At 62.2% G+C, this 56,951-nt stretch carries 54 protein-coding genes and 1 other RNA gene (2 of these 55 running past the window's edge); 32 read left to right on the forward strand and 23 right to left on the reverse strand.

Annotated elements, in window-relative coordinates; translation table 11 throughout:
• From PCO31010_RS13360 to PCO31010_RS13395, 9 genes are all read left to right on the forward strand, one after another.
• A protein-coding gene (locus PCO31010_RS13360) for a restriction endonuclease (protein ID WP_174984715.1) crosses the window boundary here: on the forward strand, positions 1 to 751 show its 3' end. Its footprint begins 872 nt before the window's first position; 751 of the gene's 1,623 nt are visible here — the last part of the coding sequence; the start codon falls outside the window, past its left edge; the stop codon is at positions 749 to 751.
• 181 nt (positions 752 to 932) lie between these two features.
• Positions 933 to 1,367, forward strand: a complete 435-nt coding sequence (locus PCO31010_RS13365; RefSeq protein ID WP_373275396.1) for a DUF2501 domain-containing protein — start codon at positions 933 to 935, stop codon at positions 1,365 to 1,367.
• Positions 1,368 to 1,545: 178 nt separating this feature from the next.
• Positions 1,546 to 2,190, forward strand: coding sequence for an FMN-binding negative transcriptional regulator (locus tag PCO31010_RS13370; protein ID WP_150664716.1), 645 nt, complete (start codon positions 1,546 to 1,548; stop codon positions 2,188 to 2,190).
• 115 nt (positions 2,191 to 2,305) lie between these two features.
• Positions 2,306 to 2,464 (forward strand): hypothetical protein, encoded by a 159-nt coding sequence (locus tag PCO31010_RS26640; RefSeq protein ID WP_157127412.1) that lies wholly within the window; start codon positions 2,306 to 2,308, stop codon positions 2,462 to 2,464.
• Between the two features lie 51 nt (positions 2,465 to 2,515).
• Positions 2,516 to 3,460, forward strand: a complete 945-nt coding sequence (locus PCO31010_RS13375; protein WP_246184600.1) for a DNA/RNA non-specific endonuclease — start codon at positions 2,516 to 2,518, stop codon at positions 3,458 to 3,460.
• Positions 3,461 to 3,554: 94 nt separating this feature from the next.
• On the forward strand, positions 3,555 to 3,836 hold the full coding sequence (locus PCO31010_RS13380) for a hypothetical protein (protein ID WP_150664717.1): 282 nt from the start codon (positions 3,555 to 3,557) through the stop codon (positions 3,834 to 3,836).
• A 1,001-nt stretch (positions 3,837 to 4,837) separates the two neighbouring features.
• Positions 4,838 to 5,260: a hypothetical protein gene (locus PCO31010_RS13385; protein WP_150664718.1), complete on the forward strand. Its 423-nt coding sequence runs from the start codon at positions 4,838 to 4,840 to the stop codon at positions 5,258 to 5,260.
• Positions 5,260 to 5,616: a hypothetical protein gene (locus PCO31010_RS13390; protein ID WP_150664719.1), complete on the forward strand. Its 357-nt coding sequence runs from the start codon at positions 5,260 to 5,262 to the stop codon at positions 5,614 to 5,616. The genes PCO31010_RS13385 and PCO31010_RS13390 overlap by 1 nt, the downstream gene beginning before the upstream one ends.
• A gap of 186 nt (positions 5,617 to 5,802) precedes the next feature.
• Positions 5,803 to 7,263: a M20 family metallopeptidase gene (locus PCO31010_RS13395; protein ID WP_039403732.1), complete on the forward strand. Its 1,461-nt coding sequence runs from the start codon at positions 5,803 to 5,805 to the stop codon at positions 7,261 to 7,263.
• A 75-nt stretch (positions 7,264 to 7,338) separates the two neighbouring features.
• Here PCO31010_RS13395 and PCO31010_RS13400 read toward each other — a convergent pair whose 3' ends face one another.
• The 6 genes from PCO31010_RS13400 to PCO31010_RS13425 all read right to left on the reverse strand — a co-directional run bounded on the left by PCO31010_RS13400 (position 7,339) and on the right by PCO31010_RS13425 (position 13,604).
• Positions 7,339 to 8,592, reverse strand: coding sequence for a hydantoinase/carbamoylase family amidase (locus PCO31010_RS13400; protein WP_150664720.1), 1,254 nt, complete (start codon positions 8,590 to 8,592; stop codon positions 7,339 to 7,341).
• 67 nt (positions 8,593 to 8,659) lie between these two features.
• Positions 8,660 to 9,610 carry a dihydroorotate dehydrogenase gene (locus tag PCO31010_RS13405; RefSeq protein ID WP_150664721.1) on the reverse strand — a complete coding sequence of 317 codons (951 nt, stop codon included), beginning with the start codon at positions 9,608 to 9,610 and terminating at the stop codon, positions 8,660 to 8,662.
• On the reverse strand, positions 9,603 to 10,568 hold the full coding sequence (locus tag PCO31010_RS13410; RefSeq protein WP_150664722.1) for a dihydroorotate dehydrogenase electron transfer subunit: 966 nt from the start codon (positions 10,566 to 10,568) through the stop codon (positions 9,603 to 9,605). The genes PCO31010_RS13405 and PCO31010_RS13410 overlap by 8 nt, the downstream gene beginning before the upstream one ends.
• Before the next feature lie 53 nt (positions 10,569 to 10,621).
• Complete coding sequence (locus PCO31010_RS13415; RefSeq protein WP_150664723.1) at positions 10,622 to 11,887, reverse strand: MFS transporter; 1,266 nt, start codon at positions 11,885 to 11,887, stop codon at positions 10,622 to 10,624.
• 103 nt (positions 11,888 to 11,990) lie between these two features.
• Positions 11,991 to 12,314 carry a hypothetical protein gene (locus PCO31010_RS13420; protein ID WP_150664724.1) on the reverse strand — a complete coding sequence of 108 codons (324 nt, stop codon included), beginning with the start codon at positions 12,312 to 12,314 and terminating at the stop codon, positions 11,991 to 11,993.
• Positions 12,315 to 12,506: 192 nt separating this feature from the next.
• Positions 12,507 to 13,604 (reverse strand): porin, encoded by a 1,098-nt coding sequence (locus PCO31010_RS13425; RefSeq protein ID WP_397281263.1) that lies wholly within the window; start codon positions 13,602 to 13,604, stop codon positions 12,507 to 12,509.
• A gap of 398 nt (positions 13,605 to 14,002) precedes the next feature.
• Here PCO31010_RS13425 and PCO31010_RS13430 point away from each other — a divergent pair, with 398 nt between their 5' ends.
• The 6 genes from PCO31010_RS13430 (at position 14,003) to PCO31010_RS13455 (ending at position 21,760) form a co-directional block, all read left to right on the forward strand.
• Positions 14,003 to 14,917: a helix-turn-helix domain-containing protein gene (locus tag PCO31010_RS13430; protein WP_150664725.1), complete on the forward strand. Its 915-nt coding sequence runs from the start codon at positions 14,003 to 14,005 to the stop codon at positions 14,915 to 14,917.
• 345 nt (positions 14,918 to 15,262) lie between these two features.
• Positions 15,263 to 16,849, forward strand: a complete 1,587-nt coding sequence (locus PCO31010_RS13435) for a hypothetical protein (RefSeq protein ID WP_150664726.1) — start codon at positions 15,263 to 15,265, stop codon at positions 16,847 to 16,849.
• Positions 16,850 to 17,232: 383 nt separating this feature from the next.
• Complete coding sequence (locus tag PCO31010_RS13440) at positions 17,233 to 17,952, forward strand: gluconate 2-dehydrogenase subunit 3 family protein (protein ID WP_150664727.1); 720 nt, start codon at positions 17,233 to 17,235, stop codon at positions 17,950 to 17,952.
• A 3-nt stretch (positions 17,953 to 17,955) separates the two neighbouring features.
• The gene (locus PCO31010_RS13445) at positions 17,956 to 19,731 is read left to right on the forward strand and encodes a GMC family oxidoreductase (protein WP_039399470.1); all 1,776 of its coding nucleotides are present in this window, start codon (positions 17,956 to 17,958) and stop codon (positions 19,729 to 19,731) included.
• Positions 19,732 to 19,742: 11 nt separating this feature from the next.
• Positions 19,743 to 21,149: a c-type cytochrome gene (locus PCO31010_RS13450; RefSeq protein ID WP_246184601.1), complete on the forward strand. Its 1,407-nt coding sequence runs from the start codon at positions 19,743 to 19,745 to the stop codon at positions 21,147 to 21,149.
• Between the two features lie 143 nt (positions 21,150 to 21,292).
• Entirely contained in the window at positions 21,293 to 21,760 is a 468-nt protein-coding gene (locus tag PCO31010_RS13455; RefSeq protein ID WP_150664728.1) for a hypothetical protein, read from the forward strand.
• Positions 21,761 to 21,776: 16 nt separating this feature from the next.
• Here the strand turns inward: PCO31010_RS13455 and PCO31010_RS13460 are convergent, their stop codons facing one another.
• Together PCO31010_RS13460 and PCO31010_RS13465 are read right to left on the reverse strand one after the other, a co-directional pair.
• Positions 21,777 to 23,087 (reverse strand): MFS transporter, encoded by a 1,311-nt coding sequence (locus PCO31010_RS13460; protein WP_150664729.1) that lies wholly within the window; start codon positions 23,085 to 23,087, stop codon positions 21,777 to 21,779.
• 79 nt (positions 23,088 to 23,166) lie between these two features.
• Positions 23,167 to 24,066 (reverse strand): LysR substrate-binding domain-containing protein, encoded by a 900-nt coding sequence (locus PCO31010_RS13465; RefSeq protein WP_150664730.1) that lies wholly within the window; start codon positions 24,064 to 24,066, stop codon positions 23,167 to 23,169.
• Positions 24,067 to 24,411: 345 nt separating this feature from the next.
• On the opposite strand from PCO31010_RS13465, the gene PCO31010_RS13470 reads away from it, so the two are divergent.
• Both PCO31010_RS13470 and PCO31010_RS13475 read left to right on the forward strand, forming a co-directional pair.
• Positions 24,412 to 25,011, forward strand: a complete 600-nt coding sequence (locus PCO31010_RS13470; protein ID WP_150664731.1) for a LysE family translocator — start codon at positions 24,412 to 24,414, stop codon at positions 25,009 to 25,011.
• Between the two features lie 85 nt (positions 25,012 to 25,096).
• Positions 25,097 to 26,176, forward strand: a complete 1,080-nt coding sequence (locus PCO31010_RS13475; RefSeq protein ID WP_150664732.1) for a linear amide C-N hydrolase — start codon at positions 25,097 to 25,099, stop codon at positions 26,174 to 26,176.
• Between the two features lie 106 nt (positions 26,177 to 26,282).
• On the opposite strand, the gene ssrA is transcribed toward PCO31010_RS13475, so the two are convergent.
• From ssrA to PCO31010_RS13505, 6 genes are all read right to left on the reverse strand, one after another.
• Positions 26,283 to 26,652, reverse strand: a transfer-messenger RNA (tmRNA) gene (gene ssrA / locus PCO31010_RS13480).
• A 30-nt stretch (positions 26,653 to 26,682) separates the two neighbouring features.
• Positions 26,683 to 30,669, reverse strand: a complete 3,987-nt coding sequence (locus PCO31010_RS13485; RefSeq protein WP_174984719.1) for a DUF748 domain-containing protein — start codon at positions 30,667 to 30,669, stop codon at positions 26,683 to 26,685.
• Between the two features lie 117 nt (positions 30,670 to 30,786).
• Positions 30,787 to 31,509: an HAD-IA family hydrolase gene (locus PCO31010_RS13490; protein WP_150664734.1), complete on the reverse strand. Its 723-nt coding sequence runs from the start codon at positions 31,507 to 31,509 to the stop codon at positions 30,787 to 30,789.
• 1 nt (position 31,510) lies between these two features.
• Positions 31,511 to 32,206 carry a bifunctional 2-polyprenyl-6-hydroxyphenol methylase/3-demethylubiquinol 3-O-methyltransferase UbiG gene (gene ubiG / locus PCO31010_RS13495; RefSeq protein WP_150664735.1) on the reverse strand — a complete coding sequence of 232 codons (696 nt, stop codon included), beginning with the start codon at positions 32,204 to 32,206 and terminating at the stop codon, positions 31,511 to 31,513.
• A 253-nt stretch (positions 32,207 to 32,459) separates the two neighbouring features.
• Positions 32,460 to 33,593, reverse strand: a complete 1,134-nt coding sequence (ald, locus tag PCO31010_RS13500; protein WP_150664736.1) for an alanine dehydrogenase — start codon at positions 33,591 to 33,593, stop codon at positions 32,460 to 32,462.
• 96 nt (positions 33,594 to 33,689) lie between these two features.
• Entirely contained in the window at positions 33,690 to 34,976 is a 1,287-nt protein-coding gene (locus PCO31010_RS13505; RefSeq protein WP_150664737.1) for a D-amino acid dehydrogenase, read from the reverse strand.
• Positions 34,977 to 35,080: 104 nt separating this feature from the next.
• Here PCO31010_RS13505 and PCO31010_RS13510 point away from each other — a divergent pair, with 104 nt between their 5' ends.
• Positions 35,081 to 35,569, forward strand: a complete 489-nt coding sequence (locus PCO31010_RS13510) for an Lrp/AsnC ligand binding domain-containing protein (RefSeq protein WP_039399452.1) — start codon at positions 35,081 to 35,083, stop codon at positions 35,567 to 35,569.
• Positions 35,570 to 35,578: 9 nt separating this feature from the next.
• Here PCO31010_RS13510 and PCO31010_RS13515 read toward each other — a convergent pair whose 3' ends face one another.
• From PCO31010_RS13515 to PCO31010_RS13535, 5 genes are all read right to left on the reverse strand, one after another.
• On the reverse strand, positions 35,579 to 36,697 hold the full coding sequence (locus PCO31010_RS13515) for a PA0069 family radical SAM protein (RefSeq protein WP_150664738.1): 1,119 nt from the start codon (positions 36,695 to 36,697) through the stop codon (positions 35,579 to 35,581).
• 209 nt (positions 36,698 to 36,906) lie between these two features.
• Entirely contained in the window at positions 36,907 to 37,842 is a 936-nt protein-coding gene (locus PCO31010_RS13520) for a Rossmann-like and DUF2520 domain-containing protein (RefSeq protein WP_150664739.1), read from the reverse strand.
• A gap of 9 nt (positions 37,843 to 37,851) precedes the next feature.
• Positions 37,852 to 38,301, reverse strand: a complete 450-nt coding sequence (locus PCO31010_RS13525; RefSeq protein ID WP_150664740.1) for a TM2 domain-containing protein — start codon at positions 38,299 to 38,301, stop codon at positions 37,852 to 37,854.
• Between the two features lie 9 nt (positions 38,302 to 38,310).
• Positions 38,311 to 39,123 (reverse strand): META and DUF4377 domain-containing protein, encoded by an 813-nt coding sequence (locus tag PCO31010_RS13530; RefSeq protein ID WP_174984722.1) that lies wholly within the window; start codon positions 39,121 to 39,123, stop codon positions 38,311 to 38,313.
• 183 nt (positions 39,124 to 39,306) lie between these two features.
• Positions 39,307 to 40,482, reverse strand: coding sequence for a PQQ-dependent sugar dehydrogenase (locus PCO31010_RS13535; protein ID WP_150664742.1), 1,176 nt, complete (start codon positions 40,480 to 40,482; stop codon positions 39,307 to 39,309).
• 201 nt (positions 40,483 to 40,683) lie between these two features.
• On the opposite strand from PCO31010_RS13535, the gene rpsP reads away from it, so the two are divergent.
• The 6 genes from rpsP to PCO31010_RS13565 all read left to right on the forward strand — a co-directional run bounded on the left by rpsP (position 40,684) and on the right by PCO31010_RS13565 (position 45,053).
• The gene (gene rpsP, locus PCO31010_RS13540) at positions 40,684 to 40,935 is read left to right on the forward strand and encodes a 30S ribosomal protein S16 (RefSeq protein WP_017234865.1); all 252 of its coding nucleotides are present in this window, start codon (positions 40,684 to 40,686) and stop codon (positions 40,933 to 40,935) included.
• Positions 40,936 to 41,062: 127 nt separating this feature from the next.
• Positions 41,063 to 41,704, forward strand: coding sequence for a ribosome maturation factor RimM (rimM, locus tag PCO31010_RS13545; RefSeq protein ID WP_246184602.1), 642 nt, complete (start codon positions 41,063 to 41,065; stop codon positions 41,702 to 41,704).
• A 60-nt stretch (positions 41,705 to 41,764) separates the two neighbouring features.
• On the forward strand, positions 41,765 to 42,535 hold the full coding sequence (gene trmD / locus PCO31010_RS13550; protein WP_039399442.1) for a tRNA (guanosine(37)-N1)-methyltransferase TrmD: 771 nt from the start codon (positions 41,765 to 41,767) through the stop codon (positions 42,533 to 42,535).
• 103 nt (positions 42,536 to 42,638) lie between these two features.
• Positions 42,639 to 43,028: a 50S ribosomal protein L19 gene (gene rplS / locus PCO31010_RS13555; protein ID WP_039399440.1), complete on the forward strand. Its 390-nt coding sequence runs from the start codon at positions 42,639 to 42,641 to the stop codon at positions 43,026 to 43,028.
• Between the two features lie 231 nt (positions 43,029 to 43,259).
• Positions 43,260 to 43,943, forward strand: coding sequence for a CoA pyrophosphatase (locus tag PCO31010_RS13560; RefSeq protein ID WP_246184603.1), 684 nt, complete (start codon positions 43,260 to 43,262; stop codon positions 43,941 to 43,943).
• Positions 43,944 to 44,114: 171 nt separating this feature from the next.
• Positions 44,115 to 45,053 carry a CobD/CbiB family protein gene (locus PCO31010_RS13565; RefSeq protein WP_039403714.1) on the forward strand — a complete coding sequence of 313 codons (939 nt, stop codon included), beginning with the start codon at positions 44,115 to 44,117 and terminating at the stop codon, positions 45,051 to 45,053.
• A gap of 111 nt (positions 45,054 to 45,164) precedes the next feature.
• Here the strand turns inward: PCO31010_RS13565 and rsgA are convergent, their stop codons facing one another.
• Both rsgA and PCO31010_RS13575 read right to left on the reverse strand, forming a co-directional pair.
• Complete coding sequence (gene rsgA, locus PCO31010_RS13570) at positions 45,165 to 46,106, reverse strand: ribosome small subunit-dependent GTPase A (protein ID WP_150664743.1); 942 nt, start codon at positions 46,104 to 46,106, stop codon at positions 45,165 to 45,167.
• On the reverse strand, positions 46,103 to 47,350 hold the full coding sequence (locus PCO31010_RS13575) for a M48 family metallopeptidase (protein WP_150664744.1): 1,248 nt from the start codon (positions 47,348 to 47,350) through the stop codon (positions 46,103 to 46,105). Before PCO31010_RS13575 ends, rsgA begins: the two co-directional genes overlap by 4 nt.
• 102 nt (positions 47,351 to 47,452) lie before the next feature.
• Here PCO31010_RS13575 and orn point away from each other — a divergent pair, with 102 nt between their 5' ends.
• Positions 47,453 to 48,070: an oligoribonuclease gene (orn, locus tag PCO31010_RS13580; RefSeq protein WP_150664745.1), complete on the forward strand. Its 618-nt coding sequence runs from the start codon at positions 47,453 to 47,455 to the stop codon at positions 48,068 to 48,070.
• 112 nt (positions 48,071 to 48,182) lie between these two features.
• On the opposite strand, the gene mog is transcribed toward orn, so the two are convergent.
• A complete protein-coding gene (mog, locus tag PCO31010_RS13585) occupies positions 48,183 to 48,803 on the reverse strand; it encodes a molybdopterin adenylyltransferase (RefSeq protein WP_150664746.1) in 621 nt (206 codons plus the stop codon).
• Complete coding sequence (gene yjgA / locus PCO31010_RS13590; RefSeq protein ID WP_150664747.1) at positions 48,803 to 49,408, reverse strand: ribosome biogenesis factor YjgA; 606 nt, start codon at positions 49,406 to 49,408, stop codon at positions 48,803 to 48,805. The genes mog and yjgA overlap by 1 nt, the downstream gene beginning before the upstream one ends.
• 115 nt (positions 49,409 to 49,523) lie before the next feature.
• Between yjgA and pmbA the strand changes: the two genes are divergently transcribed.
• The 7 genes from pmbA to PCO31010_RS13625 form a co-directional block, all read left to right on the forward strand.
• On the forward strand, positions 49,524 to 50,882 hold the full coding sequence (gene pmbA / locus PCO31010_RS13595; RefSeq protein ID WP_150664748.1) for a metalloprotease PmbA: 1,359 nt from the start codon (positions 49,524 to 49,526) through the stop codon (positions 50,880 to 50,882).
• A gap of 218 nt (positions 50,883 to 51,100) precedes the next feature.
• Entirely contained in the window at positions 51,101 to 52,252 is a 1,152-nt protein-coding gene (locus tag PCO31010_RS13600) for an ABC transporter substrate-binding protein (RefSeq protein ID WP_150664749.1), read from the forward strand.
• Positions 52,253 to 52,379: 127 nt separating this feature from the next.
• Complete coding sequence (locus PCO31010_RS13605) at positions 52,380 to 53,261, forward strand: branched-chain amino acid ABC transporter permease (RefSeq protein WP_039399422.1); 882 nt, start codon at positions 52,380 to 52,382, stop codon at positions 53,259 to 53,261.
• Between the two features lie 13 nt (positions 53,262 to 53,274).
• A complete protein-coding gene (locus PCO31010_RS13610) occupies positions 53,275 to 54,150 on the forward strand; it encodes a branched-chain amino acid ABC transporter permease (RefSeq protein ID WP_150576667.1) in 876 nt (291 codons plus the stop codon).
• Between the two features lie 18 nt (positions 54,151 to 54,168).
• Positions 54,169 to 54,969, forward strand: coding sequence for an ABC transporter ATP-binding protein (locus PCO31010_RS13615; RefSeq protein WP_150664750.1), 801 nt, complete (start codon positions 54,169 to 54,171; stop codon positions 54,967 to 54,969).
• Positions 54,966 to 55,679 carry an ABC transporter ATP-binding protein gene (locus PCO31010_RS13620; protein ID WP_039399416.1) on the forward strand — a complete coding sequence of 238 codons (714 nt, stop codon included), beginning with the start codon at positions 54,966 to 54,968 and terminating at the stop codon, positions 55,677 to 55,679. The genes PCO31010_RS13615 and PCO31010_RS13620 overlap by 4 nt, the downstream gene beginning before the upstream one ends.
• Positions 55,680 to 55,996: 317 nt before the next feature.
• On the forward strand, positions 55,997 to 56,951 hold the 5' portion of the coding sequence (locus PCO31010_RS13625; protein WP_150664751.1) for a sensor domain-containing diguanylate cyclase. It continues 485 nt past the right edge of the window; the window shows 955 of its 1,440 coding nt (coding positions 1–955); it begins with the start codon at positions 55,997 to 55,999; its stop codon lies beyond the right edge, outside the window.

Raw genomic sequence — 56,951 nt, forward strand, 5'->3', positions numbered from 1 at the left:
CTACGCCGGTGCGCTGCAACAGATTGTGTTGCGTTCGTTGCATGAGTTGTTCGCCGCCGATCCGCTGCGGCACGTGGGGGCCGTCGTTCTCAACCTCTATGCGAATGATGGCGACGCGCGCATCTGTCTTGCGAGCGTACATGCGGCCCGCGCCGATTTCGCGGCGCTCGTGCTGAGCGAAGGTGACGCCACCACGCATCTGGCGGCGCTCGGTGCGCGCGTGTCGGCACGACCCGACGCGCTGCAGCCGGTAACGCCGGTGGCAGGTGTCGATATGACGCAAGTCATCACCGATGCCGATGTGGCCGTCGACCGCCGCTTCAATCTGATGACGCTCAGCGACAAGGACTTCACCCAGGTGATGTTCCATCTGTTGCGCTCGCATGGTTTCGAAGGCCCGCCGCTGGTGCCCGGCGAACAGGAAGGCATGCTGACGTGCCGCGCATGGGACCCGCATCCGATTTTCGGCGGCGACGTCGTCGTCCACATCTTCCGCGAGATGGATCGCAACGCACGGCTGGAACTGACGGCGGCGCGCGCAATGCTCTCCGAGATGCAACAGATCGGCGCTGCGCGCGGCATGCTGATCACCACCGGCGAGTTCGACGACGGCGTCGAGGAGTTCGCGCGCGACCGTCGCATCGAGCTGCTCTCCGGACATCATCTCGTCTTCCTGCTCAAGGAAAATGCCGGTGTCGACGCCAGTGTCGTCGTGCCGGAAACCGTGGATACGACTGCGGCGCTGTTCTGAGGCGCACGGGACGTGTGAAAGACCGTGGGAGATGGCCTGTTATAGTGGCTCGACCTGACCCCACGTCATTCACATCCCGGAGGATCGTATGTCCCGACGCATGGAATGCAAGGCAAGCCCCGTAACGACAGCGGGCCTGAAACGATGGGCTGGTGCGGGCGCCGCGAGCGTCGCACTGGTGATGGCAGTCGGCATGCCGATGGCCGCCTATGCGCAAATCGGCAACCTGATGGACGCCGTTGGCGGCGGGAACTCGGGCGGTGGCAATACGGGCGGTCTGGCGGGCAGCCTCGGCGGCCTGGCGTCGGGCGGGGGCGGCTCGCTCACATCGAGCAGCATCGGCAATGCGACCGGTGTGCTCCAGTTCTGCATCAAGAACAACTATCTGGGCGGCGCAAATCTGAATTCGGCGACGGACGTGAAGGACAAGCTGCTCGGCAAGATCGGCACGCAGTCCGGTTCGCCTGCCGCCAGCCCCGGCTATCTCGACGGCGCGAAGGGGCTGCTGTCGTCGCCCGACGGCAAGACCGTCGATCTGAACGGCGGTGGCCTCAAAGAACAACTCACCCGCAAGGTCTGCGACAAGGTGCTCGATCAGGCCAAGTCGTTCCTTTGACCGTTCCACGCATCGTTGGAACGGATGCCTGACGGGCGGCGAATGCCCTCCGTCAGGTCGCTTTTCGACACTCGAGCGTGGCATCAAAAAAATCATCGATATTGGGTCTTGGCCCAGAGCCACGCGTGGACGTACGCTTAGCGTCATTCCAACCCCACCCCCATGTCCGGAGTCATCGATGTATCAGCCCGCCGCCTTCACCGAAGATCGCTCTGAAGTCCTGCACGATCTCATTCGTACGCATCCGCTCGGGTTGCTCGTGAGCGCCGGTGCGCAGGGGCTGATCGCCGATTCGATTCCGTTTCTGATGTATGCCGACGAAGGTGAGTTCGGGACGCTGCGCGGGCATCTGGCACGCGCTAATCCGCATGGACCGGCACTGCGCGATGTGGACGATTGCCTGATCGCATTCACGGGGCCTCAGGGGTACATCACGCCCTCGTGGTACGCCGCCAAGGCCGAGCACGGCAAGGTCGTGCCGACGTGGAATTACGCAGCTGTGCACGTATGGGGCAAGCCACGCGTGATCGACGACGCGGCCTGGCTGCGGCGACTGGTCGGTGACCTGACGAACTCGCAGGAGCTGCGCCTTCCCGCACCGTGGGCGGTCGAGGATGCCCCGGAGGACTTCATCGACGGCATGCTGCGCGCCATTGTGGGTGTGGAGATTCCGATTCGTCGCATCGAGGGCAAATTCAAGATGTCGCAGAACCGCGCGATGCCCGACCGTGTCGGCGTGGTGAACGGTCTGCGTGCACTGGGGCCGGACAGCGAGGCCTTGGCGGCGCTCGTCGCGCAGCGTGGCGACGTGGCTGACGCCTGACCGGACCGCTCGCGCCGCCAGGCTCGGTAACGAAACGAAACAATTCAGTGCGCCGGGGATGGGTTTTGTACGGACATCCCCGCATACAATGCGGCAACCCAACCCGGATGCCGCAATGAAGACGCTGCTTCTCATGCTCGCGTTGATGCTCTGCCTGCTCTTCCTTGAGCAGGCCTGGATGCCGAGCGCACAGGCGGACGAATGTGACAATCTCGGCCCCGCCCAGACATTGCAATGCGCCGCTTACGGCGCGGGGAACGTCGTCCCCGAATAGCCGTTCATCCGCTACAATCGCACCCCCTTACGTCTTCCCCAAAGCAGTGCGATGAAGCAGTCTCGATGGACGGTCACCGCAGTGCGCGCAAGCCGCTTGCGCGCGATGGCCGGGCAGTTGGCAATCTCTCTCTCCCTTTCTTCCGTATTCGCTATCGGGGCTGTTGCTGCGGTCGTGGCGTTCCCGAACGCGGCCAATGCTGCGGTATCGGCGTGTGGCGATCACTACTGGTCTGGCACGGCCCCCGACATCACCAACAGCGCCATGACGCGTGCCGCACGCGAGGTGTGCTTCAGTGCGTTCGGCGTGATGCACTCGGGCGTGACGCGCACACCGCTCTGGTCCGCCGAACATCTCACCCGCGCCGGGCTGAGCGACGCTCGCCAGATCTCGCGCGTGAACAACTTCCACGCCGAGTCGCAACTGCCTGCGAGCGAACGCGCCGAGTTGCGCGATTACGTGCGCTCTGGCTACGACCGTGGGCACATGGCACCTTCCGCCGACATGCCGGACTCGCGGGCACAGTCCGAAAGTTTTTCGCTGTCGAACATGGTGCCGCAGAACAGCGAGAACAATCGCTATTTGTGGGCGGGCATCGAGTCGAGCGTGCGTAAGCTCGCGCAGGACCGGGGCGAATTGTTCGTGATCACCGGACCGCTTTTCAAGGGCAAGACGATCACGCAAGTGGGTGACCGGGTGATGGTGCCCACGCAGCTCTTCAAGGTCGTCTACGACCCGAAGCGCAAGCAGGCGGGCGCGTATCTGGTGGCGAACGAGGCGACGGGCGACTATTCGGTCGTGAGCGTGGCCGAACTTGAAAAACTCGCCGGAATCGACTTCTTCCCCGGCATGCCCGCGAGCGTTAAAAGCACGGCGATGTCGCTGCCTAAACCCAAGGCGGCGGGCGGTGGCAGCAAGCGAAAACGCGAGCAGGACGTGCCGACGTACCGCGAAGTGCAGACGGTGCTCGACTTCTTGCGTACGATCATCCGTTAAGCTCACCGACAGCATTTGGGATATCCCCCGGATGTTGTCGTGCGTTGACCCTCAACCGGTTTTACGACTGATTTCCCCCGATTCAGGAGTCCTCATGACGTCATCGTCTTCCGCCAATGACCGCTTCTCGCCGTTCGCCAACGATGCCGATGCCCTCTCGCTCGGCGAGCTGAGCGTCGAAAACCATAAGGATCACGTGGTGATCTTCGGCAATCTGGAGTTGCGCCGCGATGCCGAAGGGTTGCGTCACGCGCGGGTGCTCAAAGCGGTGCTGGATGCCGTGGTGAACGAGCTTGCCGACGCCGACTTGCCCGCGCATGCCGAATCACCGGCAGGGACCACAGAGAAACAGGTCAAAAACCCGTTTGAATCTTGATGGGAATGGGGGGAGTCGAGCGCCGGGCAGATCGCTTCCCCCGGATTTACCCCAGATTTGTCGTTTATTTAAAAAATCGATGTTGCGCCGCACGAAACGCGGTGCGCGATCCCTATTTCCCAGTGAGTCCTGTGTCGCTGCGGCACCGATTGCCCGAGTGTGACCTGCGACAGGCTCGCGTGTGTCGCAGTCAGAAAATCAGTGGATTCCACGGTTCATGCGGGTTGCGCGACAACTTGTCGCACCTGCGACATTCTGTCGCATTGACACGTCGGGCCAAAAAACTCGAATCGCGTCATTGTGACGGTATTCGGTGTCGCACTTTCCCGTCTCGAAAACCATACGAATCAACCGTTTGGCTTGCGGCGACGCAGCACGGATGAGGGGTTTACCGTTCGCAGACAAAGCGCATACTAGCCCTGCGTCTCGTCGATTCCGATAGCGAGAATCGATGACCGGCAAGGCTACGAGCACTAAACAACGCGAGGTAACTTATGCACATCCGTTGGAAAAAAGTGTATTCGAGTGGGTGGGGAACGATTCATCACGATGCACCCCGTTCCCATCGCAGCGCTAGTGAGCGCGAGCAACTCTTTCAACGCCTGTTGGCAATCGCGATCGCCTGTAGTGTCGGCGGATTCGTGCTGTTGTCAGTAGGGGCGGCCTTCCTGGGACGCTAAAGTCACATTCCCCTTCCTTTTCGTGCGCGGCACCGCCTCCGGCGGATCGCCGCGCTACGTTGCCTTCAGCCATCGGGACTGACAAGCCTCCGGCTTTCTCCACCATTGTCGCGGCGCTTTACCGCTGGCCGATGCGTTTTGACGCGCACGTTCAATCGCCCGATTCGAACGACCGCTTGTCCCCTCATTGAAACGTTTTGTTACAAGCGCGCAGTGTCTGCGTAAAAGCCGTTCCGGCACAATTCTCCTAAGTCTTCACAATTCCCCCGTTAAATCCATTCCGTGCACCACGTTTAAGCGTGCGTGAGATCGCTTCGGACGTTGATAACCATCGTCGATGACGTGGTCTCTCGTGGCTTTGGCGTCGCATTATGCGAGTTCACGCTATTGCAATTCCTAAAGAATAGTGCGATCTTCAAGCGACGGCGCGGTGTCGGAATTTTAGGAAGATTCCAAGGTATTTCATGCTATGGAATGTGCCCGGATTTATCCGAATTGTCTTGCGCCTCAAAACTTTCGATAAAGAAGAAAAGAACAAGCAGTGCGGGCCGGTTTGATCGATTTGTGAGGTGCGCCATGGAAATTCGCTGGGAAAAGCTTTATTCGGGCGGATTGGGTCGTTTCTACGACACGTCGGAATCCAGCCGTCGTCGTGCGCGGCGTGCGCAGCTGGCTTGGTTCGGCGTGGTCATCTCGATTGGTGTCGCCATCGGCGCCATCGCCATTGCATGGCGTTGGATCTGATGTCGACCCACGGAAAGCGGCACGCGGGGATTTCAGGCTTGCTGGTGCTTCTCGCCTTCGCGGCGAGTGGCACGTTGCACGCGCAAACACCGTCAACGCCTACGGAGCCGCTCGACAACAGCGGTCAGCCGTGCGGCGCGATTCGCGCGCTGCCGGCGAACGTCACCGGCTATCGCTACGAAGTCACGAATCGCTGCGAGCGCCAGGTGACCTATTACTGGCGTTGCAGCGCGGCCGATACCGAGCATTCGGTCGACGTGCCGGGCAGAGGCCTGCAAACCGTCACATGCGTGAAGGCCAGCGGGGCTGCTGGCGAGATCGTGTTCCGGTTCGGGCCGCCGGGCTCGGGCAATTGAATGGCGTGAACTTCGGCCACCGAAGCGGTGCGGAATGGCTATCATGACGCCATACGGCCAGCGCGCGTCCGACTGATTTTCGATCGTCTCGAACCCACGGTGCAGGATCTGGCTGCACTGACGGGCCGCCCGGATGGCACGTGGCGCGGCACGTCACTGACATACGACATCCCCAAGGACTCCCCCATGAACGACATCGTCACCCCGACTCAGCCGTCGCTCGACACGGCCGCATTGCGTGAATTCGTCGAACGCAAGTGGAACGACGAAATCCTGCATGCGCTCACCGACTACATTGCGGTACCGGCCAAAAGCCCCGGCTTCGACGCCGACTGGGCGCGCAACGGCTACATCGATCGCGTGGTGCGCGACGCCGCTCAGTGGGCGGAGCGTCAGCCTGTCAAGGGCCTCAAGCTTGAAGTGATTCGTCTGGAAGGCCGCACGCCGGTGATCTTCTTCGAAGTGCCAGCCACGCGTTCGGGCAGCACCGAGACCATCGTGCTGTACGGCCACCTCGACAAGCAGCCCGAGTTCGACGGCTGGCGCAAGGACCTCGGGCCGTGGACGCCGAAGTTCGAAGACGGCAAGCTCTACGGCCGTGGCGGTGCGGACGACGGCTACGCCATTTATTCCAGCGTGACGGCGCTTGCCGCGCTCGACGCGCAGGGCGTGGAGCGTCCGCGCTGCGTCGGTCTCATCGAGACCTGCGAAGAATCGGGCAGCTACGATTTGCTGCCGTACGTCGACGCGTTGCGCGACCGCCTCGGTCGCGTGAGTCTCGTCGTCTGTCTCGATTCCGGTGCAGGCAACTACGACCAACTGTGGCTCACGACGTCGCTGCGCGGCCTGATCTCGGGCAGTCTCGAAGTGCAGGTGCTCGACGAGGGCATCCACTCGGGCGGTTACGGTGGAATTGCACCGTCGAGCTTCCGCATCATGCGTCAGCTGTTTGAACGGCTCGAGGATGCGGGCAGCGGCAATGTGCTGCCGAAGGGGTTTCATAGCCCGATTCCGCTGCAACGTCTGAAGGAGGCCGAAGCCACCGCACACATTCTTGGCGACGACGTCTGGAAGAAGATGCCGTGGGCCTGCGGTCAGGACGGCCTGTCTGTGCTGCCGACCACGACCGATCCGAAGGAGGCGCTGCTCAATTCGACTTGGCGTCCGTCGCTGTCGGTGACGGGGGCGGCCGGTCTGCCCGCGCTGGCCGACGCCGGTAACGTGCTGCGTCCGCGCACGGCCTTCAAGCTGTCGTTGCGCCTGCCGCCACTCATCGATGCCGCGCAGGCGGTGCAAGAACTCAAGGCATTGCTCGAAGTCGACCCGCCGTACAACGCGAAGGTGACGTTCAAGTCGGACGCAGGCGCGGCTTCCGGCTGGAACGCGCCCGATGTCGCACCGTGGCTCACGTCGGCGCTGAACACGGCGTCGCAACGCCACTACGGTGAGGACGTCGCCTATATCGGGCAGGGCGGCACGATCCCGCTGATGAACACGCTGCAAGCCGGTTTCCCGACGGCGCAGTTCATGGTGTGTGGCGTGCTCGGACCGAAGTCCAACGCGCACGGACCGAACGAGTTCCTGCACGTGCCGTACGCGAAGAAGCTGACGGCGGCCGTGGCCGAGGTGATCGCGCTGGCGCCGTAAGCGGTCTTCGCAGCTCGCTCGCAACGCAAAACGGGTCGCATCAAGCGACCCGTTTTTTATGGATGTGACGCGTCGTCAGATCCGATGCGTTGCCGCTTCCATCACCTGCACGCCGCGCATGAAGTCGTCGAGTTCCATACTCTCGGCCGGATTGTGCGAGCCGTTGGCGTTGCGCACGAACACCATGCCGCTTGGGATACCTGCGTTGGCGAAGATGGCGGCGTCGTGTCCGGCACCGCTCGGCACACGCTCCTGAGGCAGATCGAACACCCGGCAGGCGTCTTCGAGCAGCGAAGACACATGCTTGTCCATGACGGCCGGTGCCGACGCCAACCGTCGGTCGAAGACGAACTTCACGCCCCGGTCGCGCTCGATGGCGTGGCATTCGGTGCGCATCAGCTCATAGAAAACGTCGAGCGTATCGAGACTCTGGCTGCGCACTTCCAGACTGAAATCGACCTTGCCCGGGATGCGCGAGATCGCGTGCTCGGCGGGATCGGTGCCGACGATGCCGGTGGTGACCACCATGTCGATACCGCGCTCGAGCAATGCACGCCAGTGCTCGTCGAGCCGCGTAATGAGATCGGCCACGGCAAACATCGCGTCGTGGCGCAGCCAGCGCGGCACCGCGCCCGAGTGTCCGGCCTCGCCGACACACGTCACGCGGTTGTGACGCACATTGCCGCGAATGCCCGGCACGATCGCCACGGGCATGTTGCGCGCAATCATCACCGGACCTTGTTCGATGTGAAGCTCCAGCCATGCCTTAGCGCGTGACGCGTCGAAGAGCATCTCACCTTCGCGAATAGCGTCGACGTCCGCACCGGCCTGCGCCATGCACTCGCCTAGCGAGCGGCCGTTGCTGCGATGCGGCATGGCGAGATCGGCGTCGGTCAGCTTGCCGAACAACGCACTCGATCCCATGTAGGCGCGGCCGAACCATGCGCTTTCTTCGCCACGCAGCGCGAGCACGCGTACCGGTGTCGCAGTGTGTCGCTGGCTGCGTTTTTGTTCGACGAGGCACAGCAGACCTGCGACGATGCCCGCAAGACCGTCGTAGTTGCCACCTTGCGGGACGGAGTCGAGATGTGAGCCGATCCATGTGGCCGGGGTGTTGCCGTCGTCCTCCGGCAACGCGAAGACGAGATTGGCGGCGCGGTCGCGTGTGACGCTCAGGCCTTGGTGACCTGCCCATTCCGTCAGGTAGGCTGCGGCGGCATTCTCGCCGTCGCCATAGCTGTCGCGGGAGATACCGACGCCGTCGTTACCAAGACGGCGCAGGTCGGTGAAGAGTTGCTCGGCCAGCGGGGCCAGCGCGTTCAGTTCCATGAGTGTGCTTCTTTTCGCGTGATGCAATGTAGGGTCTGTGAACAGACCCTAAGAGTTACGGGACAAATCAGCCGGACTGCTGTGCAAAGCGCAGCCAACGGTCGGACAGTTGTGCGTCGAGCGCGACAGCACCGGTGAGCGTTGCAATGCGCTCGACATCGTTTGCGTCGCAGTACGCGGCGAGCCCGTCGACGATACGACCCATGACCGCCGGATCACGGAACGACGCCGTGCCGACCTGCACGGCCGTCGCCCCGGCAAGCATGAATTCCACGGCGTCGTCGGCCGTCTCGATGCCACCACAGCCGATGATCGGGATGCGCACGGCGCGATGGCACTGATGCACGAGTCGCACGGCGAGCGGTTTGATTGCCGGGCCGGAGAGACCACCCATCACGTTGCCGAGCTTCGGCTTGCGGGTGCGCACGTCGATGGCCATGCCGAGGACCGTGTTGCCCATGACGATGGCGTCGGCACCGGCATCTTCGGCGGCACGCGCGATCAACGCGATCTGACCGGCGTTCGGTGTGAGCTTCACCCACAACGGGTGCGACGTGCGACGCCGGATCGCGCTCACGGCCTTGTACGTGCTCTCGGCCTGCATCGCGAAGGCCATGCCGTCTGCTTCGAGATTTGGGCACGAGATGTTGGCTTCGATGGCAGCGACCTCCGGCAGCGACAGCGTCTCGCACGCTTCGCCGAACGACTCGGCGGTGTCGGCCGACACTGAGACCACGACCGGTGTGTCGAAGCGCGTGTAGGCAGGCAACACGTCGCGGCGATAGGCGTCGAGTCCTTTGCTCGGAATGCCGATGGAGTTGAGCATGCCGCTGGCGGTCTCGGCCACGCGCGGCGTCGGGTTGCCTGCCCGCGCGTCGGGCGACACGCTTTTGACGACTAGCGCGCCAAGACGATTCAGATCGAGCGCCTCGGCATACTCGACAGCGAAGCAGCCCGACGCGGGCATCACGGGATTGCGCAGCGTGAGCGAACCGATGCGAACGGAAAGATCAGCCAAAATCCACCTCCCCGACGACGTCGCGAATGGCAAACACGGGGCCTTCACGGCACACGCGCAGGAATTGCTTGTCGCCGTCGCAATCGAACAGCCGCACACACGACAGGCAAACGCCCATGCCACAGGCCATGCGTTGCTCCATTGCGACTTCGCCCGTGATCTCCGGGTGTGCGGCCAGCACGCGCTGAAGCAGCATCAGCAGACGATGTGAGCCGCAGGTGTACACCGCGTCGTGGGGGGCTGCGGCGAGCAGGGCGCGGATGCGCGGCTCAAGCGCTGCGACTGCTGATGAGCCATCACTGTCGAACACGCAATGCACGTCGGCCAGTGCACGGGCTTCGGGCGAGCGCAGAAACTCGTCGCGCATCAGATCGGCTTCGCTGCGCGCCGACATCACGACCGTCAGTCGCAGACCGGCCGCAGCGGCGCGTTGCACCAGCGGCGCCATCGTCGCCAGACCGACGCCACGGGCGACGACCATCACGCGCTGCCATTGCGTGTCGAGTGTGAACGTATTGCCGAGCGGGCCGACGATGTCGAGCGAGGCGCCTTCGGTCAGCGTGGCGAGTGCGCGGGTGCCGACGCCCGTCACGTTGTAAAGAAACTCGATGGTGTCCGGCTCGGGGCCGGTGCCGTAGACGCTCATCGGACGCAGCAGGAACGGCGCTTCGCTCTCCGTCACCGGACACTTCAACTGATAGAACTGCCCGGGGCGCGTGGTGAGCGCGACGGGGGCATCCGCCTGCAAGCGCAGATAGCGATAACGCGCGTTGACGGCGTGATGCGTGAGTACCCGGCAGTGATGCGTGGCGACGATGTGCCCGGCGGGCGATGCGCACGTGGCAGCGTCTGGCTGCGCCTCATGAGCTTCATGCCCATCATGCGAATGGCACGTCGGCGAAGGCACCCGCGCCAATGGGCGGGGGACGTTGTTGGGCGTCAGAGAGACGACGGACATGGATGGGGGCTCCGGATAGTGGGGGCGAGGGCTTGCCGAGTACGAGGCAAGCGTTATTCGAGTTCGGTGCCTTTGAGTTCGGGAATCAGGAAGCGCGTGGCGATCATGTCGAGCACGTACAGGCTCGCGAGCAGCGCGATGGCAATCTGGAAGGAGTAACGTGCGGCGAGTGCACCGACCACGAGCGGGCCGAGGCCGCCGATGGCGCGTCCGATGTTCCACAGCACGTTCTGCGCCGTCGCGCGTGCTGCCGTGGGATACGCCTCGGACATCAGCGTGCCGTAGCCGCCGACCATGCCGTTGACGAACATCCCCATGAACGCACCGGCGAAGAGCATGACACCCGGATCGGTCAGCTGCGAATAGACGATCACCATGACCACTGCGCCCGCCTGATACAGCAAGAAGGTGGGACGGCGCCCGATGCGGTCGGCCAGTTGCCCGAAGGCCCATACGCCAAACATCATGCCGATGACCGTTGCGGCGGTCCAAAGGCCGGACTTCGTCAGCGAGAAGCCGAGCTTCTGCGAGAGGAACGTCGGCAGCCAGATCATGATGCCGTAGTAGCCGAAGTTCTGAACCGAACACAGAATCACGATGCCGAGGCTCACGCGCGTGGTACGGGCATCCTTCACGAGCAGACGAAACGCATTTGAGCTGCCGTGCTTTTGCGTCTTGTCCCGGCGCACGAACACTTCCGGCTCATGCAGCTTGTTGCGCAACACCCAGGCGACAAGCGCAGGCAGAACACCCACGACGAACATGCCGCGCCAGCCGATGTACATCAGCAACAGCGGCGTGAGCAACGCGGCAGCAAGCACGCCTGTCTGCCAACCGAGTGCGACGTAAGACGACACGCGTGCGCGCTTGGACGCTGGCCATGCTTCTGCTGCGAGCGCCATGCCGATGCCGAACTCGCCGCCGAGGCCGATACCGGCAATCGTGCGATACACCAGCAGATCCCAGAAGCCCTGCGCCAGCGCACACAGGCCGGTGAAGACCGCAAACAACAGAATCGTCCACGTCAGCATGCGCACGCGGCCGTAACGATCCGAAAGCGCGCCGAACAGAATGCCGCCTGCCACAGCGCCGATCAGCGTCCACGTGACGAGCGCACCGGCTTGCCCCGCCGTGAGGTGCAGACCGATCGTGATCGCCGGCAGCATGAAGCCGAGAATCAGTAGGTCGAAGCCGTCCATCGCATAGCCGATGGCAGAACCCGCCAGCGCCTTCCATGCGTAAGGGGTGACGGTGTCGTCACCGGTGTTGGGCGAGGCGCTCGCGTGTTCTCTACGCGATGAATTCAGGTTGGCTTCCATGATCGGTTCCCGTGGGAGGCGAATGCCGTGGCGATCGATTGCGCCGTCGCATTCGTCAGATTGTCTATATTTTTAGACGATCAAGTGAAAAAAACGCGTGACGTCACGCGTAGACCTCGGTCGTCAGCTGGGCCGCGAACTGATTGAGCGAAGCGAGAAAGCTGGCGTCGGAAGCGGCGGCAGCGTCGCGCAACATCGTCGCGGACGTTTTACTGCGGGTCAGAAAGGCGTGGAACGTTTCCCCGTTGATGGCAATGCCGGACTGCCTTTCTACGAAAGCCTGAGCGGCCTGTGCAAGCAGCAGCAACGCGGCGGATTCGCGCGTGGCGGTGCGCGACGCATTCAGACAGCGTGCCGCGAAATCTTCGATGTCGGACAGACCGACCGTGTCGCGCTGTAACCAGGCGCATGCGAGTTGCAGATCCATCGTGCTCTCCATCTGTCTAAATATTTAGACTAATCGAACATCAAAAGGCAGGCAAGACGAAAATAATCGGGGCTAACCCTGAGACGAAGGGGAGGTTCGGCGACAGCGCGCGAATCGGTTGTACGCCTGGCGCAGGAGGGGAGGCACTGACGAGCGGGGGCTCGACAGTGCCGACCGTTTCGCTGCGACGCTTTAGAAGCGCACGCGCATGCCTGCGCCGTACGTCTGGCCCGTCGACATATCGCTCATGTGGTCGTACTTGTAAGCGACGTAGACGTCGGTCCGCTTGGACAGCGGGTAGTCGTAGCCGAGCGCCCACGTGGTGCGGCGCTGGTTGTCGCCCGATCCGTTCGAGCCGGTGTAGGCCACCGACGCCAGTACGCTGCCCAGACCGAGCGGCACCGACGCGCCGAGCTGCCCCGTGTTCGCATGGAAGTTGCCGCTGGCGGCCTGACTCGCGACGAGCATGTACTGCGCGAAAAACTTCACCACGGCCAGATCGTACGAGAGGCCGACTTGCACGGTGTTCTGATTCGTCAGCCCGGTCACGCCCGGCAGTTGCGCGCCGAAGTCGCCCGGCGTGGCGCTGAAGTTCACGTACTGATAGTTCACGGCGGCGGCGAACGGGCCGTTGGCGTACGTGAGCGCAGCGGCCCACTTCTTCGCGCTGTGGTCCGTGGCGCTGTTGCCGGTGGCGTAGAGCAACGTGCCCGCCAGTCCTGCGTAGGACGGCGTGGTGTAGGCCACTGCGTTGTTCCAGGCCGAGTCACCCACCACGCCCTGCGTTCCCAGACCCTTGTAGGTGTGGAAGATCATCGGCGAGAAGGTGTACGAGTTGTTGAACGGGTTGAACTGGATCGTCGCCAGGTACATCGGCGTGGTGATGCGGCCGATACGGAAGGTGCCCAGTCGGGTATTGGACAGCCCGACGTAGGCGTTGCGCGAGAAGAAGCTATCGCCCGCGAAACGGCCGTAGGTGCCGTTGTTCGGCTGGAAGTAGCTCTCAAGCACGAAGAGCGCGCTATTGCCGCCGCCAAGGTCTTCCGTACCCGACAAGCCCCAGTACGACGTGGTCATGCCGCCGCCTTGCTGCACGGCGGCCGCGTTGCCGCCCGGGTTCTTGACCGAGCCGACGTAGGCGTCGGCCAAGCCGTAGAAGCTCACGCTCGACTGCGCATGTGCGGTGCTTGCGAGTGCCGCAGCGCCCAATGCAACCGAACCCAACGCGACGGCGCTGGCCTTGCGCGCGGCCCGAGTCGTCCCAAACACCTTTTGCCAGGTCTTCATCATTCCCTCTTTGTTTTGTATAAATTTCTGGACGGCGCGCAGGCTATCACCGCCAGCGCGTTGGGTCATCCCCGAAAAGCTGTCAGACCGTCTGCGAGTGACGGCATTCTCACGGCATGGGGGCACCGTGTCCCGAATCGTGCGGAAATCTAAAAAATTAGACAATCGGAAAAATATTCGACCGGTCGATGTGTGGCGTGGACGGCACGTCACGCGCGGCTTGCTTGCAGATGGATTTCGTTTGGACGGTCGACGCACAGTCCGTCAGTCGCGCGAGGCGACCGGTATAATCCCGGCACTGCCATGCGGGCACGACGCAATCTGCGGCATTTCAATGTTTTGCAGTGTGCCGCAATGTCTCGCACGAGGGCGGTTCCAAGAGGTATCCAACAGGGGGCGATTTGACTCGAGCTGCAACGACATCCCGAGCGCCGCGAGGCGCGCGCTTCAATTTCCGCGCCATCGGCGAACGCTTGCGCGCCTATCGGCTGGCAGCGGAATTACGTAGTGAGGATGTCGCCGAGCAACTCGATATCTCACGCGCCGCCATCTACAAGCTGGAGCGCGGCGAGATCGTCAAGATCGATACGCTGGAGCGGCTCGCCGCATTGCTGGGCGTATCGCTCGCCAATCTGCTTGGGGTGGAAGTCGAGTACCACGATTCGGCCGTGAGCTACTTCGAGCGCATGCGCCAGTTGGAAAGCCGTTCCGAGCGCATCGTCGCGCACTTCGATCCGATTTCGTTTCTGCTGACGTCCGACGACTACGACGTCTGGCTGCGTCACATGCTCGACGAGAGCATTCCGCCGACGCTGGTCGACCGCCATTGGGAAAACACGATCGATCGCGTGCTGGGCATCTTGCAGGAGCGTAAATCGAGTTTCTCGCGTCAACGTCTGGCCGTGACCAGTCTGATCGGTCTGCGTCAGATCGAGCAGTTCCTGCATCACGGGCTGGTCGGGCGACTGGGGTTGCCGCCAGGCGTGCAGCTGGAGCGCAAGATGGCTGCCCGTCGTGAGGTGACGCGTATCGTCGAATTCCTCGAAGCCGACACGGCGGGCGTGCAGATCGGCATCGTCAGCGACAACATGCCGAACGAAACCTTCCAGATTTTCGAAGCACAGGGCGAGGCGTACGTTGCAGTGTCGCCGTTCCGTCTCGGCGAGTTGCCGAACCTGCGTACCGGCATCGCCACCATCACCACGTCGCCCGATGGCGTGGGCATGTATCGCGCCATGATCGACCGTCTGTGGGCCGATTCCGCCAAGGGCAAAGAAGGGGCCGCATTGCTCGGCCAGTTGCTCGCGCGGTTCTGACGGTCGGCTTCATACGCTGATCGCGCGTTGATCACGCATGATGCGTCGACGACGACGGTAGTCGCGTACCGGCGCACTCTCAATAGGTGCCACAAAGCGAAGTTTTCCCACGGAATCGAAATCCGTTCGCAGTCATCCCGTCTAGTCTCCGTGCCCGAAGGTCATCCGGCCTTAGTCACCATTACTAATGGGAGATGAATGATGGGAACACCTTTCGGGAATTATTCGCAGGGAGGGCCGTCGGTAACGTCCGCGCCTGTGCTACTGGCGGGTCGATCGCTTTCATGCGAATGCGGCCACAGCTTCGGCTCGGACTTTGCGCGACTTGGCGCGGCGCCGCCGACAGTGGCGGGTTCGCTCAGCAAGGCATGGCAGACCTATCCGCAGCGCACCAGAACGGTTGAGGACAGCAACGGTGTAACGATTGGCCGCTGGCAAGCGTATCGCGAGCTCGAGCGGAGGACGGCCGACGATCTGATGGCCCAGCCGCTCGTCGCCGAAGCCATGAAAACGCGCGTCGAAAATTGGCACACGCTATTTCAGCGCTGCATCGAGCGCGACATCTCATTCGAAGATAAACGCACCGAAGCCATGCAACAGGTGCGCTACGGCCTTCCACCGGAAAACCGAGCGTTCGTGCGTACTTTTGATTCGACGCCGGTCGTCGATCAGTTGGGCGAAATCGCACATGTGAACGACGAACTTGACCGGATGAGCCGTGTTACGGGCCGTTTGCAGAAGGGGGCGGCAAAGTCGATGGGGCTGCAACACCTCGCCGACATGGCGAGGATGCGCGACACCATGCTCTCGCTCACCGTCAACATTCACGACCGGAAATTCAACGAACTGACGGCCGAGCGCAATCTGCTGATCGCGCTGAACGACATGGCGCGTGAAGCGCAACGCGAAATGTCCAGGGGCGGTGCCGACGTCCCGCTTCGACTGAAGATTCGTGGCGGCAAAGTGGTGCTCAAACCAGCGACGTCGAAGTCGCGCTTCCAGAAGAATCAAATTCGTGCGCGCAACGACGCGGCGCGCCTCGCGTTGCTGCTCGGCTATCCGGCCGACCGGCCGGTGACGTTGAACGACATCCGCGCGAAAGGACTCGGCTTGTACGAGTATTCGGCGGTGTTGGCCGATGCCAAGCACTCGCCGCAAGCCGGGACGGCGTCGTGGCTTGGCGCGCGAGCGTTGGAGATCGATCACTGGAAGCACGCTGCGCGTGAGTTGCGGGACGACCTCCAGCATACGGATGGCGGACGGATGATCGGCGCATCGTCCGAGTCGCCGCACGACGACGCGCAGTTCGATGAAGTCGATTCGCCACAAGGCGTGTCCGGGCTAGCGCCCATCGACGGCCCCTTGCCTGCGACGACGCCGAAGCGTCTCGATGCGCGTCCGTCACCGATCGGCGCATCGAATGACGACGAAGCGTTGCCTACGCTGCTTCGCTCGATGGCAGATGCCATAGACGGCGCGCCAGACGAAGTGAACACGCAGGCGGCCCCGGCAGCATCCGCCACGAAGTCCTTCCGACCGAAGGATCAGCCCGCCTCGCGCCGCGAACAGTTTGTCGAGCAGTTCATTGGTGCCCATCCGGGGAGTGCGGGGCGTCTGAGCGTCATCTTCGAACGGAGCCAGTCGGTCGAGCGTCTGGCCGAGCAGCAGGGCGAGCGAAATCGAGAGGCCCAGCGTGAGCATCCACCGGTGCGACGTCTTTCGGGGGAGGTGGGTAGTTCGATGTCGCGGCCGGTCCGTCGCCCAGCCGGTCCCACGGTGGACTGGATCAACGAAACGCCTGAGCAAATGGCATTGCGAACGGGGGCGCGCCCGAAGTCATATCGTGCACTGCCACCTGTTGCGAACCCGGCGAACCCGTCGGATACGCAAGCGCCTCCGCTTCCCATGACGCCGCCACCCGACCAGGAATAAGTCACCTTCTGACCATCAAAGTACAACTCGCCGCCACCGATTTCCGGTGGCGTTTTTTTGCGCGCTCGCATCGTATTCACCGAATTTCGGGCCTTGTAAATCACCTCGGATCGCATGCGAATTTCGCCGCATATTTTGCTTGGCGAAACCCTGCGCGCACGCGTAATAGTAAATATTTTAATTATCTGCAAGCCTTTTCAATCAATAAGTTGCGCGATTGACGCAACAGTATCTTTCTTTGCTATGTAGGGAACTTGTCAGTAGAATGGCCGCGTTGTTAATAGCGCTACGCGAGGTGAATAGCCTGTCAGGTTTTCTTCACGCATGGCTCGCCCCCGCTTGACTGTCATGCGTGATTCGTCCCCCACAAAACGGAGAACTCCATGTCACAGGACAAGGAACCGCGCCGGCGCTTTCTGCGCCAGGTGCTGGCGATCGTGCCTGCCACGACCCTCGCCACCGGTGCGACGCTTACGCAGTCCGCCTGCAGCAGCCAGACCGCTGCGCCCGCCGCCTCAGGCCAAGCTTACGAACCCAAATACTTCACTGCCGACGAATGGCGTTTCGTCAACGCAGCCGTCGACCGTCTGATTCCCGCTGACGATCTCGGTCCCGGCGCGTTGCAGGCCGACGTGCCGAAGTTCATCGACGGCCAGATGGAAACGCCGTTCGGTCACGGCAAGCTCTGGTACATGCAGGGGCCGTTCCACACCGATCAGCCGCCCGAGATGGGTTACCAACTGAGTCTCGTGCCGCGCGACATCTATCGCCACGGCATTGCCGCGTGCGACGCTCACTGCAAGAAGCAGTACAACAAAGCGTTTGCAGATCTCGACCATGCGACGCAGGAAGCCGTACTCGGGGATCTGGAGCACGCGAAGATCGAATTCGACGCAGTGCCCGCGCGCACGTTCTTCTCCTACTTGCTGGCCAACACGAAGGAAGGGTTCCTCTCGGACCCGATCCACGGCGGCAACAAGGACATGGTCGGCTGGAAGCTGGTGGGTTTCCCTGGCGCACGCGCCGACTTCATGGACTGGGCGGATCAGCCCAACGTCAAATACCCATACGGGCCCGTGTCGATTTCCGGAAAGCGGGGCTAACTCATGGCAATCAAGAAAGATAAGGTCGATGCCGTCATCGTCGGCTTCGGCTGGACCGGGGCGATTCTCGGCCAGGAACTAACCGACGCCGGGCTCAATGTCGTCGCCCTCGAGCGTGGCGCGATGCGCGACACGCCCACCGACGCGCAGTACCCCAAGGTCATCGACGAACTCGAATACTCCGTGCGCGGCAAGCTCTTTCAAGAGCTTGCGCGTGAGACCGTCACGATTCGCCATACACCCGACGATCTCGCGGTGCCGTATCGTCAGAACGGCTCGTTCTTGCTGGGTAACGGTGTGGGCGGTGCAGGCTTTCACTGGAACGGCATGCACTACCGGATCCTGCCGGAAGAACTGAAGCTGCGCAGTCATTACGAAGAGCGCTACGGCAAGAAGTTCATCCCCGAAGGCATGACGATTCAGGACTTCGGCGTGAGCTACGAAGAACTGGAGCCGCACTTCGATTTCGCCGAAAAAGTGTTCGGCACGTCGGGCAAGGCGGGCAACCTGAACGGCAAGATCGTGCCGGGCGGCAATCCGCGCGAAGGGGCGCGCTCGAGCGAGTTCCCTACGCCGCCGCTGCAAAACACCTACGGCGCGCAGCTCTTCGAGAAGGCCGCGCGCGAAGTGGGTTTCAATCCGTACCCCGCACCGGCAGCGAACACGTCCGAGCCGTACACGAATCCGTACGGTGTACGCCTCGGGCCGTGTAACTTCTGCGGATTCTGCGAGAACTACGGTTGCTACATGTATTCGAAGGCTTCGCCGCAGACGACCATTCTGCCGGTGCTGCTCAAGAAGCCGAATTTCGAATTGCGCACGCACTCGTACGTCATCAAGGTCAATCTCGACAGCGACGGCAAGAAGGCGACCGGTGTCACCTACATCGACGCGCAGGGCCGTGAAGTCGAACAGCCTGCCGATCTCGTGATCATGGCGGCGTATCAGATGCACAACGTGCGTTTGTTGCTGCTCTCGGGCATTGGCAAGCCGTACGACCCTAAGACGGGCGAGGGCGTGGTCGGCAAGAACTACGCGTACCAGATGAACGGCGCGGTGAACGTGTTGCTGCCCAAGGGCACGCAGCTCAACCCGTTCGTCGGCACGGGCGCTGGCGGCGTGTCGATGGACGATCTGAACGGCGACCAGTTCGATCACGGACCGCTCGGCTTTGTCGGCGGGGCGAGCATTCGTCACATTCGCTACGGTGGACGTCCGATTAAGATGACGCCGACCGTGCCGGGCACACCGGCGTGGGGCAGCAAATGGAAGGCCGGGATTGCCGACGCGTATCAGCGTTACATGACGATCGGGATTTCCGGCTCGGTCATGTCGTATCGCGATGCGTGTCTCGATCTCGACCCGACGTACAAGGACGCCTATGGCGTGCCGCTGCTGCGCATGACGTTCGACTGGCACGACAACGAATACAACATGCTCGGCTACATGGGCGACCGGATGGAAGAAGTGGGTCGCGCGATGAATCCCGAGAAGGTGTTCCGCGCCATTCGCAAGAAGGGTACGCATTACGACACGCGGATCTATCAGAGCACGCACACGACGGGCGGCGCCATCATGGGCACGAATCCCTCGAACAGCGTGGTCAACAAGTATCTGCAGAGCTGGGACGTCTCCAACGTGTTCGTGATGGGGGCGTCGGCGTTCCCGCAGAACATGGGTTACAACCCCACGGGCGTGGTGGCGGCGCTGGCGTACTGGTCCGCGAAGGCAATTCGCGAGCAGTACCTCAAGAACGCCGGCCCGCTGGTCCAGGCCTGAGGAGCGCAACCATGATCCGCAAAACGATGATGAAACGCTCCGTCGGTGTAATCGCTGTCGGTGCGCTGGCGCTCGCTGCCGTTGCCGTCTGGGCGCAGAACGCGGCCGCACCTTCCGGCGCTGCCGTCTCGCCGGTGCCCACGCCTGCCGTACCCGCTGTGACGGTGGAAGGCGGCAGCGCGCCGCAGACACCGGCCGCTAACGACCCGCAGGCGCAATTGCTCAAGCAGGGCGAGTACCTTGCGCGCGCCGCAGATTGCGCGGCGTGTCACACGGCACCGAAGGGCAAGCCGTTTGCAGGTGGTCTGCCGATCGCGTCGCCGATCGGCACGATCTATTCGACCAACATCACGCCGGACAAAGACACCGGTATCGGCAACTACAGCCTCGAAGACTTCGACAAAGCGGTGCGTCACGGGATCGCGAAGAATGGCTCGACGCTGTATCCCGCCATGCCGTACACGTCGTATGCGAAGGTGCGTCCGGCGGATGTGAAGGCGCTGTATGCGTACTTCATGAACGGCGTGCAGCCGGTCGCGCAGGCGAACAAAGCGACGGATATCCCGTGGCCGATGTCGATGCGCTGGCCGTTGTCTATCTGGCGCAAGATGTTTGCTCCCGCTGTAGTCGCCGATGCGGCATCGACCGATAACGATCCGATCTCGCGCGGACGCTATCTCGTCGAAGGTCTTGCGCATTGCAGCGCCTGCCACACGCCGCGCGGCTTCGCGTTGCAGGAGAAGGCGCTGACCGACGACAGCACGGCGTTCTTGTCGGGCGGCGTGGTCGACAACTTCCTCGCGAAGAATCTGCGTGGCGATGTCACAGACGGTCTGGGCAACTGGAGCGAAGGCGACATCGCGGCGTTTCTCAAGTCGGGACGTAACGACCATTCGGCCGTTTTCGGCGGTATGACGGACGTGGTGCAGCACAGCACTCAGCACATGAGCGACGACGATCTTGCAGCGATTGCGAAGTATCTGAAGACGCTCAAGCCGGTCGATCCGAACGCCAAGGCGCTCGCGTACGACGACACCGCTGCCAAGGCGTTGCGTGTGGGGTCGGACAAGAGCAACGGTGCGCTCACGTTCCTCGACAACTGCGCGGCATGCCACCGGAGTACGGGCAAGGGTTACACGCAGACCTTCCCGACGCTGGCGCTCAGCTCGACGGTGAACTCGGTCGATCCGACCTCGCTCATCCACATCGTGCTGCGCGGGGCGGAGATGCCCTCGACGAAGTCGGCACCGACGCACTACGCGATGCCGGGCTTCGACGACCGTCTGACCGATCAGGATGTGGCCGACGTGCTCACGTTCGTGCGTTCGAGCTGGGGCAACAAGGCACCGGCCGTGACGGCCGCCCAAGTGGCCAAGGTACGTAAGGACGTCGCCGCCGCGCCGCAACCGCAGCGTTGATGGTTCAGGTGGTGAAGGTTGCGGTGACGTGCCGATTCACGTCGGCACGAATACCGCGCCTGTGATGAAATGAAGCCCCGCCGGGCAATTCTGACGGCGGGGCTTTTTGTTTTGGATGTGGTTTTAGACGCGGGGAGGCACGCGTGCCGTTCATTCTTTTGGCGCTCGTCATACTGGCGGGCATTGTGTATGGGGCAGTGCGTCTGTATGCGGCCGTCGCGCTGCGCTTCGGGGCGCTCGCAGCGGTGGCGACGATCATCGTCTGCGTACTGATTGTGGTGTGGCTGGTGGTCGACGCAGTGCGCCGCTACCGCGCGGTGCATGGTGTGCGGCGTGATGGCAAGCGTCTGGTGAGCGTGTCGGGCGAGTGGGGCGAACTCACGCTCGACGCAGACCGCAAGATGGGAACGCTGCGCGTGGACGGTCATGAGACGCGCTTCGTGTTTTCGGATGTCACGTCCGCCCATCCGGTGAATGAGGGCGGACGCTGGTCGCTGACGCTGGAACTCGCACACAACGCGCAGCCGAGCTGGCGAGTGCCGATGCCGGGCCGCGCGCTCGCGCAACGCTGGACGAAGATTTTCCGTCTCGCGAACGCACACCGGTTGTAAGGCTTCGCGCGGGCGCTTAGGCGTTCGCGGGCATCGGCTGGCGCAGCGGCGGCACGACACTTTCGTCGTTGATCGGGAAGTGAAGCGCTGCGGCTACCGCGCCGAGAATCGCCGTTGCGGCCCAGATCAGGTTGTACGACCCGGTGACGTCGAGCACGAATCCGCCCAACCACGCGCCGAGGAACGAGCCGACCTGATGGCTCATGAAGCACACGCCGAAGAGCGTGCCCAGATGCCGCGTGCCGAACACCTTCGCCACCAGACCGCTGGTGAGCGGCACCGTGCCCAGCCACGTCAAGCCCATCACGGCCGCAAAGATCACGACGCTCGTGTCGGTTTTCGGTAGCACGAAAAAGAGGGCGATGGCCGCGCCACGTACGAGATAGAGCCAGCCGAGCACATGGTGCTGACGATACCGTCCACCGAGCCATCCGCACGCCCAACTGCCCAGCATGTTGAACAAACCGATCAGCGCGAGCGCCGTCGCGCCAAGCCCGACCGGCATGTGGCACATCAGCAGATAACCCGGCAAGTGCGTTGCGATGAAGGCGAGCTGGAAACCGCAGGTGAAGAAGCCGAGCGTGAGCAGTTGGTAGCCGCGATGCGAACGGGCTTGCCGGAGGACTTCGCGAAGGGACACATGCTCGCCGTCATCCGATTTGGCCGATTTGGCCGATTGGGCTGATTGGGCCGATGGGGTGGGGGCGGCGCTGCCGGGTGCGGGCTTGCGGCGACGGGACATCGTCATGAACAAGCCGAGCGGCGCCGCGCAGCACAACACCAGGGCGAGTACGAAGAGCGAGGTGGAGACGCCGTACGTTTCGCGCAAGCCCTGTGCGACGGGCACGAGGGCGACCTGTCCGAGCGAGCCGCCCGCGCTGACGAGTCCCATGGCCATCGTGCGTCGCTCGGGCGTGACGGCACGGCTCACGGCGGGCAGCACCACACCGAACGTCGTGCAACTGATGCCGAGACCGACGAGCACACCCAGCCCGATCACGAGCCAGACACCGGACGGTGCGAGGGCGGCCATCGCCAGTCCGGCAGCGAAGGCAAACGCCCCAAACGCGACGACCGGTGCAGGACCATGACGGTCTGCCATCGCCCCCGCGAACGGCTGCGCGAAGCCCCACACGAGGTTGTGCAGGGCGATGGCGAACGCGACCAGTGTGACGGGCACGCCGCGGTCGTAGGAAAACGGATTGATGAAGAGACCGAACGTCTGGCGCGTGCCCATTGCAGCACTGAGTACGAGTGCGCCAGCAAGAATGATGAGGGTGACGCGTCCCTGTAGCGACGCCGATGCGGGTGGGGTAGTTTGCGACATGATGGTGAATCCTCCTCACCGAAGTGTCGCAATGAAGTCTCCGTCAGGCAAAGGAGTTGTGTGAGCGTGCGGGTGAATTTTATTCACCTTGATGGGTGCCCGCCTGTTCGATGACCCAGTTGCGAAACGCCACGCATTCGGGGTGCGGCTCGATGTCGGGGGCGCTGATCAGCCAGTACGCGCCTTGCGATTGCGTGGTGACGTCGTGCGCGGGGACGAGGATGCCGTTCGCGAGATACTCGTCGACCAGCGGGCGGCGTCCGATCACGATGCCAAGCCCCGCCATGGCCGCCTCGAATGCCAGTTGGATGCTGTCGAAACTCAGCCCGCCCCGGGTATCGAAGTTGTCGATGCCTGCGCCTTCGGCCCAGACCTGCCAATCTTCGCTGGCGCTGCTCACGTGAATGCGAGTCGTCTCGCTCAGATTGACAGTGCCGTCCTCACGGGCGTGCATCGCGAGATAGGCCGGGCTGCACACGGGGACGAACCGTTCGCCGAACAGGCGGTGCCATGTGTCGCTGGCGACGGGCGCGCGTGAGAGGCGGATGGCGAAGTCGAAGCCGTCGGTGGGAAAGCCGACCTGGCGGCGCGAGGTGTCGACGGTGATGTCGACGCCGGGCATGCGACGCATGAACATGTCCAGACGCGGCAGCAGCCAGCGTGAGGCGAGAGTGGGGGCGCAGGTGATGGCGATGGCGCGGGAGGCGTCCGGGGTCGGCAGACGTCGTGTGCCGGTGAGCAGCAGCGAGAACGCCTCGGTCACGTACGCGAGATAGTCCACGCCTTCCGGCGTGAGCGTCAGCCCTTGCGGCGAGCGCGTGAAGAGCGCCACGCCCAGCGTCTGCTCCAGTCCGACAATGCCGTGGCTGACTGCACTCGGGGTGAGATGCAGTTCGGCGGCGGCACGTTTGAAACTCTGATGGCGTCCCGCCGCTTCGAACAGGCGCAGGGCGGACAACGGTGGCAGACGTGGCGGCATGGAATCAGTGTCGAGCGTTCGATGAGTGCCTTTGCGCGCTTGGAGAGTAACGAGTCGGGCGCACGAGACGGCGGCTTCGAGTGGTCGTTCGGATGACGTCGATTCTCGCACGACGTTGGCGCGTGTGGTGCGTCTGGCGGCTTTTCACGGTGTGGCGTGACGTCGAGCGACGCGCCGCAATGCGCAGCGCGGCTCAACTGTTACGGTGTGCGACCGGTACAGGCCCGTGCGGATTCGGTGAAGTGTATCGGGTGTGCGTCGGTACGCGTGTCTATGCTGTCACACCGCGTCTTTCTCGCGTGTTCGCAGGATGCGGCACCGGCGCGGCGTTTCAGATCGACGACTATGACGACCGAACAACTTCTGGCTTTCTGCGCCTTCGCTGTCATCACGCTGGTGACGCCCGGACCCAACAACATGATGGTGCTCGCCTCGGGGCTGAATTACGGCTTCGTGCGCACGCTGCCGCATCTCGCGGGCATCGCCTTCGGTTTCGCGCTGATGGTGTTCCTGACCGGTGCGGGCCTGCATACGGTTTTCGTGCGCTTCCCGGTCATCCATACGGTGCTGAAGTACGTTGGCGCGGCGTATCTGCTGTGGCTTGCGTGGCATCTGGCGCGCTCGGGGCCGATGGACGACGAGCGCCGGGGTCGCGAGCGCCCGATGGGCTTCGTCGGCGCGGCGGCATTCCAGTGGGTGAACCCGAAGGCGTGGGTCATGGCCGTAGGCGCGATCAGCACGTATTTGCCCAACGCGTCGCATTTGCCCGACGTCGCTTTGCTCGCTGTGATCTACGGCATCCTCGGCGCGCCGTGCATTGGGCTGTGGGCGGGATTCGGCGTGGCGATGCGCCGCGTGTTGACGGACGCGCGTTCGGTGCGCATCTTCAACGGCGTGGCGGCGGCGCTGCTCGTCGCTTCTCTGTATCCGATTCTGGTCGATTGACGGAATTCACCCGGTAATTCCATCGCTAAATCCATCGTTATACTGACGGTTCTTGCGTACCCTTCCCCCAATGTGAGGTATCGCCATGCCCCGTAAGTTCGTCAGGACGTTGCCGTGTCTCGTTGCTGCGGCAACGCTCGCCTTGTCTCCCCTGTCGTCGCTGGCCTGTACCCGTGTGGTCTATCTCGGTGCGAACGACGATGTCATTACTGCTCGTTCGATGGACTGGAAGCAGGACGTCGCGACCAACCTGTATGTGCTGCCCCGGGGCATTGCACGTGCGGGGGAGGCCGGGCCGAACTCCATCCGCTGGACGGCGAAGTACGGCAGTGTCGTGGCGACCGGTTACGACGTGTCGACGACCGACGGCGTCAATGAGAAAGGTTTGTCGGCGCAACTGTTGTGGCTCGTGGAGTCGCAGTATCCGAAGTTCGACAAGGATTCCAAGCCGGGTTTGACGATTGCCGCGTGGGCGCAGTACGTTCTGGACAATTTCGCGACGGTCGCGGAGGCCGTCTCGGCGTTGGAGAAGAAGCCGTTCACGGTTGTGACGGATAACGTGCCGGGCGAGGATCGGCTCACGACGCTGCATTTGTCGATGTCGGACAGGACGGGCGACAGCGCCATCGTCGAATACATCAATGGTCGGCAGGTGATTCATCACGGCAAGCAGTATCAGGTGATGACGAACTCGCCGACGTTCGACGAGCAGCTTGCGTTGAACGCGTACTGGACGCAGATCGGTGGCACGACGTTTCTGCCAGGGACCAACCGCGCGTCGGACCGTTTTGCGCGGGCGTCGTTTTACGTCAATGCGATTCCGAAGAGCGAAGATCCGGTGGAAGCGCTGGCGAGCATGTTCGGCGTGATTCGCAATGCATCGGTGCCGTTCGGCATTACGACGCCGGGGCAGCCGAATATCTCGTCAACGCGCTGGCGAACCGTTGTCGATCACAAGCGCATGCTTTATTTCTTCGAGTCGGCGCTCACACCGAATACGTTCTGGGTGGATCTCAACAAGGTCGACTTTTCGGCCGGTGCGCCAGTCAAGCGCCTTGATCTCGGGAAAGACCAACGCAATACGTTCAGTGGGGAAGTTTCCGCTAGTTTCAAAGCTGCGCCGCCGTTCCCGTTTCTTGGGTTGAAGTCTGGCAAGGCGGGGTGAGGGCGCTGAGAGATCGGCGAGCCGAACGTAGAAATGAAAAACGGGCCCGAAGGCCCGTTTTTACTTGGGTTTGACCGTCTTTCGTTGTCGTCGACGATCAGAATATTGGTGGAGCCGGCGGGGATCGAACCCGCGTCCGCAAGCACTCTACGACCAGTTCTACATACTTAGTTCTGTCATTTGATTTAACTGTTTTGTCGCGGACGAACACGCTACGCAACAGCGATTCACTAAATTTTCGACCTTGGCGTCGTGACGCCGCAAAGGCTTAACTGACGTATATGACCTCTGGCGGTATTGCTACCGGTCTTGCGACACTAGTCCGTCAGTGAACTAGGCAGAGGACGGCGGCCCTTAGGCTGCCAGTGCGAACGTTTCGTCGTTTGCAGTTACGTTTTTCCCATTGATTAACGAGGTGACGGGTCCTCGGTATGCCCTGCATCGCTTTATACCCACGTCGAAACCATGTCGGCCCCAGTGGAATGGTCGATTATGACACAAATGCCTCACTTCAGTGCGAAGTCGACACGCGTGGTGGCTCCCTTGTCCTTGATGCCGTCCGCGTTCAGCTTCGGCGCCACCACGAACAGCCGGTCAGACGCGATCTTGCCGTCCAGCCATGACCGCACCCGCTGGGCACGGCGCTCGGCCAGCGCCCGCAGATCGTCGTCGCCCACCTTGACGTTCGTCTCCATGAGCTTCTCCATCTCGTCATCCGGCAGCGACTTGGTGAGTCCGATCATGTTGCGCGGCTTCGCGAAGTCGGCCGCCTTGTAGGCAGCAGTGAGGTACTTGCTACGTTCCTCCGGCGTCACCTTCACACTGTCGACATCGATGCTCTCGCCCTTGCCAACCATCGCCTTGACCTTCTGCGCCTTGATGGCACGCTCGACCGCCACGCTACGCAAGCCGTCGGTGTCCTTGGCGGGGTCTACGCGACCTACGATGTCCAGCTTCAGCGCTTCGCGATCATTCAGCGCCTTGACCAGCGTTTCGAGACGCTTTTCGTCGTCAGGCAACAGACGCGCACTTCCCGGGGCGAATTCGACGTACCCCAGCTCCTGCTCGCCACCGCCGAATGCGGACGCCAACAAGCTGAACGGTGCTGTGGCCGCCTTGACGATCAGGTTCACGAACGCCCGGAAAATCACGCCGCCGAGGCTGAACTGCGGATCGTCCAGCGAGCCGGAAATCGGAATATCGACGTCGATTTCACCGCGCGAGTTCTTCAGCAACGACACCGCCAGACGCACCGGCAGGTTGGTCGCCGTCGGGCTATCCACACGATCGCCGAACGTCAACTGATCGATGAAGATGTGGTTGTTCGCGGTCAGCTTCGCCTGATCGAGCAAATAGTGCACGTCGACCGTGAGCTTGCCCTTTTCGATGGGATAACCCGCGTATTTCGTGGAGTACGGCGTGAGGTTGGTCAGCTCGATGCCGTCCGCCTTCGCGCCGAGATCCACGAACGCCATCGGCGCCAGCGGGTTGATCTTGCCGTTGATATTGATCGGCGCGTTGCGGTTCACCTTGCCCTGCAACGCCACTTCGGCAGGCTCGGTGGTGGCGGTGCCAAAAGCGCCGATCCGTCCGCCGATATCCGTCAGATTGGCTGTGTAGTTCGGCTTGACGAAGTTGTCTGTGAAGTTGATGTTGCCGCCTTGCAGCGTGATACGTCCGATGTGGACGTCCGCAGGCAGCGCCTTGCCCGCGCCGTAGCCGGGGCCACGTTCGGCCGTCGTCTTGCCGGGCGATTGCTCCTTCTTCTCGACCTCCGTCGGCTGCCCGGCTTCTACCGCTGAAGCCGCCGCATCGAGCGGAGGCTTTGCTGCGGACGCCGCATCCAGCGGTATGCCTTCATTGGCGCGCGTGAGCGAGCGGGGCGCCTGGTTATTGCCCACCACGTCGGCCAGATTCAGACGACCGTTCGCATTGATGATCAGACGCGCGTAAAAGCGCGACAGTGCAATGCTGCCCAACTGGACGTTCGGCTTGCCGCTGCCCACCGCCAGATTGATCTGTTGCACCGCCAACGCATTCCAGCGCACGAAGTCGTCCGTCGTCACCTTGTCCAGCAGGCGTACGTTGCCGAGCGTGGCGTCACCGCGATACGTCACTTGCGGGGTGTCGCCCTTCATCGCGAAGGTGGCGCGTCCGTTGCTGGAGAGCAGGGCGCTCGCGATGCTCGCGTTCAGTTCGTCGCTCATGTACGAATCGAACGCAGCCAGATCGAGCTGCTGGGTCTTGACCTGAAGATCGCCGGATAACGGCTGCGGCGTGACGTTACCCGTCGCGTTGAGCGAGCCCTTTTTGTTAAGCGTGCCGCTCACCTCAAGCTGCAACGGCTTGGTCATGTCTTGCGACGCGCCCTGGACCTTGATGTTGAGCGGTGCGAACTTCGCATTGATCGGACGGCCTTTGACCGCGCGATCTTCAAACCCGATGCTCGCGTTCTCGACCGAGACTTTGCCGACCTTCCACTGCCATCCGCCCGCGGCTTGCGCACTCGATGCAGGAGCTTTGCCAGACGTACGCCGACCGCGTTCGGTGCCGACGCGGGCGCTGATGCCGCTGCCGCCGCTTGCGGACGCCTTCGGCTGGCCGTCGCCGGTCAGCGCCAGCAGGTTGATCTTGCCGTCCTTGTCGCGGCGTGCGGCTATGTCCAATCCGCTGACCGTCACTTCGTCCACGACCGCCTGACGGGCACCAAGGTCGAAGTGCGAGAGCTTCGCCTGCGCCTTGGCCAGCTTCACCGGGGCATCGCCCTTCTGGCCGGTCAGCCACTCGATCTTTTCCAGCGTCGCCGTGGCGGGTGCGATCTGCACATTGGGTTGCTTGTCGGGGGCAAACGCGGCATTGAACGTTGCTTGCGCACCCACCGTACCGCTCTTCAGGTCGCCAGCGAGAGCGCCTTGTGCAAACGGCAGCAGCGGCGCGAGCGCGATCGACTGTGCGTCCAGTTCCCCGCTGGCGTTATACGCAGGCAGGCTGAACTGACCGTGCGCCTTGAGCGAGCCACCGCTTTGGACGCCCAGCGACGCATCGTAAGTTGCGGGGTCCTTACCCAGCGTAGAAAACTGTTTCACGCCGAGCTGGACGTTCTCCAGCGCAATGCTCGCGGGCTTTGCGCCGCGCTCATCGGTGAAACGCAGCTTGCTGTTCACCAGAGAAACCTCGCCGACGAGCAGGTCGAGCGGCAACGGTTGCGCTGCGGCCGCAGCCTTCGCCTGCGCGGCTTCAGCCGCCGATGCGGGCGTGGCAGGGCGTGCCGTTTGTTCGGCAGCCACCTTCGGTGCGGACTTTGCCGCTTCGCTCGCCTTGGGCGATGCCGCCGCTTCGTCGACCGCTTTGCCGACAGCCTTCAGCACCGGCCGTTGCGGCAGCAGGGCTTTTACGACGTTGATCGACCCGTCCTTCTCCATCGTGACATGCTGGTCGAGGCCATCGATCCGTATGCTGTCGACGTGATAGATGTTGCTCAGCGGTTCGACCTTGCCCAGCTTGACGTCAATTTGTTTGACCGCAACGAGCGGTGAGCCGTTAGCTTCGTTGACCACTGCGTCAGCCAACCCCGCAGTTCCCGTCAGGACTACGTGGTTGCCGTCCTTGTCTCGCGTAAAGCGCAGTTTCAGATCGGTGCTGATCGCACCGCTCTTGATTTGCGCGGGAACGGTCATGGGCGCGTAACCGAGGTACTTCGGCACGTCGAGCCGGTCGAGCTTGATGTCGACGGTCGACTCCAGCGAGTCGGCAAACGGCTTGGTCTGTCCTGAGATATGCAGCGGCGAGCCGTCGATGGACGCCTGCAGCAACGGCTGTACGAAGATATCGGTGTCGGCCGGCAGGTTGGCAATAAATGGCACGCCGACCTGCAGATTGTCGACAACGTGCTTTTCGTTCTGATAAGCATCGTCGATGCGAATCGTGCCGTTCTTGATCTGTACGTTGTTCAGTGCAAAGCGCGCAGGCTTCGATGGTTCGGGCGAGGGCGGACCGGACGTCGCGCGATCGATGATGTCCGAGAAGTTGAACCGCTGCGGCGCGGTGCGCACGATGTTCACGACGGGCGTGTCGACGTACAACTCGCCGATCACCGGGGCAAAGCGGAATAGCGAGCTCCACGAGGCGTTCACCCGCAATTCGCCGATATCGACGAACGGTTGGCCGGGTGTCTTGTCGCCGATATGCACCTGATGCAGATCGAGACGCAGCGTGTATGGATTGAAACTGACGTCGCCGACGCTCACCGGCCGTTCCAGATAAGCGGAGAGTTTGTCGACGGCGTAATGCTTGAGCACGGCCGGCACCGTAAAGTAGCCGACCACCCCAAATACGGCGATGATCCCTGCGGCCCATAGCCCGGTCTTGCGTGCGCGGCGGCGCACGTCCGGGTCGCGTCCAAGCGCTTGCGCGCGGGCGAGGCCTTGCTGAACGCGGGTGCTGCCTGCGGGGGGAGTTTTTGAGGGTTCGCGATCGTTCGCTTGTTCGGCCATGCGGTCTCCCGTAAGTAGCCTATGAAGCATACGCGGCGCCACCAAGGCGCGGCGGGACATTCCCAGAACGCGCCGCGAGTTTCGCGGCGACGTCCTGGCAGGCGAAGGGGCGGCGGCTTACGCCAACGCCATCACCAGCGGGGCGATCGCGCCCGCGCGTTCGACGACAGCATCCGCCTGCCACTGAGCAGGCGCGAGCGAGTCGCCGCAATAACCGTAGGCCGCAGCAATCGTCGCCATTCCGGCCGCCTTGCCGGCCTGCACATCGCGAAGGTCGTCGCCAACGTACACGATGTGGGCAGGCGCAATGCCAATACGCTCGGCTGCGTAGAGCAGGGGCGCAGGGTGCGGCTTGCTATGCGGCGTCGTGTCGCCCGAGACGACGCAGGTTGCGCCGTCCGCGAGCCCGATCAGCTTGACTAGCGGATTGGTCAGGCGCGCGGCCTTGTTCGTCACGATGCCCCACGGCATGCCACGTTCGCTCAAGGCAGCGAGCAAGCCCGGGATGCCTTCGAACAAGCGGCTTTGCACGCACAACGCGGCTTCGTAGTTGGCAAGGAATGCGTCTCTCAGCGCCGGGAAGGCCGCATCGTCGGGGGTCACGCCGAACGCGCTACCGATCAATCCGCGTGCACCATGTGACGCTTGCAGGCGCAACGTCTCGTAAGGGCCGGGCGGCAGACCACGATCGGTACGCACCTTGTTGACCGCGGCGACGAGATCGGGGGCCGTGTCGGCGAGTGTGCCGTCCAGATCGAACAGGACAGCACGAATCTCGCCGTGCAACAGCGTTGACGTGGCGTCGAAAGAGGAGGGGGCGCGGACGGGGGGCTCGAACATATCAGGCGTCGCGGGTGCAAGCGACCATGTAGTTGACGTCGGTATCGCGATTGATCGCGTAACGTTTGCTGATCGGATTGTAGGTCAGGCCACGCATGTCGCGGATTGTCAGGCCGCTCGCACGGGTGAACGACGCCAACTCCGACGGGCGGATGAACTTGGCGTAATCGTGTGTGCCGCGCGGCAGCATCCGCAGTACGTACTCTGCACCGACCACGGCGAGCAGCCATGCCTTCGGATTGCGGTTGAGCGTGGAAAAGAACACATGACCGCCCGGTTTCACGAGTGTTGCGCACGCAGCGACGATCGATGCCGGCGACGGCACGTGTTCGAGCATTTCCATGCAGGTCACCACGTCGTACGTACCTGCGTCACGCGCCGCGAGCGCTTCGGCGGCGATTTCTTCGTACTCAATGGAAAGGCCAGCTTCCAGGCTATGCAAATCGGCAACCCCGAGCGCCTTTTGCGACAAATCGATGCCTTTGACGCGTGCGCCCTGACGCGCCATCGATTCCGACAGAATGCCGCCACCGCAGCCGATGTCGAGCACGCGCTTGCCCTGCAGCTGGACGTGCTGTTCGATCCAGTCGAGGCGCAACGGGTTGATCTCGTGCAGCGGCTTGAATTCGCTGTGCGGATCCCACCAGCGGTGGGCCAATTCACTGAATTTATTGAGTTCTTGCGGGTCGGCGTTCATCACTTGCTCATAGACGTTGACGGCTCGGGCAGGCGGAATGCCGAGTGGCTGAGCGTGCCCTCCATGCCGGTTGGACGGCGGGCGCCGTCGAGATGGAGGAAGTATAACGAAGTGAGTGCGCCCATGTCCAAGGCGCAAGGCGTGGCGGGGCCGGACGGTGAGCGGTTTGGCGGCGGATTTGCGCCAGGCCGGGGTGACGCCCGATGACGAGCATCGCGTGCCACCCCGACGGCTCTCACCATCCGGCTTAAGCTCAGGCTGCGGCCGGCAGGTTCGCCAGGACTGCGTGCGGATCGTGGTAGACGAGTCCGAGCGCGTCGGCTACCCCGCGGTTGGTCACCATGCCGCGCGCTACATTCAGTCCGGCCAGCAAATGCGGATCGGCGCGCATGGCGGCCACGGCGCCGTGATCGGCCAGTTGCAGAATGAACGGAAGTGTCACGTTGTTCAGTGCAAAGGTCGACGTGCGCGGCACGCCCCCCGGCATGTTGGCGACGCAGTAGTGCACCACGCCTTCGACCACGTAGACCGGGTCGGCGTGCGTGGTCGCATGCGACGTCTCGCAGCAACCGCCCTGATCGATGGCGACGTCCACGATCACGGCACCCTTTCGCATCAGACCCAGCATCGCCCGCGTGATGAGCTTGGGTGCGGCGGCGCCCGGGATCAGGACGCCACCGATGACCAGATCTGCATCGCGCAAATGCGTTTCGATCGCGTGCTGCGTCGAATAGACCGTTTGCACGCGTCCCCCGAACTGGGCACTCAGGCGTCGCAACGCGTCGACCGATTTGTCGATGACCGTGACCTGCGCCCCGATGCCGACGGCTACGGTCGCGGCATTCGTACCCACGACACCGCCGCCGAGAATGACGACCTTGCCCGCTTCGACGCCGGGCACACCTGAGAGCAGCAAGCCAAGCCCCCCGTGCGTCTTTTCGAGCGCGGTTGCGCCAGCCTGGATGGACATGCGTCCCGCGACTTCGGACATGGGCGCGAGCAGCGGGAGGCCGCCATTTACGGACGTCACAGTTTCGTACGCGATGCACGTGGCACCGCTCTTGATCAGATCGTTCGTCTGCTCGGGATCGGGGGCGAGGTGAAGATACGTGAAAAGCGTGTGATGAGGCCGCAATCTGGCGCGCTCGACGGCTTGCGGCTCTTTGACCTTGACGATGAGTTCGGCGCGATCGAAGACGTCGACGGCGTTGGCAGCGATGCGGGCGCCTGCGGCGGCATACGCCGTGTCGTCCATCCCAATGCCTTCACCGGCTTGCGTCTCGATCCACACCTCATGCCCGCGTGCCACCACTTCGCGTACAGCTGCGGGCGTCATGCCTACGCGATACTCGTGGTTCTTGATCTCCTTGGGTACACCGATCTTCATGATGCGTCTCCTTTGTTGTGATGTGACTACGAACAGCGAATTCGACAACACGTGATGCCCAAACAAAAACGGCACCCGAAGGTGCCGTCTGGAAGGTCAGGCGAAGGCCGGTTCGGCCTGCGCATGGGACGCGCCACTGTAGCGCGCCACCGATAGGTCGTCGGACAGAATGGCTGGGCGGCGTCCCGACATCAGGTCGGCCAGCAGTTGGCCCGACCCGCAGGACATCGTCCAGCCGAGCGTGCCGTGTCCGGTATTCAGGAACAGGTTGCGCAACGCCGTCGCGCCGACGATCGGCGTGCCGTCCGGTGTCATCGGACGCAGGCCCGTCCAGAAAGACGCTTCCGCGGTGTTGCCTGCACCCGGGTACAGATCGTTCACGACCATCTCCAACGTGGCGCGGCGCGCGGGGTTCAGGCGCTTGTTGTACCCGACGACTTCTGCCATGCCGCCGACGCGGATACGGTCGTCGAAGCGAGTCACGGCGATCTTGTAGGTTTCATCCAGGATGGTGGAAACCGGTGCGCGCGACGCATCGACGATCGGTACGGTAATCGAGTAGCCCTTGAGCGGATACACCGGAATATCGACGATCCCGCGCAGGAATGGCGTGGAGTACGAGCCGAGCGCGACGACATAGGCGTCCGCACGTTGCAGTGAACCGGCGCAAACCACACCCTCGATCTTGTCGCCGACCACGTTCAGGCCGTCGATCGGCATGTCGTAGCGGAATTTCACGCCGAGCGCTTCAGCCATGGCCGCCAGACGCGTCGTGAACATCTGGCAGTCGCCGGTCTCGTCGTTCGGCAGACGCAGGCCGCCGGTCAGCTTGTGCGATACGGCCGCCAACGCCGGTTCTGCGGTCGCGAGCGCCTTGCTGTCCAGGAGTTCGAACGGCACGCCTGCCTCTTCGAGCACGGCGATATCGCGCGCTGCGTTTTCGAGTTGATCTTCGGTCCGGAACAATTGGAGCGTGCCCGCCTGACGGCCTTCGTAGGCGATGCCGGTCTCTGCACGCAGCTCACGGAAGCAGTCGCGGCTATATTCGGCGATCCGCACCATGCGTTCCTTATTGACGGAATAGCGCTCCGGCGTGCAATTGCGCAGCATCTGATACAGCCACTTCAACTGCGTGAGGGTGCCGTCCGGACGAATGGCGAGCGGGGCGTGTTTCTGGAACAGCCACTTGACGGCCTTCGCCGGAATCCCCGGTGCGGCCCACGGGGACGCATATCCGGGCGAAATCTGACCAGCGTTGCCGAAGCTGGTTTCGAGCGCCGGTCCTGCCTGACGGTCGAGCACCGTGACGTCATGCCCGGCCTTTGCCAGGTAGTAGGCGCTGGTTACGCCGATGACGCCGCTGCCGAGAACGATGACCTTCATTGCGTTGACTCCTGTAAAACCATAGTTATGCAGTAATAATTCGCATGCTATTCTCGGAATCGTAGGTTTAGTTAATGTATATGGCCTGAATTCAGGAAAAAATCATGAGAGTGCAGCAGCAATCCGTCCGGACACTGGATCGGCTCGACCGACGCATCCTGACGTTGCTCCAACAGGACGGCCGAATGTCGATGAAGGACCTGTCGGAGCAGGTCGGTCTATCCATCACGCCGTGCATCGAGCGCGTGAAACGCATGGAGCGAGACGGCGTGATCATGGGCTACTTCGCGCGCGTCAATCCGGCGGCGCTGGGCGCGGCACTGCTGGTGTTCGTCGAAATCACGCTCGACCACAAATCCGGCAACATGTTCGACCAGTTCCGGCGGGAGGTGCTGCGTATTCCGGAGGTCATGGAATGTCACCTGATTTCGGGCGATTTCGACTATCTGATCAAGGCGCGCATCCGCGAGATGTCCGAGTACCGGAAATTGCTGGGCGACATTCTTCTTCAACTGCCCGGTGCCGTGCAGTCGAAAAGCTATGTCGTCATGGAGGAAATCAAGGAAACGCTCACCGTTCACGTTGACGAGTGAGCGCGTTGTCTAAAAAAGCGGCATCTGTGGATCTGCCGCAGTGGCCGGTCCGCTGTTCTGTGGCGGCAATTCCGGGACGCAGAACTGATCGTTTCTCAAGGGCGGTCTGGCCTGATTGAGCCCTAACTTGCGTGCGGCCAGGTGAAAGCGCTGCCGAATCAATTCGGCGTGTAATCCGGTGCCTTTCATCCGTGTACCGAACTCTGAGCTGTTGTGCTTTCCGTCTCGCACTTGCTCGATCAGACTCATGACGTGACGAGCCCGCAACGGGTAATTGGCTTCCAGCCATTCAACGAAGACGTCGTGCACTTCTCTGGGAAGCCGCAACATCACGTACGCAGCGTAGGTTGCGCCCGCTTCGGCTGCGGTCGTCAGCACTCGCTCGATGTCGAAATCGGTCAGCGCTGGCACGATCGGCGCGACGATGACGCCTGTCGGAATACCTGCATCCGTCAGCTTGCGGATGGCATCGATGCGTCGCGACGGCGTATTCGCACGCGGTTCCATCTTGCGGGCGATATCCGCGTCGAGCGTTCCCACCGAAATGAAGACTCGTGCCAGCCCGCGCGCGGCCATGCGCGAAAGAATGTCGATATCGCGTGTGACGAGCGCCGACTTGGTGGTGATGCCGACAGGGTGCCCAAAACGCTCCAGCACTTCCAGGACGCTGCGTGTGATCCCGTATTCCCGCTCGATTGGCTGATAAGGATCCGTGTTTGCGCCCAGCGCAAGTAAGGCGGGCTGATAACCGCGCTTGCGCAACTCTGCGTCAAGACGCTCTGCTGCATTGTGTTTCGCGTACAAACGGGTCTCGAAGTCCAGACCGGGAGAGAGCCCCAGGTAGGCGTGCGTGGGGCGCGCAAAGCAATAGGTGCAGCCGTGCTCACATCCACGGTAGGGATTGATCGAGCGATCGAAGGGGATGTCCGCCGAAGTGTTGCGGGACATGATCGTTCGCGCGTTTTCCAGTGCGACCTGAGTCACGAATTTGACTTCACATTCTTGGGCAGCGTCCGATTCATGGCGGGTCTCATCGCTCTCGCGACGGAACGCTGAAAAGCGCGATTCGAGATTGGCGGTGGCGCCTCGGCCCTTGCGCGACGGGGGCGGCGCGAATGAGGATGCCATGACTCATCTCCTGAATAGCTGTCCCTGTCACGGCCATCGGACGGCCGCAGGGAATGCTTGTCATTATACTGTGTTTTTGTACAGTATTTGGATGGAGGCGAGCTATGAAGAATGGGGTGAGCGGCATATCGCTGGCACTCGTCGGCCCGGTGGCGCTGACGATCCGGGTCGCGGCGATAGGGTGGGGCTTTTGCGAGGCGTGGCTAAAACTATGTACGACTTCCGGGCGTGACCGGAGGGATAAAGGGTGCGATCGCCCGTGCGATGTCGTCGAGGGCCGCGTTATCCGGGTTCGGACGTTGACGCGCCAGATGAATGGCGCGCAGGGTCAGCAGCGAGTAAAGCGTTGCATGATTGCCACCCATGGCTGCGAGCGCTTCGACGTGGCGGGCAACGATATTGGCGTCGCCGCGCGACACCGGTCCGGCAAGCGCGCCCGGGAGCCCGCGTTCGCGCGCTGCGTTGAGCGTGCCCATGACCAGCGGCCACATAGCATCCTGCGCATCGCCTTCGGGCATACCGATGGAGTTCCAGAGGTGAGTCGCCTCGTCGAGCAGACAGAGCAGAAAGCTGGCTGCATAGTTGGCGCCCGCGTGGTATCGCATGCGCTCGCCCGCCGGGATCGACAAGGGGCGGCAGCCAATATCGCTCGCGAGACGCTGAAGGATGTCGTTCAGCGGCGCTTCGGCCTCGATGGTAATGGCGCACCCTTGCAAGCGCGTCGCGTCGTCGTCGAGTCCTGCGAAAAGAAAAAGCGGATGGAAGCCGCCAATTCGCCCGCCGTGGCGCGTCGCGGGCGTGAGCAACCCAACCTCGGATGCACCGCTGCAATGTACCAGCGCCTGGCCCGCTCGCGGCGTGAGGTGCGCAGCGCAAGTCGCTATGGCATCGTCAGGCACCGTCAGGAAGACCAGATCGGCTCGCGAAAAGATGTCGCTCATGTCCTCCGAGCGTTCAATGCCGAGGGCCTCGCAATTGGGCAAGGCCGTCGCAATACGCCTCGAACTTTCGACACGCCGGCTAGCAACGATCGTTACTTCGTATCCGGCGCGGGTCGCGGCTTGCGCGAGCGCACGAGCCACACGCCCGGCGCCGACGAAGCCCAGCGTCGGTCGATCGGAAGGGGCGGTGGGAGTGGGCGTCACGATCGGTTTTTACTGCGACAGGCGATTCGGCGTGTCGTGGATTTCAAAGTAGGTCTGAAATGCGACGGCCAAACCGACCATCATCAGCATGGCGCCCACAAACAGCGACACGCTGACGATGATGACCGCGATCCAGCCCGACTGCGACTTGCTCGAGACGTGGGTGTTGAACTGCGCGTTCCAGCGCTCGTCGGGACGCAAGCCGTAGACAATCGCCGCGAGAAACGCCGAAAACAGCGAAATGGCACCCAGAATCGTGAGTATCCAGCCTGCGAAGGAATGCAGTTCGCTTGTGACCAGAAGTCCCCAGCCCGCCACCCCGCATGCCGAGCCCACAATGTGGGCCCAGCCGAAGCGGTCGCGCAAGCCATACAGATAGAAGCGATGCAGGCCGAGCGTCCCGAACAGCATGGCGAGACCGGCGGTCAGGGTCTTGGATTTATAAGCGACTGCGTTCATTTGGAATGGTTATCGAGCAGGCGTTTCCCGAATGACTTCGACGAGCGTCCAGCGCATGCTCGACGCGTCAGCGGGCGGATTGGCGACAGGTTCGCCGTGAATTTTCACGCGGTATTCTACGCCGGGCTTCCACTCGAAGCCATCGATGTGGGCATACCAGAGTTCCCACTGCGATTTGCCGGAGTCGTCGGCGGCGCGCACACGCAAGCACTTGCGCGGCGCCACGCCGACACAGTCCGCCATCTGGGAATCGACGTCGAGAATTCGATCTTCCGTCGTTGCTGCCCCGCTCATACCTGCCACCGTGCGGTTAAGCAACGTTTGCGATGCATAGGTGAGTGTCGGGCCGTTCGGTGCGCTCAGAATCAATTGCGTGTCGCGGCGTTCGAAGCGGGTCATGCTGGCGAGCGTCTTGAGGTAGCGGTCTTCGAAAGCCATCGAATCCGGGCAGGCCATGCGAGTGGCGGCAGGGGGTTGGATGCTGAGTTGTCCTTTGCCGGGGCCTATCGCGTATTGCCCAAAGATGCGATTGCAGCCGCCGGTGCCGGAGTAAGCCCCCTTGTCATTGAAGGTCAGGTTGATGGCGCGGCCTTCCGGCAGCTTCGGCGCGTCGCTCGTGCCTTCCCATTTCATCAACTGCCAGGTGCCGAGAATGTCGGCAGGGGCGGTCGCTGCCGCGGTGTTATCCGGCGTACCCGATGCGGGATTGGCGCCTCCGCCGGAAGGCGCTGCACAACCGGCCAGCATGGCGGCAGGCACGAGGAGCGTCACCAGATACGAAGTCAACGAGGACGGCAGGAACGAGAGTAGGCGTTGAGTCATGATGTTGTATGGGCGTAGTTGCGGAGAGGGCAGGGACGGCGAAAACGTCGCGCTGAATGTGGGGCGATATGTTCCAGCGGTGCCGTGAGTACCATGCTTCGTTGACCGGGCAGGCCTGGGGTCAGTTCCTTGCGTAGGCCTGATGATGTTTCCCATTGGCGTGAAATGCGTCATCGCGATACCTCATGGCTTTCGGTACGTGATTCGATATATCGCTCCGGCATGGTCGTCGCTGATCAGGAGAGATCCATCCGGCAGGGTCAGCAGATCGACGGGGCGACCCCACACGGCGTCGCCGTCACCTAACCACCCCTGCACAAAAACTTCCTGCTTGCTGACGTTGCCTTTCGCATCCAGAACCACACGAACGACCCGATATCCCACTTTGCTGCTGCGATTCCACGAACCGTGCTCAGCAATAAAGATACTGCCGCGATAATCATCCGGGAACTGCTTGCCTGTATAGAAGTGCATACCGAGGGCGGCCACGTGGGCACCCAGCTTGGCCATGGGCGGCGAAAAAGTGCGGCAGGCCTTTTCGCGGCCGAAGTCGGGGTCGGGGACATCGTTAGCGTGGCAGTATGGGAACCCAAAATGCTCTCCCATCCGCGTCAGACGGTTGAGCTCGTCGTCGGGAACATCGTCGCCGAGCTGATCGCGCCCGTTATCGGTGAACCATAGCGTATTGGTGCCGGGCTGCCAGTCGAATCCCACGGTGTTGCGCACGCCGCGGGCGACTACCCGCCAGTCCGTACCATCGGCCTTCATGCTGCCGATCATCGCGTAACGATTCTCGTCGCGCTTGCAAACATTGCAGGGTGCGCCGACCCCCACATACAGACGCTGGTCCGGGCCGAAGGCGATATATCGCCAGCCGTGGTGGCTTTCGGTGGGAAGTTTGTCGTAGACGACGCTCGGTTTGCCGGGGTTGTCGAGATGGTTTTCGATGTCATCGAGTCTGACGATGCGCGACACGGCCGAGATATATAAAGCACCGTTGCGCATAGCGACGCCGACCGGCATGTTCAGGCCTGACGCCACCGTGCGGACCTTGGCCGCGTAGGCGCGCGATGGATCGAGCGTGATGGCGTAGACGTTGCCTTGCGCCCGGCTACCGACAAACAGCGTGCCCTTCGGACCTAATGCCATGCCGCGGGCCCCGGGGACCTGATCGGAAAGGACTTCGACGTAGAAGCCCTGAGGTAACGAGAGACGCTCGATGGGAAGGGCGTCACGCGCCGCCGCCAATTGCGGGACGCACGTCAGCACGGCGCCGATAAGGATGATCACCCGCGCGGCAATCCGCATGGGCCATGGCAGGAGGAAGGAGAGTAAGTATCCATCGGGAAATCGTCGCATGCAGGGCTCGCTTTACACCAAGGATGCGTGCATTGTAGACCAGCGGTTATCGGGGCGCGGCACCGCCGCGCAAGCCCTCTAATATAGGCGTGCCTATACGGGGTGTACTTTCCCTTTGGCGAAGTGTTTGTTTTGACGAGGGTTTTGCGCTATAATCACGCGTTTTCTGTCCGAACACTTCTGGATTCACAAGGATTTAATATGGTCGTTATCCGCCTGGCTCGCGGCGGCGCGAAGAAGCGCCCGTTCTACAACATCGTTGCAACCGACTCGCGTAACCGTCGCGATGGCCGCTTCATCGAGCGTATTGGCTTCTACAACCCGGTCGCTGCCGAAGGCACGGAAGGTCTGCGCATTGCTCAAGACCGTCTGACGTACTGGCAAGGCGTTGGCGCACAACTGTCGCCGACCGTGGCTCGTCTGATCAAGCAAGGCGCCAAGGCTGCTGCCTAAGCTTTCAGATAGTCGAGTGGTACGCATTGCTGTCGGTTTGCCGATGGCATGAGAATTGAACGGCGGTGCATGCTCCCGAGCAATCTGGGGCAAGCATCGCCGTGTGTTCGTCACAAGGTTGGATTGCATGGTTCGTTCCGCACGTGAGCGTGTACCGTTGAAAATCGGTGCAGAAGCGCGTCGCGCCTCCGGTATGCGCGCCGAGCAGGTGCTCGCCCCAGTAACCGAGGTGCCCGACGATCTCGTCGAGCTCGGTTATATCGGCGATGCCTACGGGATTCGCGGCTGGATCAAGGTGCAGCCGCACACGGGTGACGGCGAAGGCCTGTTATCTGCGGATTGCTGGTATTTCCGTCGTCCCGGCGAGTCGGCCTACACCAAGGCCAACGTGCTGCACAGTCGGGGGCATTCGGGCACGGTTGTCGCGCAATTGCGTGGCAGCGAGAACCGGACATCCGCCGAGGCGCTCAAGGGCCTTCAGGTCTGGGTGCCGCGCAGTGCATTCCCGTCGGCCGGCGAAGACGAGTTTTACTGGGTCGACCTGATCGGCGCCCAGGTGACGAATTTGCAGGATGAATCGCTCGGGAAGGTTGTCGGTTTGCTGGACAACGGCGTACACACCGTTTTGCGCGTGGTGTACGACGTACCGGCTACCGATGGCAATCCGGCGAAGACCGCTGAGCGGTTGATCCCGTTTGTTGGCCAGTACGTCCAGACCGTCGACACCGAGGCGGGACGCATTGTGGCTGACTGGGGTCTCGATTATTGAGATACCGATTGACCGCCTGGTCGTTAATGCGTCCGGGCACCTCTGGACGGAACCGGTCTGATGCAGTTTGACGTCGTCACGCTCTTTCCCGAGATGTTTCGGGCACTGACCGACTGGGGCGTCACCAGCCGGGCGCTCAAGCAGTCGCGCTACGGTCTGCGGTTTTGGAATCCGCGTGACTTCACGCATAACAATTACCGCACGATCGACGATCGCCCCTACGGCGGCGGTCCGGGCATGGTGATGCTGGCCAAGCCGCTGGACGATGCGATTGCCGCCGCAAAGGCCGCGCAGGCGCAAGCCGGTGTCCCGCGCGGTCGCGTGTTGCTGATGTCGCCGCAAGGTAAGCCGTTGACGCATCGCCGGGTGGTCGAGCTGCGCGAGCAGGAGCAAGGTTTGATTCTGCTCTGCGGCCGTTATGAGGCCATCGATCAGCGCCTGATCGATCGTGTGGTTGACGAAGAAGTCAGCGTGGGCGATTTTGTGCTGTCGGGCGGGGAGTTGCCCGCCATGGCGCTGATGGATTCGCTGATCCGGCTGCTGCCGGGTGCGCTGAACGACGAACAGTCGGCAGAGCAAGACAGCTTCGTGAATGGCTTGCTGGATTGCCCGCACTACACGCGGCCTGAAGAATATGAAGGCGTGCGCGTGCCCGATGTGCTGTTGGGTGGGCATCACGCAGAGATTGAAAAGTGGCGACGCCGTGAGGCGTTGGCCAATACCTGGCACAAGCGTCCCGATCTGATCGAGAGTGCGCGTGCCAACGGATTGCTCAGCCGTGCCGACGAGGCGTGGCTGACAAGCCTGCGGGCCGATACGTCGGCCAAGTAGGCAGCGGATGTCGTCATGGGGACGGCATTCGGTTTGAACCCATCCTCTGTCGGGGCCGGCTCGCCGGTATATAACGCCGACACGATGGCACAAGGAGTAGTAAATGAATCTGATCGCTAAGATCGAGCAAGAAGAAATCGCGCGTTTGACCGCGAACAAGACGATCCCCGAATTCGCCCCGGGCGACACCGTGATCGTTAACGTGAACGTGGTTGAAGGTACCCGCAAGCGTGTTCAGGCTTACGAAGGCGTCGTGATCGCCAAGCGTAACCGTGGTCTGAACTCGGGCTTCATCGTTCGTAAGATTTCGTCGGGTGAAGGCGTTGAGCGTACGTTCCAGACGTACTCGCCGCTGATCGCCAGCATCGAAGTCAAGCGTCGTGGTGACGTTCGTCGCGCTAAGCTGTACTACCTGCGTGAGCGTTCGGGCAAGTCGGCACGTATCAAGGAAAAGCTCACGTTCAAGAGCAAGACCGTCGCTGCTGCCGAGTAAGTCGGACGCTGCTACGCCTGGCGACCTCGTGGCCGGGCGCAGCAAAGCCGCACGGAAAAAGCACCCCTCGGGGTGCTTTTTTCGTTTCAGTGCAGCGCGTCGATTGGGATGCGGCGCTGCGTCATAACGACGGTATGCCGCGAATTGCCGGGGGAATGGCATTTTCTTCGTGCGCACGCGCTTTGCGCATCCTCGCTAAAATAGCGGAATTCTTCATCTCCAAAGGTCTACGTGGCGCCACCTCTCATCCTGCATCCTGAAGCCTTACCCATCGTCTCGACGGGGGAAGGGGAGCCGGTGCCGGCAGAGCGGTTGACCCCCTCAGCGTTACGTGACCGTCTTGCTAGTCCGCCCATCTGGACGCCCGAGTCGGGTGTCGGCGATCTGGTTTCCCCCTCGATGTTCACGCCACGAGCCGCCGCGGTGCTGGTGCCGTTGGTGATGCGTCCGCACGGCACCACCGTGCTGCTCACGAAGCGCACGCAGCATTTGAGTACGCACGCCGGGCAAGTCAGTTTTCCGGGTGGGAGCCGCGAGCCCGACGATCCGACGCCGATTGCGACCGCGTTGCGCGAATCGCGCGAGGAAATCGGGCTGGACGCCGGAGCGGTCGAGGTCATCGGCAGCTTGCCGGATTATGTGACGGGTACGGGGTTTCGCGTCGCGCCGGTCGTCGGCCTGGTCCAGCCGCCGTTCGATCTGGTCGCGGATACGGGCGAGGTAGACGAAATCTTCGAAGTGCCGCTCGATTTCCTGATGAATCCCGCACACCATCAGATTCGCGTTTTCAACTATCAGGTCGGTGAGCGTCGTTTTTATGCGATGCCCTATCCGAAGGCCGCAGGTGGCGAGTATTTCATCTGGGGTGCGACGGCGGGGATGCTCAGAAATTTCTATCGACTTCTGCGAGCCTAATCGCGAACCTGACTGCGGACCTGGCTGCGGGCGCAATGCGAAAGTCGATTCGATTCTGCAGATTGCCTGCTCGAATTGACAGACAAGTGCGTCGCGAAGGCACGCGGGGCGGGCATTTGCGAGAAGCTGTGCTATCGTTACACCATTCCGTCCGGTGATCTGATCGCACGCATGACATTCTTCTCGGTACTCCTCGCGCTGATCTTTGAGCAGGTGCGTGCCCTCTCCACGCAAAACCCGATCTACAACCTGATCCGCTCCCACGCGACCCATACGTCGCAGTCGTTTGACGCCGGGCAGCCGCGCCACGGTGTTCTCGCGTGGCTGGTCGTAGTGGTGCCATTCGTCCTGGTTGTCGGCGTCGTCTACTACCTGCTCATGCGGGTCAATATTTTCCTTGGCTTCGCCTGGAACGTGCTCATCGTCTACCTGACGATGGGGTTTCGGCAGTTCAGCCACTATTTCACCGATATCCACGTTGCGCTGAATAACGACAACGTCAACGAAGCGCGCGAAATTCTGCGTCAATGGATTGGTATCGACACCGTCGATATGCCGGTGGACGAGATCGTGCGTCACACGCTGCTGCATGCGGTGATTGCCTCGCATCGTCACGTGTTCGGTGTGTTTTTCTGGTTCCTGATGCCCGTGGGCCCCGCCGGAGCGGTGCTGTATCGTCTCGCCGAGTATCTCTCGCGGCGATGGACGGAAGCGGCACCCGATCGCAGCCCGGCCTTCGGTGCGTTTGCGCGCAAGGCGTTCTATGTGATCGACTGGGTGCCGGCGCGTCTGACGGCCATCGGCTTCGCGATTGTCGGTAACTTCGAAGATGCCATCTATGCGTGGCGTCACTACGCTAAGCAGTGGCCGAACGAGAATGAAGGCATTTTGCTGGCAGCCGGTAGTGGCGCACTCGGCGCACGACTGACGGGCCCGCTCGCTGAAGTCTCCAGTGTCGACGCGCTCAATCAGGGGGACGACGCCGTTCTGCCGGTCGGCAGCGAATGCACGCCGCGGACCTTGCAGGCCGCCGTCGGACTCGTCTGGCGCGCAGTACTGCTGTGGATGCTGTTGTTGCTTCTGCTGACACTCGCCGTATGGCTGGGCTGATCGGACGGATTGCGCTGACGTTTAGGCGCGAATCGCGGTAGCGCAAAAGAAAACCCCGCCTCGGCGGGGTTTTTCGTTGCTGCGAGATACGACGCGCGTGCGCACGTCGTCTCAATAAGGAATCTGCTGCTCCGACTCGTGAACGAGTTGCGCATAGAGCGCGTGACGCTGACGAGAAATGCGCCCGTCCTCCACGGCCTCGAGAATCGCGCAGCCCGGTTCTTTCAAGTGATGGCAGTTGTAGAACCGGCACCCGGTGAGTAGCGGACGAAACTCGGGAAACGCACGTTCAAGTGCACCTTCCTTCAGGTGATGCAGCCCAAATTCCTGAAAACCCGGCGAGTCGATCAGCAATCCGCCCTCGGGCAGATGGAAGATTCGCGTGAACGTCGTCGTGTGCTTGCCCGAATTCAACACCGTAGAGATTTCGCGCGTCGCAGCGTCCGCATTGGGGACGACGAGGTTCACAAGACTCGACTTCCCCATGCCGGACTGACCGAGCAGCAACGACGACTGATGGGCCAGTCGTGGTAACAGAAGTGCGGTGGCAGCGTCCGGATCAGCGCGAACGGAGAGTTCAAGCACTTCGTAGCCAAGCGCGCGATACGGCGCAAGACGTTCCCGCGCGGCAGGCAGCGCCGCTGTGACGTCCGTCTTGTTCAGCACGATGAGCGGACGCAATTCGTTCGCCTCGGCAGCCACGAGCGCGCGTCCGAGCAGGTCCTCGCTGAAATAGGGCTCTGTCGCCAGCATGATCACCAACTGGTCGATGTTGGCGGCGAACAGCTTGCTCTTGAACTGGTCCGAACGGTAGAGCAGGTTCCGACGCGGCAGAATCTCCTCGATGACACCCTGATCGCCCGTGCGCGCCCATGCCACCTCATCACCGACGGCGATCTCGCTCTTCTTGCCGCGCGGAAAGCACAGCACCGTTTCCCCATCGTCGGCTTCGACAACGTAGTGGCGTCCGTGCGCTGCGGCAACGCGGCCGTGGCGTCGTTCCTGCGCGGTCGTTTCGACGGGCGCAGCCTTACCTTTAACGCCGCGCTTCATGCATGCCCCAGCAAACGGTCGATGCGTTGCGACGCGGGAGGATGAGAGTAGTAAAACGCTGTGTAGACGGGGTCTGGCGTGAGCGTCGACGCATTGTCCTGATACAGCTTCACGAGGGCATTCACCAGATCGCCCGCTTGCGTCTGGCTCGCGGCGAAGGCGTCGGCCTCGAATTCATGCTTGCGCGACGTCAGGCTGTTCAGCGGACTGGCAAAGAACCCGAATACGGGCAGCACAAGGAAGAAGAGCACGAGCGCGAGCGCATTGTTGCTACCGGTCATCGACGGCATGACGCCCAGTTCGGTGTAGAACCATGTGCGTCCGATGAGCCAGCCAAGCAGTGCCAGGAAGGCGAGCGACAAAGCGAAGGCGACGACCAAGCGCTTGGTGATGTGACGACGCTTGAAGTGCCCCAGTTCGTGCGCCAGGACGGCTTCGATCTCGGCCGGGGAGAGACGCTCGATCAACGTGTCGAAGAAGACGATGCGTTTCGCGCGGCCAAAACCGCTGAAATAGGCGTTGCCATGCGCCGAACGCTTCGACCCGTCCATCACAAAAAGACCGCGTGCCGCAAAACCGCAGCGCTGCATCAGCCCTTCGATACGTTGCGCCAGTGCGGCATCCGACAACGGTTCGAACTTGTTGAATATCGGCGCGATCACGTGCGGGAAGATGAACTGGACGAACAAATTGAACGCGACCCACACGACCCACGTGTACACCCACCACAAGGGGCCTGCGCGGTCCATCAGCCACAGCACCACGAACAGCAGCGGCAATCCCAGCGCCACACCCACGGCGGTGCCCTTGACCATATCCGCAATGAACAGCCCGAGCGACATACGGTTGAAGCCGAAACGTTGCTCGATGACGAACTGACGAATGTAGGTGAAGGGCAGGTCTACGATGCCCGAGATGAGCAGCACGGCAGCGATCAGGGCCATTTGCCCGACGTAGCCTTCGCCAAGCCATTCGGAGATGCCCATGTGCAGCAGATTCAGGCCGCCGAGCAACGTAAAGGCGACCAGCAACACCGCTTGCGCGAAGATCTCCGCCATGCCGAGGCGGGTACGGGCGACGGTGTAATCGGCCGCACGCTGATGGTCGGTCAGCGTGATCGTGTCGGCGAAGCGCTCGGGGACGGCGGCGCGATGGGCGACCACATAACGGACCTGACGGGCCGCCAGCCAGAGCTTGGTCATGACCATCGCCAGCAGGAAGATCACGAAGAGATAAGTGAACATGCGCTTAAGAAGAATCTGAAGTATGCGAGAATTATAAGTTCTTTCGACCGGCGGGGCGCCGTGCCGGTCGCCATCCGATGCGTTTTCCAGAGTCTTCCGATCATGTCCTCCATTCCATCCCAAAATCCCACGCCTGCCGACGCCGAGAAGACGCTCGCGCGCGCCGAATTCAATTTGGTCTGGCTCGACATGGAAATGACCGGTTTGCAGCCTGACAGCGACCGCATCATCGAAGTGGCGGTCGTCGTCACCGATTCGGCGCTGACGCGTCGTATCGAGGGTCCGGTTTTCGCCATCCACCAGTCGGACGCCGTGCTCGACGGCATGGACGACTGGAACAAATCGACTCATGGCCGCTCGGGACTGATCGACCGCGTGAAGGCGTCGCCTGTGGACGAGGCGTCCGCCGAGACGCAACTGATCGAGTTTCTGAACCAGTACGTGCCGCCGAACAAGTCGCCGATGTGCGGCAATTCGATTTGCCAGGATCGTCGTTTCATGGCGCGCTACATGCCCAAGCTCGAAGCGTTTTTCCACTACCGGAATCTGGACGTCAGCACGCTCAAGGAGCTGTGCCGTCGCTGGGAGCCCACGGTGTACAAGGGCTTCACCAAGCGTGCCGCGCATACGGCGCTGGCGGATATTCACGAGTCGATCGACGAACTTGTGTACTACCGCGAGCATTTCCTGAAGACGGCAGTGCCCGGCGCCTCGGCCTGATTGACGCGATATCCAAACACAAACGCCAGCGAATTCGCTGGCGTTTTGTTTTGACTCGTAAGAGTAGAAAGAAGGGGGCACTCAGGCAGATTAAGCCGACTAATCTAGCCGATTAGGCGGATTTCGGCGCTCGAATCGCGTTCTTGGGACGGAAAGCCTTGCAGACGGCTTCGTTCGTCTCGATGTACGGACCACCGATCAGATCGACGCAGTACGGCACGGCAGCAAAGATGCCGGGGACGATCGACTTGCCATCGGCGTCGCGCAGACCTTCGAGCGTTTCCTTGATCGACTTCGGCTGGCCGGGGAGATTGACGATGAGCGCGGCATGATCCGCTGTCTCACGAATCACGGCAACCTGACGCGACAAAATCGCCGTCGGCACGAAGCGCAGGCTGATCTGACGCATCTGCTCGCCAAATCCCGGCATCTCCTTGGTGCCCGCGCGCAACGTCGCTTCCGGCGTGACGTCGCGGCGCGCCGGACCTGTACCGCCGGTCGTCAGCACCAGATCGCACTGCATCGTGTCGACGAGTTCGATCAACGTGGCAGTGATGCCCTCGGCATCGTCGGGGATCAGGCGTGTTTCCGTCACCCAAGACGAGGTGAGCGCGCTGCCGAGCCAGGCCTCAAGGGCAGGAATGCCCTGATCCTCATAGGTGCCCTGGCTCGCCCGATCGCTGATAGAGACGAGACCTACGCGAAGTTCGTCCGGATGTGAGCGGGCGACCATCAATAATCCTCACGGGTTGGGAATTCCGGCAGATCGTTATCGGCTTCGTCCGACGTTTCGGACGCAGCCGATCCCGTGCCGAGCAGATCCTTGAGTACCTGAAACAGTTCGCGGAAGGCCTTGGGCGGCTTTTGTGCCGCCTGTTCGCGGCGCGCATTGCGAATGAGCGTGCGAAGCTGTTGACCATCGGCATCCGGATGCTGGGAGAGCAGCTCGGTCAGTGCCTCGTCCTTGGCCAGCAGGCGTTCGCGCCAGCGTTCCAGGGCGTGCAGCTTGGCCGTTTCCGCCTTCGAGACGCCCTTGATCACGTCCAGCGCGCGTTGAATGGCCTCGATTTCCTGCTCATCCAGCGTGCGCATTTGCTTGCCCACGTACTGCATTTGACGGCGTCGGCCTTCGTGGGCGGTGATGGTGCGGCAGTCCCGGACGGCGCGTTCGAGGTTTTCGGGCATCGGCACGCGGGCGAGCGCGTCCTTGGCCAGGTTGACCAGTTCTTCTCCCAGATCCTGCAGGGCATGCGACTCGCGCTTGCGCTGGGATTTGCTCGGGCCTTCGTCGGAAAGCTCGCTGTGGGCGATACGGTTAAAGCGGTTGATGTGCGTCATAGCCGCTATTGTAACGCGACGCGCGGCGTCCAAATAGTTGCCGGACCTCCGCACGGCGGCGCGCAACTCGCGCTAAGATGGCGGTTCCTATTTAGCCACTGACCGAATCGCGCCGATGTCCCAAGCGACCCAGCACTTCACGCATACCCAGGATCAACTCAAGGAAATCGTCAGCGACGTGTTGCAGTACGCCCGTTCGCTCGGCGCAACGGACGCAGCAGCGGAGATCTCCGAGGGCGACGGTCTGTCGGTCTCGGTGCGGCGCGGCAAGGTCGAGACCATCGAGCGCAATCGCGACAAACTGGTCGGCGTGACGGTTTTCATTGGCCAGCGCCGCGGCAACGCAAGCACGTCCGATTTCTCCCGCAAGGCGCTGCACGACACGGTCGATGCGGCCTACAACATCGCCCGTTTCACGGCGGAAGACGACTGCGCAGGGCTTGCGGAGTCCGAACTGCTCGAAATGCATCCGCAGGACCTGTCGCTATTCCATCCGTGGGATATCACCGCCGACGAAGCCGTCGAGCTGGCCCGTCGTGCCGAGAAAGCGGCGCTGGACGTCAGCCCGTTGATCAAGAATTCCGAGGGCGCGGGTGTCTCCGCCCAGCACTCCCAATTCCTGCTCGGTACGACCCGCGGCTTCCTCTCCGGATACCCGTATTCGCGCCATTACCTGTCCGTTTCGCCTATCGCGGGTTCGGGCAGTCATATGCAGCGCGACGACTGGTATTCGTCCAAGCGCGCGGCCGGCGACCTGGCGTCGCCCGAGGCCGTGGGCCGATACGCTGCGGATCGCGCCCTGGCGCGCTTGCATGCCCGCAAGCTGTCGACGCGCAAGTGCGCTGTGCTGTTCGAAGCGCCGCTGGCAGCCGGACTGCTGGGCGCATTCGTTCAGGGCGTTAGCGGCGGTGCGTTGTATCGCAAGGCGACGTTCCTTGTCGACACGCTGGGTAAGCCGGTGTTTGCCGATCACGTAGGTATCCATGAAGACCCGCACGTGGCGCGCGCCATGGGCAGTGCGCCGTACGACGAAGAGGGTGTCAAAACGCGTGCTCGCGATGTGGTCAGCGATGGCGTGGTGCAAGGCTACTTCCTGTCGACCTATTCGGCCCGCAAGCTCGGCATGCAGACCACCGGTAACGCGGGCGGCTCGCACAACCTGCGCATGTACAGCAAGCTCACGGCGCCGACGGACGACTTCCGCGCCATGCTGCGCAAGCTCGGCACCGGCCTGCTGGTGACCGAATTGATGGGGCAGGGCGTGAACTACGTGACGGGCGACTATTCGCGCGGCGCGTCCGGTTTCTGGGTCGAGAACGGCGAGATCCAGTACCCGGTCGAGGAAATCACGCTCGCAGGCAACCTGAACGACATGTTCCGGCAGATTGTCGCCATCGGCGCGGACACGCTGGTGCGTGGCACGAAGGAGGTCGGGTCAATCCTGATTGAACAAATGACCATCGCCGGTCATTGATGCTGTCAAAATCCGTTATGGCGCCACAAACGCGTTGCATTTGTGCGCCATTGCGGGGCAAATGCTCAATTATCGTGTCCGTCACAAGCAGTTTGCGATATGCTTAGGAGTTTTCTTAAGCCGTGGCTTAAGAACGGACACGGTAGTTAGGGTAATGGGCGCGCTCATAAGGCGCGCCTTCTCATAACTAGAGACTAGGTATTGGAGGAAGAGGACTCATGAAAAGCACCATGACCAAGTTGCTGAGCGCACTTGTCGCGACGGGGATGGTGGCTGCGGCCCACGCAGCCGATCTGAAGATCGGTGTGGCCGAAGCACTGTCGGGTGGCGCTGCGCAATACGGCGCGGCCATCAAGAACGGTTTCCAGCTTGCCGCTGACGAGATCAATGCCGCAGGTGGTATCAACGGCAACAAGCTCGTGCTTCAGATCGAAGACGAGCAGGGCAAGAAGGAAGAGGCGATCAACGTCTTCAAGAAGCTGATCTTCCAGGACAAGGTGCTCATGGTCTTCGGCCCGACGCTGTCGAACTCGGCGCAGGCTGCCGATCCGATCGCGCAAGCCGGCAAGACGGTCGCGTTCGGCACGTCCAACACGGCTGACGGCATTACCTCCATCGGCGATTTCATCTTCCGCAACTCGGTGACCGAAGCCGACGTGCTGCCGGAGACCATCAAGGTCGCGGCCAAGCACACGGGCATCAAGAAGGTTGCCGTGCTGTACGGTAACGACGATGTCTTCACCAAGAGCGGCTACGACAACTTCAAGAAGGCGCTCGAAGACCTGAAGATCCCGGTCACGACGACCGAAACGTTCGCCAAGGGCGACGTGGACTTCAAGGCGCAGCTCACGAAGATCAAGGCATCGAACCCGGACGCCATCGTGCTGTCGGCGCTGATCGCCGAAGGCGCACCGATCATGGTGCAAGCCCGCCAACTGGGTATCAACGTGCCTTTCATCGGCGGCAACGGCATGAACTCGGTCAAGATCTTCGATCTGGCCAAGGGCAGCTCGGATGGCCTGTGGGTGGGTAGCCCGTGGTCGATCGAGAACGGCACGCCGGCCAACACGAAGTTCATCGCTTCCTACAAGGCGAAGTACAACGTGGCGCCGGATCAGTTCGCCGCACAGTCGTACGACGCGATGTACATCGCTGCGGGCGCGATCAAGAACGTGAAGATCTCCGGCAACCTCGAGGCCGACCGCAAGGCACTGCGCGATGCGCTGCCGAAGGTCACGCATGATGGCGCGACCGGCAAGTTTGCGTTCCGTCAGGCAATGGGCAAGGGCGGCAAGCCGGCTGGCTACGATGCACAACAAGCGCCGATCGTCAGCGTGACGAAGGGCGGCAAGTACGTCATCGAGAAGTAAGCCCGGCAGTACTTGAAGAAGTCCGCATGGGCGTAGGGCCGAAAGGCGCTACGCCCATCGGCGTTTCTGGTACACGTCGCACCCCCTTGCGACGCGTGCCTCCGTCCCTCAGGCTGGAATACACACCATGCTGGAACAGCAACTCGTCAACGCGCTCTCCCTCGGGTGCGTGTACGCCTTGTTCGCGCTCGGGTTCACACTCGTGTTCGGCATCCTTGGCGTTATCAATCTCTCGCACGGCGCGGTCTTCATGGTCGGTGCCTATGCGGCACTGCAAGCCGTCGTGCATCTGCATCTGCCGCTGTGGGCGGCGATCGTGACGGCCGTGATCGTGTCGGGCCTGCTCGGCCTGGTCATCGACGTGCTCGTGCTCAAACCGCTGCGCAAGCGCGGTGCGCCTCACCTGATTCCGATGATCGCCACCATTGGTGTGGGTATTTTGCTCAACAACGGTGTGCAGGGCATCTTCGGTGCAGAGAACCTGCGCTTCCCGTACGACCTCGTCTCGCAGGACACCCTGACGGTGGCGGGCGTCCACATGACGGTGCTCGAACTTGCGATCATCTTCATTTCGTTCGCGCTGATGGCCGTACTCATCACCACGATCAAGAAGACGCAACTGGGACGTGCGCTGCGCGCAATCGCGGAGTCGCCGAAGGCGGCGTACCTGCTCGGCATCAACGTCGAAGGACTGTTCCTCGCCACGTCGTTCGCGGCAGCGGGTCTGGGCGGTATGGCGGGTGTGCTGATCGGCCTGTACTCCAACGCCGTGTTCCCGCTCATGGGGCAACCCATGCTGCACAAGGGCATCGCGGTGATCATTCTCGGCGGCATGGGCGATATTCGCGGCGCGATGATCGGCGGCTTGTTCCTCGGCTTTGCCGAAGTGTTGTCGGTGGCCTACATCGGCTCGAACATGCGCGACGCCGTGGCGTTCGGCCTCTTGTTCCTGATCCTGCTGGTGCGTCCGCAGGGGTTGTTCGGCAAAGTGCTCGAACGCAAAGCGTAATCACGGGGGCGCAATGGACTGGTTCAATAATTTCTGGGCGGTATATAGCAATCTGGTGCTGACTCTCGGCACCAATGCGCTGCTGGCCCTGTCGATTTATCTCACGCTCTCGTGCGGCATGCTGGCGATGGCCAACGCCGCGTTCATGGGAATCGGTGCGTACACCGCAGCATTGCTGACGATGAACTACGACACGCCGTTTGCGGTGTCGCTGGCAGGCGGCATGGCAGCACCTGCGCTCGTCGCGTTCATCATCGGCAAGCCGACGCTGCGTCTGTCGGGCGTGTATCTGGCGATGGCGACGCTCGGTTTCGGCGAAGTCGTGCGCGTGCTCATCCTCAATACGGAAGACCTGACGGGCGGCGCGCTCGGTCTGAACGGCATTCCGCAACTCACGCAGTGGTGGCATGTGGCTGGCGCCGTCGTGATCGCGCTTGCCGTGCTGTGGCGTCTGCGTCGCTCCAAGGTTGGCCGTGCGTTCGAGGCGATCAAGGAAGACGAGACGGCTGCGGGGCTCATGGGCATCAACGTCACGGGTTACAAGATGCTGGCGTTCGTGCTCGGCGCGGTGCTGGCTGGTCTTGCCGGTGCCCTCAATGCGCATCTGACGTTCTTCATCGGACCGAACGAATTCGGCTTCGATCGCGGCGTCGAGATTCTGACGATGGCGATCCTCGGCGGTATCAATGGTCTCGTGGGTCCGGTGCTCGGCAGCACGATTCTGACGCTTCTGCCCGAATTGCTGCGCGCATTCAACGACTTCCGTCTCGTCGTCAACGGCTTGATTCTGGTGCTGATCGTGTTGTTCCTGCCCAAGGGCATCTGGGATCCGATGCGTTTTCGCCGTTGGTTCCGTGCCGGCAAGACGCGTTCGGCCTCTTCCACGTAAGCGGACGGGGAACACGACATGCTTAAGCTTTCCAATATTTCCAAGCGATTCGGCGGTCTGCACGTGCTGCAGGACGTCAACATCGAGGTGCCGCAGGGCACCATCTTCGGCCTGATCGGCCCGAACGGTGCGGGCAAGACGACTGTCTTCAACCTGATCACGGGCTTGTTGCAGCCCACGGGCGGCAGCATCACGTTCAACGGTGAGAGTCTGGTCGGCGAAAAGCCGCACCGAATTACGCAGCGCGGTATTGCTCGCACGTTCCAGAACATCCGCATCTTCAAGGAGATGACGCTGATCGAGAACGTGGTGGTGGGCATGCACCGTCACCTCTCGTATGGTCCGGCGGGCTTGCTGCTCTCGCTGCCGGGCTTCCGCGACATGGAGAAGCGCTCTCGCGAGCGTGCCCACGAACTGCTGTCGTGGGTCAAGCTCGACCACAAGGCGTACGACATTGCCGACAATCTTTCGTACGGCGATCAGCGCAAGCTCGAACTGGCGCGTGCGCTGGCGACCGAGCCCAAGCTGCTGCTGCTCGACGAGCCGGTCGCGGGCATGAACACCGGCGAGAAGGTCGACCTCATGAGCGAGATCGAGAACATCAAGGCACGTGGTTACACGATCTTCATGATCGAGCACGACATGCGTTTCGTGATGGGCTTGTGCGAGCGTATCGCGGTGCTGAACTTCGGACGCATCATCGCCGAGGGCAAGCCGGACGAGATCAAGAACAACCCGCAGGTTATCGAAGCCTATCTGGGCCGCGATGACGACGACGATGTGGCTGCGTTGGCGGCTGGCGCGGAGGACAAGGCATGAGCGCGCTGCTCGAAGTGAAGGGCCTGAAAGTGGCCTACGGGCATATCGAGGCTGTGAAGGGCGTCGATTTTGCATTGCGCGAGCACGAAATCACCTCGCTCGTAGGCGCGAACGGGGCGGGTAAGTCCACCACGCTGCTGGCGCTGTCCGGCCTCATCAAGAAGCAGGCTGGCACGATTCTGTTCGAAGGCGAGGACATTGGCGGGCTGGCGCCCAACAAGATCGTGCAACGTGGGCTGGTGCAGGTGGCCGAGGGACGTGCCACGCTCACGACGATGTCCGTTCGCGAGAACCTCGAACTGGGGGCCTACACGCGCCGTGACAAGCAGAACGTGAAGCCCGATCTGGACAAGGTGCTGGAGCGTTTTCCGCGACTCGCCGAGCGGATCGACCAGATGGCCGGGAACCTGTCGGGCGGCGAGCAACAGATGCTGGCGATCGGTCGTGCGTTGATGGCGCGCCCGAAACTGTTGCTGCTCGATGAACCGTCCATGGGCCTCGCGCCAATCATCGTCCAGGGCATTTTCGCAACGCTCAAAGAGATCAACGCCGACGGCCTGACCATCTTCCTGGTCGAGCAGAACGTGCGTCAGGCGCTGAAGATTGCGCAGCACGGCTATGTGCTGGAGACGGGCAAAGTCGTGCTCGACGACACCGGCCGTAATCTGCTGGGCAATCCGCGAGTGCTGGAGGCGTATCTGGGCGGTTAAGTTCCACGCAACGGCGTTTTTGAAACGGACGTACGACCGTACGGGCGTTTGAGATGAGACGCTGTGCGGCCACCAGACGATGTGACGCTAGCGGCGTCGACGGGGGATCTGCGGATGCCTCGTCGACGCCGTTTTTCGTTAGTAGCCAATGGGGTGTATCACAGGCCAATGCGGGCGGCACGGGCACTGTCGCGGCCACAGATTGGCAGTCGGGCGGAATTGGTGCATGCTGCCGCTAATTGCCCGCGACACGTCTGCGCGGCGTCGTTTTGGGAGATGCCATACCGGCATCCTGCTCGGCACAGCAAGAGGGATCCATGGACGGCTTTCTGATGGAGCGTGCATCGCGAGGGCAACGGGCGTTTGCCGGCTGTCTGGCGATCGCCATCCTCGCTGCCTTGATACTCGCGGCACCGCAAGCCACGACTGTGCTGCCCGCGGTCGCGCCGTTCCTGCCGATGTGCGGGCTGACGGTGTTCACGACGGCCACTATTGTTGCGTACTTGCTCTGCGGACAGTTCCAGGTGGCGCGTCTGCCCGTCTTCGGCTTGCTGGCGGGCGCTTACGCCTTTACGGCGCTCACCGTCGCCATGCAGTTGCTCACCTTTCCGGGGCTCTTCGCGCCGGACGGGCTATTCGGCGCAAGGCCAACGACCTCCGGGTGGATCTGGGTTTTCTGGCACGCGGGTTTTCCTACGTTCGTCCTGATCGCCATGATCTCGCGACGCCTGTTCGCGCCCCAATCCATCACGCAATTGCCCTCACCGGGTAAGGGCATCGGCATCTATATCGGCATTCCACTGGCCGTCGGCGTCCTGCTTTGTCTGGCGGCATTGATCGTCCCCCTTCCACCGGCGCTATCGCCTGCCACATCCCCTGGCGATTTCTCCAGCGGCGGTGTCGGTATCGTGCTGCTGGTGCTGAACCTTGTTGCGCTCGGGGCCGTGCTGGGCATCGGGCGGTTGCGCACGGTACTCGACCTCTGGGTGGCGCTTGCTGTGCTTGCCTGCGTGACGGACACGGTACTCAGCCTGATGAGTACGGTTCGCTTCTCACTGGGTTGGTATCTCGCGCGCTTTTTCAGTATGTCGGCGCCGGGGCTGCTGGTCTGCGTGCTCGTGTGGGAAGTGACGCGGCTGTATCGCGAACTCACCCGGGCGCACCTGCGCCTCATCGAATACAGCAATCGTGACGCCCTGACCGGTATCTACAACCGCCGGTATTTCAACGACCGATTCCCCAGTGATTACGAGCAGGCGCGCCGTGCGGGGC

Source organism: Pandoraea commovens (genome assembly GCF_902459615.1).
In the GTDB taxonomy this organism is placed as follows: Bacteria; Pseudomonadota; Gammaproteobacteria; order Burkholderiales; family Burkholderiaceae; genus Pandoraea; species Pandoraea commovens.

Bases quoted from the DNA above. Each gene is read 5' to 3' on its own strand.
- PCO31010_RS13365 (WP_373275396.1), top strand. From the start codon at position 933: ATGGCAGTCGGCATGCCGATGGCCGCCTATGCGCAAATCGGCAACCTG.
- PCO31010_RS13370 (WP_150664716.1), top strand. From the start codon at position 1,546: ATGTATCAGCCCGCCGCCTTCACCGAAGATCGCTCTGAAGTCCTGCAC.
- PCO31010_RS26640 (WP_157127412.1), top strand. From the start codon at position 2,306: ATGAAGACGCTGCTTCTCATGCTCGCGTTGATGCTCTGCCTGCTCTTC.
- PCO31010_RS13375 (WP_246184600.1), top strand. From the start codon at position 2,516: ATGAAGCAGTCTCGATGGACGGTCACCGCAGTGCGCGCAAGCCGCTTG.
- PCO31010_RS13380 (WP_150664717.1), top strand. From the start codon at position 3,555: ATGACGTCATCGTCTTCCGCCAATGACCGCTTCTCGCCGTTCGCCAAC.
- PCO31010_RS13390 (WP_150664719.1), top strand. From the start codon at position 5,260: ATGTCGACCCACGGAAAGCGGCACGCGGGGATTTCAGGCTTGCTGGTG.
- PCO31010_RS13395 (WP_039403732.1), top strand. From the start codon at position 5,803: ATGAACGACATCGTCACCCCGACTCAGCCGTCGCTCGACACGGCCGCA.
- PCO31010_RS13400 (WP_150664720.1), bottom strand. From the start codon at position 8,592: ATGGAACTGAACGCGCTGGCCCCGCTGGCCGAGCAACTCTTCACCGAC.
- PCO31010_RS13410 (WP_150664722.1), bottom strand. From the start codon at position 10,568: ATGTCCGTCGTCTCTCTGACGCCCAACAACGTCCCCCGCCCATTGGCG.
- PCO31010_RS13415 (WP_150664723.1), bottom strand. From the start codon at position 11,887: ATGGAAGCCAACCTGAATTCATCGCGTAGAGAACACGCGAGCGCCTCG.
- PCO31010_RS13420 (WP_150664724.1), bottom strand. From the start codon at position 12,314: ATGGATCTGCAACTCGCATGCGCCTGGTTACAGCGCGACACGGTCGGT.
- PCO31010_RS13425 (WP_397281263.1), bottom strand. From the start codon at position 13,604: ATGATGAAGACCTGGCAAAAGGTGTTTGGGACGACTCGGGCCGCGCGC.
- PCO31010_RS13440 (WP_150664727.1), top strand. From the start codon at position 17,233: ATGTCACAGGACAAGGAACCGCGCCGGCGCTTTCTGCGCCAGGTGCTG.
- PCO31010_RS13445 (WP_039399470.1), top strand. From the start codon at position 17,956: ATGGCAATCAAGAAAGATAAGGTCGATGCCGTCATCGTCGGCTTCGGC.
- PCO31010_RS13450 (WP_246184601.1), top strand. From the start codon at position 19,743: ATGATCCGCAAAACGATGATGAAACGCTCCGTCGGTGTAATCGCTGTC.
- PCO31010_RS13460 (WP_150664729.1), bottom strand. From the start codon at position 23,087: ATGTCGCAAACTACCCCACCCGCATCGGCGTCGCTACAGGGACGCGTC.
- PCO31010_RS13465 (WP_150664730.1), bottom strand. From the start codon at position 24,066: ATGCCGCCACGTCTGCCACCGTTGTCCGCCCTGCGCCTGTTCGAAGCG.
- PCO31010_RS13470 (WP_150664731.1), top strand. From the start codon at position 24,412: ATGACGACCGAACAACTTCTGGCTTTCTGCGCCTTCGCTGTCATCACG.
- PCO31010_RS13475 (WP_150664732.1), top strand. From the start codon at position 25,097: ATGCCCCGTAAGTTCGTCAGGACGTTGCCGTGTCTCGTTGCTGCGGCA.
- PCO31010_RS13485 (WP_174984719.1), bottom strand. From the start codon at position 30,669: ATGGCCGAACAAGCGAACGATCGCGAACCCTCAAAAACTCCCCCCGCA.
- PCO31010_RS13490 (WP_150664734.1), bottom strand. From the start codon at position 31,509: ATGTTCGAGCCCCCCGTCCGCGCCCCCTCCTCTTTCGACGCCACGTCA.
- ubiG (WP_150664735.1), bottom strand. From the start codon at position 32,206: ATGAACGCCGACCCGCAAGAACTCAATAAATTCAGTGAATTGGCCCAC.
- ald (WP_150664736.1), bottom strand. From the start codon at position 33,593: ATGAAGATCGGTGTACCCAAGGAGATCAAGAACCACGAGTATCGCGTA.
- PCO31010_RS13505 (WP_150664737.1), bottom strand. From the start codon at position 34,976: ATGAAGGTCATCGTTCTCGGCAGCGGCGTCATCGGCGTAACCAGCGCC.
- PCO31010_RS13510 (WP_039399452.1), top strand. From the start codon at position 35,081: ATGAGAGTGCAGCAGCAATCCGTCCGGACACTGGATCGGCTCGACCGA.
- PCO31010_RS13515 (WP_150664738.1), bottom strand. From the start codon at position 36,697: ATGGCATCCTCATTCGCGCCGCCCCCGTCGCGCAAGGGCCGAGGCGCC.
- PCO31010_RS13525 (WP_150664740.1), bottom strand. From the start codon at position 38,301: ATGAACGCAGTCGCTTATAAATCCAAGACCCTGACCGCCGGTCTCGCC.
- PCO31010_RS13530 (WP_174984722.1), bottom strand. From the start codon at position 39,123: ATGACTCAACGCCTACTCTCGTTCCTGCCGTCCTCGTTGACTTCGTAT.
- PCO31010_RS13535 (WP_150664742.1), bottom strand. From the start codon at position 40,482: ATGCGACGATTTCCCGATGGATACTTACTCTCCTTCCTCCTGCCATGG.
- rpsP (WP_017234865.1), top strand. From the start codon at position 40,684: ATGGTCGTTATCCGCCTGGCTCGCGGCGGCGCGAAGAAGCGCCCGTTC.
- rimM (WP_246184602.1), top strand. From the start codon at position 41,063: ATGGTTCGTTCCGCACGTGAGCGTGTACCGTTGAAAATCGGTGCAGAA.
- trmD (WP_039399442.1), top strand. From the start codon at position 41,765: ATGCAGTTTGACGTCGTCACGCTCTTTCCCGAGATGTTTCGGGCACTG.
- rplS (WP_039399440.1), top strand. From the start codon at position 42,639: ATGAATCTGATCGCTAAGATCGAGCAAGAAGAAATCGCGCGTTTGACC.
- PCO31010_RS13565 (WP_039403714.1), top strand. From the start codon at position 44,115: ATGACATTCTTCTCGGTACTCCTCGCGCTGATCTTTGAGCAGGTGCGT.
- rsgA (WP_150664743.1), bottom strand. From the start codon at position 46,106: ATGAAGCGCGGCGTTAAAGGTAAGGCTGCGCCCGTCGAAACGACCGCG.
- PCO31010_RS13575 (WP_150664744.1), bottom strand. From the start codon at position 47,350: ATGTTCACTTATCTCTTCGTGATCTTCCTGCTGGCGATGGTCATGACC.
- orn (WP_150664745.1), top strand. From the start codon at position 47,453: ATGTCCTCCATTCCATCCCAAAATCCCACGCCTGCCGACGCCGAGAAG.
- mog (WP_150664746.1), bottom strand. From the start codon at position 48,803: ATGGTCGCCCGCTCACATCCGGACGAACTTCGCGTAGGTCTCGTCTCT.
- yjgA (WP_150664747.1), bottom strand. From the start codon at position 49,408: ATGACGCACATCAACCGCTTTAACCGTATCGCCCACAGCGAGCTTTCC.
- pmbA (WP_150664748.1), top strand. From the start codon at position 49,524: ATGTCCCAAGCGACCCAGCACTTCACGCATACCCAGGATCAACTCAAG.
- PCO31010_RS13600 (WP_150664749.1), top strand. From the start codon at position 51,101: ATGAAAAGCACCATGACCAAGTTGCTGAGCGCACTTGTCGCGACGGGG.
- PCO31010_RS13605 (WP_039399422.1), top strand. From the start codon at position 52,380: ATGCTGGAACAGCAACTCGTCAACGCGCTCTCCCTCGGGTGCGTGTAC.
- PCO31010_RS13610 (WP_150576667.1), top strand. From the start codon at position 53,275: ATGGACTGGTTCAATAATTTCTGGGCGGTATATAGCAATCTGGTGCTG.
- PCO31010_RS13615 (WP_150664750.1), top strand. From the start codon at position 54,169: ATGCTTAAGCTTTCCAATATTTCCAAGCGATTCGGCGGTCTGCACGTG.
- PCO31010_RS13620 (WP_039399416.1), top strand. From the start codon at position 54,966: ATGAGCGCGCTGCTCGAAGTGAAGGGCCTGAAAGTGGCCTACGGGCAT.